The organism is Streptosporangium pseudovulgare, assembly GCF_014648055.1.
Classification (GTDB): Bacteria; Actinomycetota; Actinomycetes; order Streptosporangiales; family Streptosporangiaceae; genus Streptosporangium; species Streptosporangium pseudovulgare.
Window position 1 is genome coordinate 248,202 of sequence record NZ_BMQJ01000012.1, and the last position, 44,577, is coordinate 292,778.

Below are 44,577 nucleotides of genomic sequence, written 5' to 3' on the forward strand. Positions count from 1 at the left end.
CCTGCGACACGAGTTGCCCGGCGAACGGCAGACAGGCCGCCGTGCCGACGAAGCAGCCGAACGCGGTGACCTGGAGCGCCGAGGCGTGGCGCAGCGCGGGCTTCTGGGACAGCACGCCCACCGCGTACGTCACCGCCGCCGCCAGGCAGAGCAGGACACCCGTCACCGACGCGTGCCCCTGGCCGGACATGGAGATCCCGACCACGACCGCACCACCGAACGACACCGCCATGCCCGCCAGCAGGCGGGGCGGGAACCCCTCCCCGAGCAGCCGGCCACCCAACAGCGCGATGAGCAGCGGGCCGATGTTCACGACCATCGCCGCGGTGCCCGCGTCCACCTCCTGCTCGCCCCAGTTCAGCGCGACCGTGTAGGCGCCGAACCACAGGACTCCCGAGACGAGGATGCCCGGCCAGGCGGCCCTCGGCGGCAATCCCTCGCGCCGCACCAGCAGGATGACCCCCAGCACCGCCGAACCCGCCAGCAACCGGCCCAGAGCGAGCGCCCCGGGGGAGAAGTACGGCGCCGCGCCGCGGATGCCGACGAACGCCGAGGCCCACAGCAGCACGGTGACGCCGGCCGCCGCCATCGTGCGCCGATCCAGCCGGGATTGCACCGCTTCTGCCTGGTTCGGCATGGTCTGTTTCATACACGGCACCTTATGGATCCCGTTCTTCGGCCGGCACCGAACCGTCCTCCCGCATGAGGGCCGGAGATACGGGAATGTCGGTCCCTTTTGTGGTTTTTCGTGGTCGATGCTGCCCTGCACCGACCGTTCGCGCCGAGGGGCAGGTCGAGAGCCCTTTCTTGCCGTTTACGAATGTGTTGAACCGCTGGGGGTAGCGGCGGTGCCAAGCGAAGACGCGCACGACTTTGGAGGCATCGGTGAACGAATTCCCAGCCGGGACGGGGGAGCGCTCCACGCTGAGCGACCAGCCCCACACGACGACCGAACACGCCAAGGCAGCCGTCGGAGAAGTGGCCGAGACCGCCAAGGACCAGACCCGCGCGGTCGCCCATGAGGCCCGGTACCAGGCGCAGAACGTCGTGGGACAGCTGCGCGACCGGGTGGGCGAGCAGAGCAGGCACCAGAGCCGCCGCGCCGCCCAGGGCATCCGCCAGTGGGCCGACGACCTCAGCTCGATGACCGACGCCGCCAAGCCCGACTCCCCGGTGACCAACGTGGTGCACCAGGTCGCCGGGACGGGCCGCCGCGCGGCCGACTACCTGGAGCAGGAGGGCCTGGCCGGGGTGGTCCGGGACGTCCAGAACTTCGCCCGCCGCCGTCCTGGAGCGTTCCTGATGGGCGCGGTGGCCGCGGGCTTCCTCGTCGGCCGGATGGCCAAGGCGACGACCGCGTCCCAGAACGACACCTCCGGCACGGCGTACCAGGGCTTCCAGGACGGCTACCGCCCGCAGCAGTACGCCCAGCCGGCGCAGCCGTACGGCCGGCCGACCGGCACGCAGTACCCGTCGGCCCAGCCGTACACCACGGACGGCACCTACACCACCGCCGACGCCTACGGCTCCGCCGAGCCGTACCCGTCGTCGGCCCAGACGCGGCCGACGACGCAGTACCCGTCCGAGACCCCTCCGTCGACCGCCTGGGACGGTGAGCCACGGTGAGCTCGCCCGCCTACGAACCGGGGTCGTCCGTCTACGAACCGGCCGAGCCGTCGCTGGGACAGCTCGTCGGCGAGGTCGGCGAGGACCTTTCCAAGCTCTTCCGCCAGGAGGTGGAGCTGGCCAAGGCCGAGATCCGCCAGGAGGCGTCCAAGGCCGGCAAGGCCGCCGGGATGCTCAGCGGCGCCGGAGTCGCCGGCCTCGTGGTCGCCCTCTTCGTGTCGCTGGCGGTCATGTTCGGCCTGGGCGCCGCCATGCCCCTGGGCTGGGCCGCCCTGATCGTCGCGGTCGTGTGGGCCGTGATCGGCGGAGTGCTGTACACCAACGGGCGCAAGCGGATGAGCGAGGTCTCCCCCAAGCCCGAACAGACCGTCGAGACGCTCAAGGAGGATGCGCGATGGGCGCGGAACCTGACGAAATAAGAAGAGAGATCGCCGCCACCAGGGCGGAACTGGCCGCCGACGTCGATCGGCTGGCCGACCGGACGAGCCCGTCGCGGATCATTCAACGGAGGACCGATCGCATGCGTGAGAAGCTCTACTCGGTGCGCGAGCGGGTGATGGGCACCCCGGCCCACGCCGCCCACCAGGCTCGTTACCAGGCCGGACACGCCGCCCACGGTGTCCGCGAGACCGCCGCCGACGCCGCCGGCACCGTCCGCGAGACCGCCGCCGGCGCGGTCGGCACCGTCCGCGAGACCGCCGCCGGCGCGGCCGACAGCGTCAGGCACGGCGCGCAGCAGGCCACCGAGATGGTCCGCGAGGCGCCGGAGCAGGCGATGCGCGGCACCCAGGGCAACCCGCTGGCCGCCGGGCTGATCGCCTTCGGCGCCGGGCTGCTCGCCGCGACCCTCATCCCGGCGACCGAGGCCGAGCAGCGCGCCGCCCAGCAGGTCAAGGAGCAGGCCGGCGACATGATGGAGCCGGTCAAGGAGGCGGTGCGCGAGTCGGCCCAGCAGCTGGGCCAGGAGGCCAAGCAGGTCGCCCAGGAGGCCGTCGGCCAGGTCAGGGACACCGCCGGCGAGGCGGCCAAGGCCACCGGCGACCACGCCCGCGACCAGGCCCAGCAGGTGACCGAGACGGCCCGTTCCTCCCACGGGGTCTGACGGGTCCGGTCCGTGGCGGGCGCCCGGCGGGAGCACATCCGGCCGGGGCCTCCGGGGGGACGCCTGACCAGGACCCGATCAGGGCGTCCTGGAGGACGCCCGACGAGGGCGCCCGACGGGGACGCCTGATGAGAGAACGCCGTCGCCGCCGCCCTCTCCCGGCAGGGGAGGGCGGCGGCGGGCATCCGTAAGCTGTGTTAAGAGAACGGTGCGCGATGATCCAGCACGACACTCCACGCCACGACGACCGGGGCGCGACCCGCGACCCCGGCACCGCCGACGGGCCGGCTCCGGAGAGCCCGTCCGAGCTTCCCAAGCGGTCGTGGTGGGGCGTGCTGAAACGCACCGTCAAGGAGTTCCAGCAGGACAACCTCACCGACTGGGCCGCCGGGCTCACCTACTACGCGGTGTTGTCGATCTTCCCGGCGCTGCTGGCCGTGGTGTCCGTGCTGGGGCTGTTCGGCCAGAACACCACCAAGGCGCTCACCGACAACCTGAGCGCCATCGCGCCCGGTCCCGCCCGGCAGACCATCGACGCCGTGCTCCAGGCCCTGCAGGGCAACCAGGGCGCCGCCGGGATCGCCACGATCCTGGGCATCGCCGTCGCCCTCTGGTCCGCCTCCGGGTACGTGGGGGCGTTCATCCGGGCGGCCAACGTCATGTACGAGATGCCCGAGGGCCGGCCCATCTGGAAGACCCTCCCGCTGCGCCTGGGCATCACCGCGGTCCTGGTGATCCTGATGGCGGTCGGCTCGGTCTCCGTCGTGTTCACCGGATCGCTCGCCCAGCAGACCGGAAGGTTCCTGGGCATCGGCGAGACCGCCCTGACCGTCTGGAGCATCGTCAAGTGGCCGGTCCTGGTGATCGTCGTGGCGCTGGTGCTGGCCCTGCTGTACTGGGCGGCCCCCAACGTCTCGCACCCCGGCTTCCGCTGGATCACCCCCGGCAGCCTGCTGGCCGTCGTGCTGTGGGTCGTCGCGTCCGCAGCCTTCGCGTTCTACGTGGCCAACTTCGGCTCCTACAGCAAGACCTACGCCGCCCTGGCCGGGGTCATCGTCTTCCTGATCTGGCTGTGGATCACGAACATCGCCGTCCTGCTCGGCGTGGAGTTCGACGCCGAGCTCGCCCGCGAGCGCGCCATCGAGGCGGGCGTGCCGGCCGACGCCGAGCCGTACGTCGAGCCCCGCGACACCCGCAAGTTCGACGAGGACGAGCGCGCGGAGGTCCGCAGGTTCGAGCGGGAGGAGCGCGGCTGACCCGCCGCGCGCCCCGGACGGCGGGAAGGCATAGCGGCCCATGCCCGTCCGTTGACCGTCCGATCCGCCGGAAGGGGTACGGGGTGCGTATGGGCGAGGAACACAGCGGCGACGAGCTGTCCGTCGGTGACGAGGTCACCTGGAACAGCCACGGCTCCACCGTGTCGGGGAAGGTGGAGAAGAAGATCACCGAGAGGACGGAGGCCGCCGGGCGCGTCGTCGACGCCTCGCCCGACGACCCTCAGTACCTCGTCCGCAGCGACGAGAGCGGCGGGAGCGCCGTGCACCGGCCGTCGGCGCTGCGGAAGAAGGGCTGACATGGCCGAGGACCGGGAGCGGATCTCCGCCGAGTTCGGCGAGGCGGTCAACATGACCGCCGCCGAGCTGGAGCGCTGGCTGCGGACCCCCGAGTCCGAGGCCGCCGGTGACAGGTCCGGGGGCGGCGAGTCGACGGGACACGAGTCCGGCCGCCGCATCACCGAGATCCTCCGCAAGAAGAAGGGCGACCTGTCCGACGACGACTACGCCCACATGCGGAAGGTGACCGGGTACGTCCACCGCCACCTCGCGCAGCGCCCGTCGGGGGACGTCACGGACACCCGGTGGCGGCACTCCCTGATGAACTGGGGACACGACCCGATCAAATAGCGCCCGCGCTCCCCCGCCGGCCGGGGACACGGCCGCTTGTGCGGCGTGTCCCCGGAACGTGCCGCGTCTTCGGAACCCGTGGCCCCGGAACCCGTGGCCCCGGAACGTGCCGTGCCCCCGGGGCCGCTCCGCGCGGGGCGTCAGCGGACGCTGCGCCTGCCGTACATGCTGGCGACCAGGAAGACGCCCAGCGCCGCCACGACGACCTGCAGGATCAGCTCGATCCAGTCGATGCCGCTCGTCATGCCGACCCCGATGGCCCTGGCGATCCCGGAACCGATGAAGGCGGCGATGATGCCGATCACGACCGTCAGCCAGATGGGGATGTTCTGCTTGCCCGGCAGGATGAGCCGGCCGAGGGCGCCGATGATGGCGCCGATGATGATGGCACTGATGATGCCGGTGATTGTCATGTTCCACACTCCCCCTGATCGCACGGCCTTCCGCCGTACGCCCCCCTGGAACCCGTATGCCCGGCGCGGAAAGAACGACACATAAGACAGATCATTGGTTTAAGTAATCATTATTGATTAATCACCTTTTCCACTTCGCGCGGAACCGCAGACCGCACGGCACGGCGGGGAACGGCGGAACGTACCGGGAATGACGGGCGCGGCGGGAAACCGGAACGTACCGGGAACGGCGGGCGCGGCGGGCCGAGGAAGCGGCGCGGCGGGCCGGCCGGGACCGCCGATCGACCCGGGAACGGCGGGCTCCGATGGCCACGGCGGCCCCGCTCGACGCCGGGCGCCCGGCACCCCGATGATTCAGATGTCCGCGACGACGGGGACGGCGGCGTCGCCGTACCCTCAGAAGCCAGGGGGCCGGAAACGATGACCGCGATGTTCACCGCCGCCGCCGGGGGGACGCTGTCCTTCCCCGGCGGCTTCGTCTGGGGGGCCGCGACCGCCGCCTATCAGGTCGAGGGGGCGGCGGGAGAGGACGGCCGCGGCACGTCGATCTGGGACGTCTTCGCCCACACCCCCGGGCGCGTCGCGGGCGGCCACACCGGCGACGTGGCCTGCGACCACTACCACCGCTACCGCGACGACGTCCGCCTGATGCGGGAGCTGGGCCTGGGCGCCTACCGCTTCTCGGTGGCGTGGCCGCGGATCCAGCCGACCGGTTCCGGCCCCGTCAACGCCGCCGGGCTCGACTTCTACGACCGCCTCGTGGACGAGCTGCTCGCCGCCGACGTCTCCCCCTACGTGACGCTGTACCACTGGGACCTGCCCCAGCCGCTGGAGGACCGCGGCGGCTGGACGGAGCGCGACACGGCCCACCGGTTCGCCGACTACGCGCGGATCGTGCACGACCGGCTCGGCGACCGCGTCGGCACCTGGATCACGGTCAACGAGCCCTGGGTGGTGTCCGTCCTCGGGTACGGCATCGGCGCGCACGCCCCGGGCCGCGCGTCCTGGCGGGACGCCTTCCAGGCCTCCCACCACCTCCTGCTCGCCCACGGGCTGGGGGCCCGGGCGCTGCGCGACGCGGGCGCCCGGGAGATCGCCCTGACGCTGAACCTCGCCCCCGTGACGACCCCCGGACGGCTGGACGACCCCGAGGCGGCGCTCTCCGCCGAGGACGCCGCGGCGGTGGACCTCGTCGACTGCCTGATCAACCGGCAGTTCCTCGACCCGGTGCTGCGCGGGGAGTATCCCGCCGCCGTCCTGGACGTCGTGGAGCGGGCCGCCGGCCTCGGGCACATCCGCGACGGCGACCTGGAGACCGTCAACCAGCCGCTCGATCTGCTCGGGGTCAACTACTACAACCCCTGCGTGGTGAGCGCCGAGCCCGGCGAGCCGGCCAACCCGGCCTACCCCGGCACCGAGGGCATCCGGTTCGGCGACGCCTACGCCCCCAAGACCGCCATGGGCTGGCCGATCGTCCCCACCGGCCTGACCCGCCTGCTCGTCCGGCTCTCCCGCGACTACCCGCAGGTCGGCCTGCTCGTCACCGAGAACGGCGCCGCCTTCGAGGACACGGTGTCCGGCGAGCACGTGCACGACGCCGACCGGATCGCCTTCCTGGAGGGCCATCTGCGGGCCGCGCACACCGCCGTCGACGCCGGGGCCGACCTGCGCGGATACCTCGTCTGGTCGTTGCTGGACAACTTCGAGTGGGCCGAGGGGTACGGCAAGCGCTTCGGGATCGTGCACGTCGACTTCGACACCCAGCGGCGGCTGCCCAAGGACAGCGCGCTGTGGTATCGCGACGTCATCCGGAACAACGGGCTGCGCGCCGGACGGGCCCGGCGCCCCACCCTGGAGGAGGTGGCCGCCCGCGCGGGCGTGTCCAGGTCGACCGTCTCCCGGGTGATCAACGGTGAGGCGGCGGTCAGCCCGGAGTTCCGGGAGGTCGTCATGAACGCGGTCACCGAACTCGGCTACGTGCCCAACTCGGCGGCCCGTAGCCTGGTGACCCGGCGCACGGAGTCGATCGCGCTGATCGTCCCGGACGGCGCCCGCGCGGGGGACCCGCTGTTCGCCGCGGCCGTGGACGCGGCGGGCCGGGAGCTGGAGCGGGCCGGCAAACGGGTCACGCTCATGTTCGTCGGCTCCCCCGCGGACCGGAGCCGGGTGGAGCGCCACCTGGCCGCCGGGCACGTGGACGGGGCCCTGCTGCTGCCGGCCCGGGGTTCCGACCCGCTGCCCGGCGCGCTGGCCGGAACGGGCGTCCCCGTCGTGTCGCTGGGCAGGCCGCCGGCCGCGGTGGCGCTGCCGTACGCCGGGACCGACGACGCGGGCGGGGCCGCGGCGGCGGTCGGACACCTGCTCGGCCGGGGACGGCGGCGGATCGCGACGATCCGCGGGCCGGTGGACCTCGCCGCCGCGCGGGACCGGTTCGACGGCTACCGGAACGCCCTGCGGGACGCCGCGTTCCGGTCGGCCGACGCGGTCGGCGACCTCGGCCGCGCCTCGGGGGCCGCCGCCATGCGTGAGCTGCTCGCCGCCGACCCGTCGCTGGACGCGGTCTTCGTGGCCGGCGACCTGATGGCGGCCGGCGCCCTGCACGCGCTGCGGGAGGCCGGGTTGCGGGTGCCCGAGGACGTCGCGGTCGTGGGGTTCGGCGACGAGGAGGACGCCGCCTACGCCGTCCCCCCGCTGACCACGGTGCGCGTCCCGTGGGCGGACCAGGTCCTGGCGGCGGTGCGCCTGCTCCTGCGCCAGATCGGCGGCGGCCCCTCGTCCTCGGTGATCCTCCCCACCGAGCTGGTCGTCCGGTCCTCCTCGTGACGCCCGCCGGTACGGCGGGCCGCCCGGCGCGGTGTTCCGGGCCCCGCCGTTCCGCGGCGGCGCGGCCGTCCGCGGCGGTACGGCGAGGCCGTCCTTTCCACCCTTGACCGGGACAGGGGTGTGCACCGGCGGGCCGATCGTCCATCGTTGGGGATGACGATTACGGAATCGTCTGCGAGACCGGAACAGGCACCGGGCGAGGTGCCGCGAGCACGCGGAGGCGGGCATGGAAGACCACGACGTCACGGGATCCAGGGTGGAGATCGAGACCACCGTCGGCCTGCCCCCGGAGCGGCTGTGGGACCTCATCACGGACGTGCCGCGGGTCGCCGACTGGAGTCCGGAGTGCGAGCACCTGGCCTGGCTGGACGCCGACGACGCCGCGCCGCGGGTCGGGGCGCGGTTCGAGGGGCGCAACCGCCGTCAGGACCGGGTGTGGACGGTGACGTCCGTGGTCACCGAGGCCGACCGCCCCCGCTCGTTCGCCTGGGTGGTGCTCGACCGCGCGGGCGACCCGGAGCGTCCCTCCTCCCGGTGGCGCTACGACCTGGAGCCGGCCGAGGAGCCGGGCCGGACCGTCGTGCGGCACAGCTTCGAGCACGGGCCGGGCGACAGCGGCCTGCGCGAGATGATCCGGAGCAACCCGGAGATCGCCTCGGTCATCCTCGACGTACGGCTGGGCGAGCTGCGCAAGCACATGACCGAGACCCTCGACGCGATGACCCGCGACTGAGCACCGCCCGTACCTTCTCCCGCCGCGCGGGGCGCGGTCGCGGCGCCGTCGGCCGCCGGGCCGCACCGCCGAACCCTCACCCGACGCCGGGCGCGAGACACGGGGCTCGGTGCTCGGGGCTCGGTGCTCGGGGCTCGGTGCTCGGGGCTCGGGGCTCGGTGCTCGGTGCTCGGGGTGACGCGTCCCGGGCACGGTCAGGTCTCGTTCCCCTCCTCCTCGGCGACCACGCGCTCGTAGGTCCGCAGCGTCTCGACGAAGATCAGCCGCTCCTCGGGGGTCAGCGGCTCCAGGGCGGCGCGCCAGGCGCGCGCCCCCTTCGCCAGCCACCTGTCGACCGCCTCCCGGTTGGCCTCGGCGATGCACACGATCGTGCGGCGGCGGTCGGCGTCGTCCTCGCGTCTCTCCACCACGCCTCTCCGGCTCAGGTCGCCCACCATCAGGCTCACCGTCGCGGGCGCCACCTCCAGGCGCGCGGCCAGCTCGTTGACCCCGAGGGGGCCGTCGAAGAGCAGGTACGACAGCAGCGACAGGTGCCGCGGGGCGAGGTTGAGCGACTGGAGCTGCGGCGGAACCTTGATCCGCTTGGTGCGCCCGACCATGCGGGGCATCAGGAGCAGCAGCGTCCGGATCCCGTCCTCGACGCTCAGGCCACCGGTTGACATACCTTGATCTCCAAAATAGCTTTGCCATCAAAGCAAAAGTTTCTCGTTGTCCGGAGGCTACCGAAACACGCCTCCGCGCGGATCGGAGGGATCGGCACGTGGCCGATGATTTCAACCAGCGGGTGATCGACGAGTTCCGCGCGAACGGTGGCAGGGTCGGCGGCATGTTCGAGGGCGCGCCGCTGGTGCTGCTGACGACCGTCGGGGCCAGGACCGGCAGGCCCAGGACCACCCCCGTCATGTACGCGCGGGACGGGGAGCGCATCCTGGTCTTCGGATCCAACGCCGGGTCCGACAGCCACCCGGCCTGGTACGGGAACCTCCTGAGGAACCCGCGTGTCACCGTCGAGATCGGGGACGGAGAGAAGGTCGAGAGCCGCACCGCGACGGCGACCGTGCTGCGCGACGCGGAGCGGGACGAGGCCTACGCCCGCCAGGCCCGGCTCGTCCCCGCCTTCGCCGGCTACCAGGCCGCGACCTCCCGCGTCATCCCGGTGGTCGCCCTGTACCGGGCGGACGACCCGCGGTCCCGGGCGATCGGCGACGAACTGGTGCGGATCCACGCGGGGATCCGCGAACGGCTCGCGGCCACCCGCGCGAAGGTGGACGAGGCCCTCACCGGCTCCGGGGACGTGAGCGGGGCGACGGGCACGGACCGGGGAACGACCGCCGAACCGGGGACGGGGACCGGGCGGGGAACGGGAACCGGCCCGGCCGCCGGGCCGGGCATCGGGTTCACCGCCGACCTCGGCGCCGGCATCGGCGCCGAGCTGCGCGAACACTGCCTGACGCTCTGCTCCGCGCTCCACGAGCACCACACCCGCGAGGACGGCACCGGTTTCCCGCTCCTGGAGCGCCGGTTCCCCGGCCTCCGCCCCGCGCTGGAGAGGCTGCGGAGCGAGCACGTCCACCTGGCGGACCTCATCCGCCAGGTGGAGGAGCTGTTCTCCGGCTCCCCCACGGCGGACCCGGAGCGGATCGGCAAGGAACTCGACCGGCTGACCGCCGAGATCGAGGCGCACTTCGCCTACGAGGAGGAACACCTCGTCGGGGCGCTCAACGCGCTGGACGCCGAACAGCCGCCGCGCTGAGACCGTGGACGCCCCAACGGAGCCGTGACCGCGAGCCGTCCGCGCCGAGACGGCGAACCGTCCCGCGTCGAGACCGTGGCCACCCACCGGGACCGCGGACCGCTCCGCGCCGGAGCCGTACGGCCGCCGGGGCGGGTGGCGACCGTACGGGATCCCGTGCCGGTCAGCGGGCGGCGATCGCCGCGAACCGCGCCGCGGAGGTGCCGAGCCCGGTGGGCGCGAACGGGAAGCCGGCCACGGCGGTGAACCGGTGACGGAGCAGCTCCGCCTCGGTGTACCGGGCGCACCGGCGGTGCCACTCCAGGATGCCGGACATCCACTCCTTGAGGTCGTCGGCGTGCCGGGTGAGGACCCGGCGGACCGGCTCGTCGAGGCCGAAGTCGTCGAACATGGCGGGAAGCTCCTCGGCGACGATGTGCTCGAACTGCCGCATCCGTGCCTCCATCAGGTCGGCCACGACATCCCGGGCGGTGAGCCGGTCCACCCCGAGGAAGTGCTCCACCACCACGACGATGTTGTGGAACTCACCCTCGAACTCGACCTCCTTCTGGTAGGAGAACAGGTCGTTGGTGAAGCAGGCGTAGTCCTGCGCCGCGGTGTCCAATTCGCGGATGGTCCGCGTCCGGTAGAGCTCCTCGGGCACCACGTCGGAGTGCGCGAGCCGGGCCAGGCTCATCGTCATGTCCGACCCGAACGTCCTGCGGCGCATCTCGATGTAGTCCACCGGGTCGGGAACGCGGTTCTGGGCCTGGTTGACCAGCTCCCACAGCCAGCTTGAGGTCATGTCCTCGACCGCCCGGCGGAACCGCCGCCGGTGGTCGGCCGTCATCGGCCCCGCCGTACGCCGCCACAGGTCCGCGAGGCCCGCCTCGATCGGGTTCGCCGGCTCGGGGACGGGCTCGTCGTCCAGCGGCATGAACAGGCGCAGCCGCTCGTCGCAGAGCTTGGCCGCCGCGAGGTCACGGGTCGCGCCGAACACCAGGGGGAAGTAGTCGTCGCCGTACGTCCCCCAGGCCAGCCAGTCGGACGACAGGTCGAGCTGCCCGGGGGTCGCGTCGGCGTGGATCATGGCGGCGCAGTGCGGGAAGTCGAAGCCGCGGAAACGCCGCTCGTCCCACACCCCGCCGCCCTCCACCCCGGGCACGGAGCCGAACATGCCCATCTCCCTGGCCCAGCCGACCGCGTGGCGCCGGGCGGCGTCCAGGTGGGGGCTGGTGCGGACCGGGTACGGCATGCGCAGGGCGGGCAGCGGCAGGTGCCCCACCGGACGGAACGGCGTGAAGGAGTGCTGCCGCGCCCGGGTCCGCAGCCCGATCCTCCCCGCGGAGGGCACGAGCCTGGCGGCGGAGGTGCCGAGACCGGTCGGGCCGCCCGGCGCGGTGACCGGGCCGGAGACGGCGAAGCCGGATACTGTGCCCAGGTCGGAGACGGCGGGGCCGGATGCGGCACCGGATCCGGTGGCGGCGCCCGGGTCGGCCGCGTCGGAGGCGGTGGCGGTGGCGTCGTTCATGTAGCGGCTGGACCGCGCGTGCCACTCGTGCCCACCGGACTGCCAGTCCTGCAGCCCCTTGACGTAGGCCGCCACCGCGACCAGCTCGGACGGGGACGCGGAGTGCTCGGCCAGCAGGGCCGGAACCTCGGTCAGCGCCGTGTTCTCGAACTGCTGCAGCCGCGAGGTCAGCAGGTCGTTGACCAGCTCGGCGGCCTCCTGCGTGGAGCAGTCGAAGAACCGCTCGAAGACCAGCACCGCGTTGGAGTTCTCACCCTCCTCCCGGACCTCCCGCTGGTAGGAGAACAGGTCGTTGCGCAGGTGCACGGCGTCGGAGAAGGTGTCCGACAGCACCCGCATCGGCCTCGTCTCGGCGAAGGCGTCGGGGATCTCCGCGCCGACGGCGTACTCGACGAGGTTCGCCGACCACGGGGCCCCGCCGACCCGCCTCCTCATCTGGACGTACTCGATCGGGTTGGCGATCCGGCCGCGGTCGATGTTGTCCAGCTCCCACATCGACTCGACCATCAGGTTGTGCGTGCTGGTGACGAAACGCCGCCGCCACCCCTCGGACATCGCCGGGACCGTGCGCTCCCACAGGTCCGCGAGGCCCGCCTCGGCAGGGTTCCCCGGCTCCGGCGGCGTCTCGCCGTCGGCGGTCATGAACAGCTCCAGGCGGTCGAGGTACGCCTTGGCCCCGGCGAGGTCGCGGGAGTACTTGAAGTGCTCCAGGAAGTGGTCGTCGAAGAAGAACACCCAGACGTACCAGTCGGTGACCAGGTCGAGGGTGGGGCCGTCGCAGTCGGGGTGGGTGTAGGCGCACATCAACGCGTAGTCCATGCGGGCCAGCGCGTCATCGTCCCAGACGACGCCGCCGCCTGGCCGGGGCGCGTCGAGCATGCCCATCCGCCGGGCCCAGTCCGTGCTGTGCTCCCGGGCACGTTCCAGGTGGGGGTTCAGCCTCGCCGGGTACGGCATGTAGAAGTCGGGCAGCGTGAAAGCCTGCATGGGGGCGCCTACTCTCGTGCTCCTGGACCTTCGCCCGGCGGGCCACGCTCGCCCCGTCCGGACATAACCTGTCACTGATGGTAACGAGACTGGCACTTTACGCGCCCGATCCGCAAGGAAGTACGGGAAATCCCGGCCGCCCGGCCTCGATGGGGATCCGGAGCCATCCAGGACAGGGTGACTCCGGCACCGTCCGGCGAAGCGATCCCGGGGCGTTCGGCGGGAACGCCCCGGGATCACCGGGTCAGCCGGTGCGCAGTTCCTCCGGCCGGACCCAGCGGCGCAGGATCGGCCGCGCCGCCCTCGCCACCAGCACGGCGGCCAGCACGCCGATCCCGGCCATCGCCGCCGCCCCCGCGACGGAGACGGCCAGCGCGCCGGGCCGCCGGGCGTAGAGCTCGGCCAGGAGCAGGACCACGACGCCCGCCCCGGCGACCGCGCTGACCACGCACACCGGCAGCGCCGCGACGAGCGCCTGCCGGGTGAGGACCCGCCCCAGCGCGGGGACGGGGACACCGGAGGCGGCCAGGACGGTGAACGATCTCCGGTGGTCCAGCAGTGCCTCGGCCTGGTGCGCCACGAGGGCGCCGGCCGAGGTGACCATGGCCGTCAGCAGCGCCAGGTACAGCAGCGCGTAGGACGCCACCTGGAAGGCGGTCAGATCGCTCTGGAACACGGTGAGCGCCTGCTGGGCGCCCACGGCCGATCCGAAGAACACCGTCAGCCCGACCACCGACAGCGCGCGGGCCCACGCCCGGGGGTCGGCCTCGACCATCCGCGCGGCCAGCAGCGTCTCGGGCGCCGACGTCCCGCGCCCGGCCCGGCGGGCGGCCATTCTGATCAGCAACGCGGTGGCCAGCACCAGGCCGAAGAGCAGCAGCACCGCCCCGGCGGCGATGGCCACGACCGCGCCGTACTTGCCCCCGAGGAAGAACCTGCCCTTGCCGGTGAGCGCGGCCGCGAGCAGAGCGACGCCCAGCGCGACGAGGGCGAGGTCGCGCGCCCTCGGCCCCCGCGGCCGGGCCCGCCGTACCACGCCGAGCGGGGAGGCCACCACGTGCCGGCCCGCCCTCAGGCCGGACAGCGCGCCGCCGAGCACGACCGCGGCGAGCACGACCGGCGTCCAGAGCAGCGGGCGCACCGGCACGACGTCGCCCAGCGACCATCTCGCCACCAGGGCGGCGAGCAGGTAGGCCGCCGCGCCGAGTGACCCGCCCGCCAGCGCCGACCATCCGCTCTCGGCCGCCCCGGTGAGCCGCACCTCGCGCGGAGTGGCCCCGGCCAGCCGGAGCGCGGCCAGCCGCCGTTCCCTGGTGGCGGTGGCCAGGCGGCTCACCTGGTAGATGAACGCGGCGGCGGGTACGGCCAGCAGCGCCAGGGTGAGCGCCACCATGAGGCGCGGTTCCTTCTCTGTGAGGACGCCGAGAGCGCCGCGCCGCGCGTCGAGCCGCAACGCCGTCAGGTGCGCCGCCGCGCACAGCAGGACGGTCGCGAACGCCGCCCCCGCGGCCATCAGGCGCCCACGCGCCCGCTCGCGGCGGGACCGCCCCCGGGCGAGCATCCGGACCACGGTGATCATCGGCTCACCCCGCCGGCCGCCGCCTCTCCGGGCGTCCCGGCCGCCGTTCCTCCCGTCGCCGCGGTCGCGCCCGCGACGACCCGGCCGTCCCGCAGCGCGATCTCCCGGTCGGCGTAGGCGGCCACCCGGTTGTCATGGGTGACGACCACCAGCGTGGCGCGGCTCTCCCGGGCCGCGCCGACGAGCTCGCCCATCACCCGTTCCCCGGCCAGCGAGTCGAGTGCGCCGGTGGGTTCGTCGGCGAAGATCACCCGCGGTTCGGCGGCCAGCGCGCGGGCCACCGCGACCCGCTGGAGCTGGCCCCCGGACAGCTCCGCGGGCCGCTGCCCGGCGCAGTCCGCCACGTCCAGCCGCTCCAGCCAGGAGCGGGCGGCCTGCAGGGACTCCCGCCGCCCTCGCCCGCCGAACAGCAGCGGCAGCACGACGTTCTCCTCCGCGGTCAGCTCGGGCACCAGCTCGCCGAACTGGAAGACGACGCCGAAGTTCTCCCGGCGCAGCCTCGTCCGGGCGTCCTCGTCGAGGGTGTCGAGACGCCGGCCGGCGAACAGGACCTCACCGGCCTCGGGGCGGATGATCCCGGCCAGGCAGTGCAGCAGGGTGGACTTGCCGGAGCCGCTCGGGCCGGTGACGGCGACGACCTCCCCCTCCCCGATCTCCACGGATGCGCCGTCCAGCGCCGTGGTCCGGCCGAAGGACTTGCGCAGCGTTCGCGCCTCAAGCATCGGTCTCTCCCTTCAGCACGGTGTGCCGTTCCAGCGCCGTCTCGATCCATCGCAGGTCGGCGTCGAGGTGCTGGAGCGCGTAGTCGGCGGCCAGCACCTGCGCGGGCGACCCCGACGCCTTGCGCGCGGTGAGCTCCCGCATCCGCGTCAGATGGGCGGCGCGCTGCCTGAGCAGGTACTCCTCGGCCGTCCCGCCCGCCAGGGTCGCCACCACCACCCGCGCGAACAGCGGGCTCGCGACGTACGGCGCGGGCGCCTCGATCTCCGCCAGCCACCGGTCCAGCTCGGTCCGTCCGGCCTCGGTGATCGCGTGCACCGTGCGCTCCGGGCCGCCCTCCTGGGCCGTCCCGGTCACCTCGGTGAACCCGTCACGTTCCAGCCGTTGCAGGGTCGCGTAGACCTGCCCGTAGGCGAGCGGCTTGGCGCCCGGCAGGCGCTGGTCGTGTTCTTTCTTGAGTTCGTAGCCATGCTTGGGCCGCTCGCTGAGCAGCCCGAGCAGGACATGTCCGATCGACATGATCGCGACTATACATGCGCTGTATACATGGAGCGAATAGTTTCCGCCGGCACGGCCCGGCCGCGATTCATCCGGCCGCCGGACCGGTGTCATTCCTCCGCGAGGGCCAGCAGCTTCGTGACGGTGTTCCAGTTGCGCATCGTGGCCTGCGTGTTCGACCGCTTCTCCAGGAGGGGCGGCAGTTTCGGACGCCGCAGGCCGTCCGGGAAGTACACGTAGAGTTCGCGCCTGCCCACCGCCATCTCCTCCGGCGCGTACTCCGCCGGGTCGAGGGCCGCGAGCACCTTCCGATCGGGGGCCTCCGCCAGGAAGAACACTCCGAACCTGGCCGGATCCCGCACCTCAAGCGGGTTCTCCTCGACCACGGCGCGCAGTTCCGCGGCCGTCCGCACCATGACGGCCACCGACAGCCCCAGTTCCGCGGTGATCCGCCGCTCGATCGCCGCGGCGACCCGCTCGGGCCGCTTCTCCGCCGGGGTGAACAGGGCGTTCCCGCTCCGAAGATGGGTCCGCACACCGGTGTGGCCGAGCCCTTCCAGTAGCGCGCGGAGATCGGACATCGCGACCGTGGTCGCGGGGTTGACGTTGATGCCGCGCAACAGCGCCACGTACCGCATCGAACCGCCTTCCTCTCGAAGAGCTCGCGGGCGACGCTACCGCCCGTACCTGCCGACCGATGTCAGGTTCCCCGGAACCCGTTCGGCATCGGATCTCCCGGAACGGACCGCCCCACCGGCCCGCCTCCGCGGCCCGTTCCGTTCCCACCGGCCCGCCTCAGCGATCCGTTCCGTGTCCACCGCCCCGTCAGCAGCCCGTTCCGTGCCCGCCCTCCCGTGGGGCTCCCGCGGACCGGGCGGGCACGTCCGCGGTGCTCAAGCGCCGGTTCCGGCACCGGTCACCGGCCGGTCTCCGCGCCGCGCGGCCAGGAACACCCCGGCGAGCAGTGCCCCGGCCAGGACCAGCGCCGCGTTGACGAGGACGGCGAGCGACACACCGGACAGGACGGCCGCCGGCCCGGTCACCCCCAGGGCGGCCGTCCGGGCGGTGACGACGGCGCTCATGACCGGGATGCCCAGGGTGATGCCGACCTGCTGGGTCATGGTGGCCAGGCCGGTGGCCATCCCCTGCTCGGAGTCGGGCAGACCGGATGTGGCGCTGACCATGAACCCGACGATCATCAGCATGTTGCCGACGCCGCCGACGAAGGTCGCGGCGAGCAGCAGCCAGATCCAGGAGCCGGAGGCGCCGAGCGCCACCAGCGAGAGGGTCGCCACGGCCTGGACGACTCCGCCGCCGACGATCGTCGCGCGGGCGCCGAACCGGCCGACCACCCTGCCGCCGAGGGTCCCGCCGAGCACGGTGCCGGCGCCCAGGACCCCGAACGCCAGGCCGGTGGCCATCGGGGAGTAGCCGAGGACCTCCTGCAGGTAGAGGGTGAGCAGGAAGACGAGGGAGGTCTCGGTGGCGAAGGCGATCAGCCCGGCGGCGTTGCCCCAGAGGACGTTGCGACGCCGCATGACGGTCGTCGGCACCAGCGGCGCGGCCGAGCGCTTCTCGACGAACCAGAACCCGATCAGCAGCGCGGCCGCGGCGGCCAGCGCGACCAGGGTGAGCGGGGAGGCCCAGCCCGAGGCGCCCGCCTGGGTGAGGCCGTAGACGAGCAGGAGCAGCCCGCCGGTGACGGTCACGGCGCCGGGAAGGTCGAGTCGCGGGCGCTCGGACGGCCGCGAGTCGTCGATCGCGGACGGCGCCAGGGCGACGACGAGCGCGGCGACGGGCACGTTGATGAGGAAGGCCCAGCGCCAGGAGAGCAGGTCGGTGAGCAGGCCCCCGAGGATCGCCCCGGCGGTGAACCCGGCCGACATCAGCGCGCCGTTGAGCCCGAGGGCCCGTTCCCGCAGCGGCCCCTCCCGGAACGCCGTGGTCAGCAGGGCGAGTCCGGCCGGGGTGACGGCCGCGGTGGCCAGCCCCTGCAGCACCCGGGCGACCAGCAGCACCCCGGGCGAGGTGGCGAAGCCGCCCAGGGCGGAGGACAGGCCGAGGACGGCCATGCCGACCAGGAACAGGCGCTTGCGGCCGACGAGGTCGGCGATACGGCCGAACAGCAGCGTGAATCCGGCGGCGGACAGGGCGAAGGCGGTGGCCACCCACTGGAGGTTCGCCAGGGAGAAGCCGAGGCCCGCGCCGACGGCGGGCAGCGCGACGTTCAGGATCGAGAAGTCCACGGCGATCATGAACTGGGCGCCGAGCAGCAGGGTCAGCACCAGCCTCTGCCGCCCGGTCATGCGGGCTCCCCGGCCGGGTTCGCCCTGGACGGGCGCCGGTGGGGTGGGGCCGTCCTGGGTGGACGCGGGCCGGACGGGTCCACCCTTGGCGAGGCCGGGCCGGGCGGATCCCTTCCGGGCGGGGGCGTGTCGGGCGGGTTCGCCCTGGGCGGGCGCGACCCGGTCGAGCATGGACATCAGGGGTCCTCTTTCTGGAACGGTGACAGTTAACGAAACTGAAGTTCCGTTAGGATGGGGGAACAGTAACAGAAGACCGCCCAGTAATGGAACAGGAGTCCCGTTATGACCGCTGACCGTGGGGAAGCCGGCCAGATGGAAGCCGACCGCGTGGAAGGCCACCGCCTGGAAGCCACCCGGCCGGAGGACGCCCAGGTGACATCCGACCGGGCGAAGGCCGACCGGGCGGAGGCCGGCCGTACGGGAGCCGACCGGATCGAACCGGGCACCGTACGGCCCGGAGGGCGGACCGCCCGCGTCCGGGCGGCCGTGCTGCGGGCGGCCGGGGACGCCCTGGTGGAGCACGGCTTCCACCGGCTCGACCTCGCCGACGTCGCCCGCCGCGCGGAGGTGGGCAAGACGACCGTCTACCGGCGCTGGGGCACGCCGACCGGCCTCGTCACCGACCTGCTGGCCGACATGGCCGAGCAGTCCCTGCCCCGCACGGACACCGGCTCGCTCACCGGGGACCTCGAAGCCAACGCCCGGCTCGTGGCGAAGACCCTGACCGACCCGCGCCAGGGCGCACTGTTCAGGGCGGTGATCGCCGCCGCCGCCTGCGACGAGCGCACCGCGGAGGCCCTGCACCGCTTCTACGCGACCCGGATCGGGGAGTGGGCCCCGTGCGTGGTCCGGGCCGTCGAACGCGGGGAACTGCCCGCCGGCACCGACCCGGCGGAGGTGATCCGCGCCGTCTCCGCCCCTCTCTACTACCGGCTGCTGGCCAGCGGCGACCCGCTCGACGAGGCCGCGGCCGACCGCGCCGCCACGGCCGCCGCGGCGGCGGCACGCGCGGGGGCGTACGTCACCGCCTGAGCCGCCCGACCGGCCGTCGCGGTCGCGGACCCTCGTGACCGCGCACGTCGAGGACTACGCGAATCCGCGTACGGCGATGCCTCCGGTGAGCGGATGACCCGCACCGGACGACGCGGACACACTCGGCGCATGCCCACCGTTCTCATCCGCGCCTTCCGCGCGCCCGACCTCCGCGGGAAGCTGCTCTTCACCCTGGGGATGATCGCCCTGTTCCGGTTCGGGCAGATCCTGCCCTCGCCCGGCGTGGACGTGGCCGCGGTACGGCGATGCCTGAGCGACACCGGCGGCGGACTGGTCGACATGCTGCAGCTGTTCAGCGGCGGGGCGATGCTGAAGCTGTCGGTCTTCGCCCTCGGCGTCATGCCGTACATCACCGCGGGCATCATCATGCAGCTGCTCGCCGTGCTGATCCCGCGCCTCACGGAGCTCAGGAAGGAGGGGCAGGGCGGGCAGGCGAAGATCACCCAGTACACGAGATACGTGACGGTGGCGCTGGCCGTGCCCTACGCCGCGACGATCGTGGCGACGGCCCGCTCCGGCCAGATCTTCCCCACCTGCCGGCAGCGGCTGCTGCACGACCAGGGCATGATGACGGTCGTGGTCATCACGACCGTCATGGTCGCGGGCACCTGCATGATCATGTGGCTGGGTGAGCTGATCACCGAGCGGGGGATCGGGAACGGCATGTCCATCCTGATCTTCACGCAGACGGTCGCCGTCTTCCCCTCCTACGTGTCGAACATCTTCCGGCTCAGCCCGTTCGCGCTGGCGACGATGCTGGTGGCGGGGGTCTTCCTGGTGGCGGCGGTGGTGTTCGTCGAGCAGGCGCAGCGGCGGATCCCGGTGCAGTACGCCAGGCGCATGGTCGGGCGCAGGATGTACGGCGGGACCTCGACGTACCTCCCGGTCAAGGTCAACCAGGCCGGGATCGTCCCCGTCATCTTCACCTCCTCGCTGCTCTTCCTGCCGCAGCTGGCCGTACAGCTGACGGGCGGCACCGGGCCGGTCGCGGAGTGGGTCTCGCGCTATCTCACCTCCGGTGACCACCCGGTCCACATGACGGCGTACCTGCTGCTGGTCGTGGCGTTCACCTACTTCTACGTGTCGATCACCTTCGACCCGGACGAGGTGGCCGACACCATGAAGCGGTTCGGCGGGTTCGTGCCCGGCATCCGGCCCGGCCGGCCCACCGCCCACTACCTGCGGTTCGTGCTCTCCCGGCTGACCGCGCCGGGAGCGGTCTACCTCGGCGTGCTGTCGCTCATCCCGGTCGTCGCCTTCGTGGTGCTGCGCGACCCGGCGACGCAGCAGAACTTCCCGTTCGGCGGGACGACCGTGCTCATCATGGTCGGTGTGGGCCTGGAGACCGTGAAGCAGATCCAGGCGCAGGTCGAACAGCGCGACTACCGGGGTTTCCTGCGCGACCGCGGAACCGCGAGGGCCGGGGACGGCGAGCGGGCCCGGCGGGCCGGGGACGGTGAACGGGTCCGGCGGGCCGGGCTCCTCCGGGAGCCCGGAGGTCTCAGGGGATCGCCAGACCGGACCTGACCGCGAACACGACGAGCTGGGCCCGGTCGCGGGCCCGGAGCTTGACCATGGCACGGCTGACATGGGTGCGCACCGTGTCGGGGCTGATGACCAGCTCCCGGGCGATCTCGTCGTTCGACCGGCCGGTGGCGACCCAGGCGACCATCTCGCGTTCCCGGGGGGTGAGGGAGTCGAGACCCTCGACCGGGCCGGCGTCGTGGCGGCCGAACAGGCCGATGACCTTCCTCGTGACGGACGGCGAGAGCAGCGCCTCACCCGACGCGACGACCCTGATCGCGTGGGCCAGCTCCTCCGGGGCGCCGTCCTTGAGGACGAACCCGCTGGCCCCGGCCTGAAGCGCGGCGAAGACGTACCGGTCGGTCTCGAAGGTCGTGACGACGACCACCCGGGTGCCGTCGAGCGCGGGATCGGCCGCGACGGCCCGCAACGTGTCGATGCCGTCCATTCCCGGCATGCGGATGTCGAGCAGGAGAACGTCGGGCCGGGCGTCGGCCAGCAGACGGAGGGCCGCGGCGCCGTCGGCCGCCTCACCGGCGAACTCCAGATCCGGCTCGCGTTCGATGAGGGCCCGCAGCCCCATGCGCACGACGGCCTGGTCGTCGGCGACCGCGACGCGGATCGGACCGGCCGGCGCGCTCACGCGTCCCCCCGTGGGCCCACGTCGTCCCCCTGGGAGCCCGCGCCGTCCACCCGGAGGCCCACACCGTCCACCCGGAGGCCCGCGCCGTCCGCCGGGAGGCACACGCCGTCCCTGGGGAAACGCGCGACCACCCCGAAGCCGCCGTCCGGGCGAGGACCCGCGGCGAACACGCCGCCCGCCTCCGTCACCCGGGCCCGCATCCCGGCGAGCCCCCGTCCTCCGGCCGCATGGGCGGGACCCGTCGCGTGACCGGAGCCGGCGGGCCCGGCCGTTCCGGTGGAGCCGCCTCCCCGGTCGACCACCTCCAGGACGAACTCGCGCGGCCCGTCGGCGAGGCGGACCAGGGCCCCGCCCGGACCGGCGTGGCGCGCGACGTTGGTCAGCGCCTCGCGCACCACCCGGTAGACGGGTTCTTCGAGCCCCGCGGGGACGTACGGCTCGGCCGGCTCGACGTCCACGGGCAGGCCCGCCGCCCGCACTCCGCCGACCAGCCGGAGCAGGTCGTGGTCCGCGGGCTCGGGGTCCATGAGGTCGAGCGCGGAACGGAGCCGGCCGAGTGCCTGCGCGCTGGTCGAGCGGATCGCCTCCAGTGACTCGCGGACCCGCTCGGGATGCTCGTCGAGCATGAGCAGCGCGACCCCGGCCTGCATGGCGATGGTCGCGAAGCCGTGCCCGGCGGCGTCGTGCACCTCGTCGGCGAGGCGCGCGCGTTCCGCGGCGACCAGTTCCCGCACCCCCGCCTCCGCCGTCGCCGCCCCGGGCCGCCGCTCCGGCTTCACCAGCGGGGCCGGCCGCGCCGGGGCCGCGGCGAGCGCCCAGCCCGCCGTACCCGGGCCTCCCGAAGCGCCCGAGGCCGCGTTCGGGGTTCCTGAAGCGCCCGAGGCCGTGTCCGAGGTCCCCGGAACACCCGAGACCGTATCCGGGGTCCCCGACGCGCCCGAGGCCGTGTCCGGAGTCCCCGGCGCGTCCGAGACGCCCGCGCCGGACGCCGGGCCCGCCGCGATGTCCGTACTGAACTGCCGCCCGCCCCCGTCGCGCGCCTGGGCGAGACCGCCGGACGGCCACGGGATGGCCAGCCAGCCCACCCACGCCAGCATCAGGACGACCGGCAGATCGCGCACCCGGCCCAGCCGGAGCAGCGCCTTCGCGGCCGCGGCGAGGGAGTCGCGCGGACGGCCCTCCGGATGCGTGTGCTCGGTCACCGTCCCCCCAGAACATGCGCGTACGCGCCGATCCTAACCAGCCCCGGGCGATCGTGCCCGGGATCGGCACACCCATCCCCGATGACCGCTCTTCTGTGGTTCTTCCCGCGGGCCGTTCCCGGCCGTCCCCGGCGCCTCCCCGCGTACCGGGTTCCGCCTCCCGCCCCCGCTCCCGCCTCCACGCCCCGACGTCTTCCGACGGTCTCGAAAGTTCGCACAAACCATCGAATACCGCGCGGACCTATGTGTAGATTGCCGAACGGAAATCCCCCGCGAGAAGGGCCGCCGCGCATGCCGTCAACTCTCACGCTCACCGTCGACCAGGCGAGGCGACTCGCCGTGGGCGCGCAGTGCCTCGCGAGCCCCGGGCCCGTGAGCATGGAGCAGGTCCTGCGGCGGTTGCGGTGCCTCCAGCTCGACCCCATCGACGTGGTCGCCCGGAGCCACCTGCTGGTGCTGTGGAGCCGCCTGGGCTCCTACGACCGGGCCGAGCTGGACACGCGGCTGTGGAAGGAACGCAGCCTGTTCGAGTACTGGGCGCACGCCGCCTCGATCGTGCTGACCGAGGACTACCCGATCCACCGGGTCATGATGCGGGGCTGGCCGGCGGGTGACTCCCCCCACGCACGGGTGGTCCGCGACTGGCTGACCGCCAACGAGCGCCTGCGCCTGCACGTCCTGGAGCGGCTGGAAGAGGCGGGCCCACTGCCGACCGGCGGGTTCGACGACCTCGCCGAGGTGCCGTGGGAGTCGAGCGGCTGGACCGCGGGCCGCAACGCGGAACGCATGCTCGACTTCCTGTGGAGGCAGGGCACGGTGATGGTCGCCGGACGCGACGGCCGCCGCCGGCTCTGGGACCTGGCCGAACGCTGCCTGCCCGACTGGACGGACCGCGAGCCGCTCTCCTCCGCCGAGACGGTGGCGCGGTCGGCCGAACACGCGCTGCGGTCGCTGGGCGTGGCGCGCCCGGCGGACATCGAGCAGCATTTCATCCGGAGCCGCTACCCCGACCTGCCCGTCGCCCTGGCCGCCCTGGAACGCGCGGGCCGCGTCCACCGCGTCCGCCTCGGCTCCACCGACGCCGAGACCTGGTACGTCCACGACGACACCCTCCCGCTCCTGGAGGCCCCGGACGACGGGTTCTCCCGGACGGTCCTGCTGTCGCCCTTCGACAACCTCATCTGCGACCGCGCCAGGACCGAGCGCCTGTGGGACTTCGTCTTCCGCACCGAGATGTACGTCCCCCGGGCCAAGCGCCGCTACGGCTACTACGTCCTGCCCGTCCTGCACGGGGAACGCCTGATCGGCCGGATCGCGCCGCGCTTCGACCGGCGCGCCGCCGTACTGACGGTGGAGGGGGTCTACGCCGAGCCCGACGCCCCCGCCTCGGCCGCCGAGCCGGTCGCCGAGGCCGTCGCCGCCCTCGCCGCGTTCCTCGGCGCCCGGACCATCACGTACGGCGGGCCGGTCCCGGACGCCTGGCGGGCGGCCCTGCACGCCCGGTGAACCCCGGCCGCCGGGCACACGGTCCCGGCGCGCGGGCGTCAGGACCGTGACCGGTCGTCAGGGCTTGACCGTGTTGATGATCTGCTTGGGGTCGGAGAAGTCGAAGAGCCTCTCGATCCTCAGGTCCTTCTCGTCGGCGACCTTGTCGGCGGGCGGGGCCACGACGGTGATCGGCATGCCCCAGTCGGTGTAGCGGGTGTCCGTCCTGAAGGTCATCGAGACCTTCTTGGTCACCCGCATGGTCTCGGTGCTCATCATGCGCTGGGGCAGGCCGTCGCCGTTCGTCCAGAGCCGCCAGGAGATCGACCTCTTCGCGGCCTCACGGCCGAGCTCACCGGGGGGGAAGGGGTAGGACTTGGGCGACGCCTTGGACAGCTCCCCCAGGCTCACGGTGCCCCGGTAGAGGAAGCCGCCGGAGGCGGGTTCGCGCTTCGCGCCCTTCAACATGGCCTTGAGGACCGCCGGCTCGAACACGTTGGCGGTCTGGCTGCTGACGGCCTTGAGGTTGGCGGGGGCCTTCGTGCGGACCCACTCCTTGTCCTGGGGAACCACGTTGCGGTAGATGTCGTCGGAGACGTACATCTTGCCGTCCACGGCGGTCACGGAGGACGGGGCGAAGAAGTCGAAGAACGTCACGCCGCCGTCGTCGTCTTTGACGGCCTTTTCGAGCTCGGGGTCGGCGACGATCTGCCAGGTGGCGTCGAACGCGACCGGCCCGGAACGGCCGAGCTGCAGCCTGGCGTTGTTCCGGATCCGCACCGAAGACTTGCCGACGGCGATCCGCGAGACCTCGGCGAGCTGGACGCCGTGCTCGTCGCGGAACTGCCGCTTGACCGCCTGCACCGGGTCCGGAGAACCCGCCTGCGCGGCGGCGGGCACGGCGGTGACCGGCACGGACGCGATCAGCGCCGCGACGGTGAGGACAATCCAACGCCTCATGAGGCTTTGTCCCTTTCTGGAGGGGTGGGAGAGCACCAAAGAGGCCATCATTCCAAAAGCGGATGAATGTTGCACAGGATATATGTGATGAAATAGTGCAGATTTGCCGGAATTCCCGGCGAAGCACCGCAGCTCATGGAAAATCAGCCGTGTTTCTCCCCGGACGTACCGCCCGGACCCGGTCCTCCCCTCACCCGGAGGGCTCACCCGCCGCGGGCTCCCGCGCCGCCGGCCCCGCGGACCCCGTGGCTCCCTGCGCCGTCGGCCCCGCCCGCTCCGCGGACCCCGGGGATCCCCACCCCGCCGGCGCGGGCTTCACGGCCCCATGTTCCCCCTGTTCCGCCGGCCGTTCCCCCGTCGCACGCCGGGCGAGCCGCCTGCCGAGGCGCTGGGCGGGAGCCTCGACCAGCCGGTGGGTCAGGTAGGCGAGCGGCACCAGGACGAGGAAGAACAGCGGAAGGTTCGGGACCACCCGCAGCAGGAGCGGGTGCAGCAGGTAGAGGGAGAAGCTGATCACCCCGAGATGGGTCAGCCAGCGCGGGAACGACCTGCGCCGCAGCGCGAACCCGGCCCCGAAGAAGGCCGCGGCCAGCAGGAGCGCCGGGGCCCAGCCGGGGTCGTCCTTGGCGAGGAGCCCGCAGGCCAGGACCGTCAGCACGGTGGCGACGGCGGTGCGCCACCGGATCGCCCCCCGCTCCGCGCGGTACACGGCCGTGCCGGCGAACATCATGGCCAGGACGATGAGACCCTGCCACGCGCCGATCCGGCTGCCGAAAACCACCAGGGCCAGGCCGAGGACCCCGCCCGACACCGCGGCGACGGCGCGCTTCCCGCCCCGCCCGCGCGCGGACACCGCGATCACCGCGACGGCCGCCACGCCGAGGAGCGCGGCCACCAGGTCGGCGCTCCCCTTGATGGCCGGGCGCGGCAGCAGGAGCCCCAGCGGCACCGCCGCCAGCGCCAGGACGACCGCGATCACGGCCGAACGGTGCGCCTGCCGTACGGTGAACAGCCCGGCCGTCAGCAGGTAGAACGCCATCTCGTAGGAGAGCGTCCACATCACGCCGATGACGGCGGGCACGCCGAGCAACTCCTGCAGCATCGTCACGTTCCCGAGGACGACCAGCGGCAGTGGGCGCGCGCCGACCCCCGGGTGGAGGTCGAACGCCCCGGCGGCGGCGAGGAGCAGCGCCAGGACGACCGCGACGGCCAGCAGGGGAAGAAGGCGGAAGGCGCGGCCGATCCAGAAGGCCCGCAGGTCACCGCGCCGTTCCAGGGAGGCGGGGATGATGTAGCCGCTGACCATGAAGAACACGAAGACGCCCCACGTGCCGACGTCGATCCTGCGGTCCACCTCCGCCCAGAGGTCCGGCAGGAACGTCCAGCCCGAGTGGTGCAGCGCGACGGCGAGCGCGGCGGGTCCGCGCAGGGCGTCCAACCAGGCCAGCCGGGAGGAATTCGGGGGCATTCGCCCGACTTTAGGCGATGGATGGGGTCCGGTCGTACACCCCGGAACTCCCCTCTTCCCACCCGCGGCCTGATCCGCCGGGCGGCGGGCGCGGACGCCTCACCGGTCCGGACGCGAGCGCCCGCTCAGGCCGCGGGGTCCCCGGAGGCCCCCACGCGCCGCAGGGCCTCCCGGGTCGCGGCGACGGCGGCCGCTCCGGCGGCCTCCACGGGCTCGGTGGTCCGCAGTGCCCGGCTCAGGACGAACGCCCCCTCCAACCCGGCCACCATGGAGATGGTGAGCTCGCGGGCCACGTCCTCGGGAACGCCCACGGCGGTGAAGCGCTCGGCGCCGGCGGCGATCCAGGTGGAGAAGACATCGGCGGTCGCCCGGCGCAGCGGTTCGCTGGTGCTCGCGACCTCCAGCGCGACGGTGGCGATCGGGCAGGCGTCGGCGTACCCGGTCTCCACGAGCCGCTGGGCGGCTCCGGCGAAGAAGTCGCGGACACCGGCGACCGGATCCGGAGCGGCGTCCATGATCGCGTCGAACATCTCGACGTACATTGGACGGCACCGTGTGGCGGAACGTCGTCCCCCACCTGCGCGCCGACTACCGCTGCGTGCTGCCGCTCCTGCCCCTGGGCAGCCACCGCAGGCCGATGCGTCCCGACGCCGACCTCTCCCTGCGCGGGCTCGGGCTGCTGGTGGCCGAGTTTCTGGAGCGGCTGGACCTGCGCGATGTCACCCTGGTCTTCAACGACTGGGGCGGCGCGCAGGTCCTGATCTCCGAAGGGCGCGCCGACCGGGTGGGCCGGCTCGTGCTCAGCGCCTGCGAGGCGTTCGACAACTACCCGCCCGGCGTTCCCGGCCGCCTCATCGCCACGGCCGCCAGGATCCCCGGCGGGCTCACGGTGGCCATGCGAACGCTGCGGGTGCGTCCCCTGCGCAGGATGCCGGGAGGTTGGGGCTGGATGTCGAAGCGGCCGGTCCCCGCCGACGTCATGGACACCTGGTTCCGCCCGGCCCAGACGCGGCCGGAGATCAGACGCGACCTCAGGAAGTACGTCCTGTCCACCCCTCCACGGCGCACGCTGCTCGAATGGGCCGACCGGATGCGGTCCTTCGACCGGCCGGTCCTCATCGTCTGGGCGGCGGAGGACCGCGTGATGCCGCGGGAACACGGCAGGCGGCTGGCCGAACTCTTCCCGGACGGCCGGCTCGTCGAGATCGAGGACAGCTACACCCTGATCCCGGAGGACCAGCCCCGGGCGCTCACCCGCGCCATTCGCGAGTTCCTCCGCGACACGGCCCCGGCCCCCCGCCCCCACCAGACCGCCGGCTGACCGCCGGCCGCCTCCGGCCCGCACGTGCCGCCGGGCCCGGCGGCCCTGGTCAGAACCGGCGGACCAGGCGACGCGGGCGGACCCGGCGGCCCGTACGGCGTGAGCCGCCCCGCCCGGCCTCAGCCGCGCGGCGCCGGACCGGACGGCTCACGCGTGGTGGCGGCCAGGCGCCGCAGCCTTTCCTCCGACTCCGAGCCGGGCTCGGCGGCGAACAGATCCATCCCCTGCAGCTCCGGGTCGCCGGGCAGGCCGACGAGCTCGGCGGACAGCCGCAGCTCGCCCACGACCGGGTGGTCGAGGACGTAGTCGCGGTGCGCCGCGACGGCCACGTGGTGCTCGTGCCACAGGCGACCGAACTCGGGGCTCTGCCGGCAGATCGTGTCGACATGATCCATGATCTGCGGATTCCTGGGATACCGCGCGGCCAGGACGCGTAGCTGGGCCACGTGCTCCCGGGCGAGCCGCGGCCAGTTCTCGCCGTGCATGCGCCGGATCCCCTCGTCCAGGAAGATCAGATGGGCGATGGTCCGGCGCTTCTCGGGGAGCGCGGCGAAGTCGGCGAAGACCGCGGCGGCGAGCCTGTTCCAGGCGACGACGTTGGCGTGCCGTCCGAGGACGAGGGCCGGCGTGAGCACCATCGAGTCCAGCAGCCGCTGCAGCCCCGGCCGGAGCGGCGCCTGCGGGACGTCGTGGCACCGGTGCGCGGGGTGGGCCAGCGCGTGCAGGTATCCCCGCTCGTCCCCGGTGAGCCGCAGCGCGTCGGCGATGGCGTCCAGCACCTCGGCCGAGACGTTCCGGCTGTTGCCCTGCTCCAGCCGGGTGTAGTGGGTGACGCTCACCCCGGCGAGCAGCGCCAGCTCCTCACGGCGCAACCCGCGCACCCGCCGTGTCCCCCCGCCCCGATACGGCAGATCGACGTCCTCCGGCCGCAACCGCGCCCTGCGGGACTTGAGGAACTCGCTCAGCTCGGCACCACGATCCACAACCGCCCAGCCTAGGCAAAATTTGGCTAGCCAGAACACGGGTCTGGCTGGCGGCCGGAACCGCGAGCACGCTGACCGGCATGCGACCTGTGATCCCTCTCGTCCTCCTCGGCGTGGGCAGCATGACCACCGCCCTGGACTTCACCATCGTCTACGTCGCGCTGCCGCAGATCGCGCGTGACGTGGGGTTCTCCCCCTACGCGCTGCAGTGGGTGGTCAGCGCCTACGCGGTGCCCTTCGGCGGCTTCCTGCTGCTCGGCGGCCGGCTGTCCGACCTGCTCGGCAGGCGGCGGATGTTCGTCCTCGGCATGCTGCTGTACGGCGTCGCCTCACTCCTCGGCGGGCTCGCCACCACCCCGGCCCTGCTGGTCGCCGCGCGGGCGCTGCAGGGAATCGGCGGCGCGGTGCTGATGCCGGCGACCCTCTCGCTGGTCGTCACCATGTTCGACGAGGGCCCGGCCCGCAACCGGGCGATGACCGTGTGGGCGGTGTGCGGTGCCGGCGGGCTCAGCCTCGGCGCGCTGCTCGGCGGTGTGCTGACCGGCGCGTTCGGCTGGGAGGCGGTCTTCTTCGTGAACCTGCCGCTGACCGCGGCCGGCGCCGCCGCGGCGTTCGCCGTCCTGACACCGGACGGTCCGCGGGGGACGGGCGGATTCGACCTGCCCGGCGCCCTCACCGGGACCGCGGGCGTCACGGCGCTCGTGTTCGCCATCGCGCGCGGCGCCGAGCTCGGCCGGCTCTCCACCGAGGTCCTGGCGCCCCTCGCCGCCGCCGTGGCGCTGCTCGCCGGGTTCTTCGTGATCGAGGCGCGCAGCCGCGACCCGTTGATGCCGCCGCGACTGCTGACCAACCGGCACACGAGCGCCGCCGCCGGAGCCATCCTGGTCTACGGCCTGACCCTGCAGTGCGTGCCGTACTTCCTCACCCTGCACTTCCAGGACGTGCTCGGCTACGACGCCCTGCGGTCGGGCCTGGCCTTCCTCGGACCGACCCTGGGGATCACGGCCGGCAACCTGGCTGCCGAACGGTTGATCCCGCGTCTCGGGCCGCGCGGCACACTGGTCCTCAGCCTGGTCGTGGGCGCGGCGGGTACGGCGGTGCTGGCGGCGAGCCTGTCCGCCGACGGCTCCTACCTCGGCCTGCTGGCCGGGCTCGCCGGCTTCGGCCTGGGCGCGGGCCTGTCGTTCAACACCATGTTCATCGTCGCCTCGACCGGCGTGGCCCCGCACGAGCAGGGCGCGGTCTCCGGCATCTCCTCCACCGTCCTGCAGGCGGGTAGCAGCGCGGGCCTGGCCGTCCTGGTGGCCGTGGCCGGCCATGACACCACCGGCCTGACCGGCCGGGCACTCCGCGCCGCCACCGCCGACGGGCTGAGGTCCGCCCTCTTCGCCGCCGCGGCTCTCGCCCTGGTCGGCGTGGTGACCGCACTGAGAATCCCCCGCGAGACCCCGGCGCCGGGCTCCGGGGATTCGCCGGCCGGCACGTTCGACCGCCTCGGCCGCGACCGCCTACGCTGATGCGCGGATCGGTTCGGGCGCGGGGAGGACGCGGAGAGAACGCGAAGAGGACGCGGAGAGGACGTGCGGATGGGCGGCAAGGCGGATGCCGGCTGGACGGCGCCGCTCGGTCAGATCGCCGGGGTCTGGCTGGTCGGCTCCCTGCTGGGCCCGTTACTGCTGGAGGCCGGCGCGATGGTCCTCTTCGGCGGCCATCCCCTCCTGCCCGCTCTCCCCGCCGCCCTCATGGTCGGCACGCTGTACCTCGTCGCCCGGCTCACCTCCCGGGGATCCGCGTTGACGTCGCGCCAGGCGGGGGGCCGGCTCTCCTGGTCGGCGCTCGTGTTCCTCGCGGGGGCGGCGGGCTGGGCCGGCGGCGCCTGGGCCACCTCCGACCTGGACCTGCCCTTCGGCCGGCAACCGCTGATGACCCTGGCCTGCGGCCTGCCGTTCGCACTGGCCGCGGGGCTGCTCTCCCGGCGCGCGGTCTCCCTCGGCACCGTCGTGGTGATCGTGGCGCTGGTGGCCACCGGAACGCACCTCGCCGACCGGCAGCGCGCCGGCGGGGAGGAGAAAGCCGTCGCCGCCCGCCTCGATCCGGTGCGTGACCTGCTCTACGTCGTGGACATCCCGGGCTACCGGGTCGCCCGCGACTCCTCGGGAGTGAGCGCGTTCTTCGAACCGGTGGACCAGAAGGCGGTCAGGGTCTGGCAGGACCACACCATCTCGCTCACCGCCGAACGCGGCGAGCCCGCGACGGCGACGTGCCCGAAGACGTCCCTCAGTGCTCCCCTCGGGCGCGACGAACGCCCCCGGTGCGTCCTGGAACGTCCCGGGCTCTGGTACCTCACCGGCCGGATTCCGGAACCGGAGTGGGGATGCCCGTGCGGGCTGCGGGGATACGTCCGGCAGGACGGCGGCGTCCTGGTCAGCGTCCTTTCCTCCGACGCCGTGTCCCGGGACGTCCTCCGCGCCGCCGTACTCGGCGCCCGGCGCCCCACCGACGACGAGGCCCGGAGGCTGGTCCGCCCCTCCTGAGAACCGGTGCGGAGGGGCGGGGATCCCCGGGCCCCGAGGGCCCGGGTGCCGGTGCCGGGTCCTACCGGGCCGGTGGAGCGACCGGCCGATCAGTCCCGGGAAACCGGTTCTCTCAGGGATGCCGAGCCGGACGCACCTGGTCCGCCACGGATTTCCACGTCGGGGAGAGGCACCGCAGGCGGGCCGAGCGGTAGAGCACGATGATCAGGGAGACGACGGCCGCGAACCAGACGACGCCCACGGCGGTTTCCAGGCCGGCGTAGCCGTACTGCGCCAGCCCGGCGATCGCTCCCAGCCCGGCCACGGCCCAGCGCAGCACGTCGAGAAGATCCGCCGTGGCGGTCTCCCCGCCGGGACGGATCCGCCTGATGACGGCCTCGACGACCAGCCAGACGGTGAGCAGCGCGCCGGCCGTCCCGGCGACGCTGATCACTTGTGCGAAGGAGGAGACCGTCGGGTCGTGACCCAAAACCCCGCTGGACACGACCAGGAGCGCGAACGAGACGTAGGTCATGGCGACGGCGGAGACCCAGGCCGCGGCGAACGGGTCGTCGCCGGATCGCCGCAGCCGGAACAGTCCGGAGGCGCACAGTCCCCATCCGACGGGGTCGAGCAGTAGGTCGAAGCCGTTCAGCCTGAGGGCGCCGAAGGCGAAGACGAAACCGGTGGCGATCGTCGTGACAGGGCGCATGCGCCGTACCTCTCCCTTACCTGTCGTCGTCCCCGGGCGGGCCGGCCCTCAGAACGGGTCCTGGCGCATCGCGTCGTTGCAGACCATGCCGGCGAGACCCCGCTGCCAGGCGACGGGGCTGCTCTGCTGCCGGTCGCCGAAGAGGACGGTCCCGTCGAACTCCTCGGACTCCTCGGACTCTTCAGACCCCTCGGAGTCCTCGGAGTCCTCGGAGTCCTCGGGCTCTTCCGGCTCCTCGGGCTCCGACAGCTGCCACGAGGTCAACGTCACCTCCGCCGACCCCGGACCCGTCCAGGTCCGGTAGGTGAAACGGATCGGTTGGGGCTCGTACGGCACCGCCGCGCAGTCGGTGATGACGACGCGCCTCTCCAGGACCTCTGTGCGCCCGCCCCCCACGGTCAGTTCGGAGTGCTCCCCCTTCACCTCGTCGGTGGGCAGCAGGCGGAGGCCCGGCATCTCCGCCGAGACGCCGGTGATGGTGAAGGGGGCCGAGGCTTCGTTCTCGATTTCGATGACCACGCTGCTGGACAGCGCGCCGTTCTCGTCCACCTCTGCGTGGACGAAGAAAACATCGATATTCCACCTGATCTGCGGCGTTATAACCCCCGAACTCCACAGGAGAGCCGCAATGACCACAAGCAATGCGAAAATAGACAGCAAACCCGGCAATCGGGAGCGCCACGTGCGCCACGTGGCGATATCGAATTGCTCCCATGCATTCTCCGGGGTCACGATATAGCACCATATATGGTGGCGCTTTGTGACAGTACCTTCGATGACCATTTCGGTAATCATCGTGGTGGCCCTGCTGGCGGCGGTCGCGCCGGTCACCCGGGAGAGACTCGACAGATTCACCACACTGACCGGTCTTTCCGTCACACCGGCCGGCGCCCGGCAGGTCATCGACCACTTCACCGTCCTGCGCCGGTGGCGGCTGGTCACCCTTGTCGTCGCCGTTCCACCGGCCCTGCTCACCGATGACCCGTTCTATCTGGTCGTGGGCTGGTGCGCCGTTTCCGTTTTCCACGGCGTACGGTCACCGGCCCCGATACCGCGCGCCCCCGGTGACACCGACGTCTATCGGAGAGCGTGGCTGCTCGGTTCGGCCGCCGCCGCGGTGGCCGGCGTCCACCTGCTGACGAGCCGGGACGTCACACCGGTGCTTCTGGCTCATGCCGTCATCGTGGTCATCGTGATGGCGGCCGTACCGCTCGTCGCCCGAAGGAGGAGCGCCGGGCCGGCGTCCGGGGAGCCGGACGACGCGGTCCGGGCCGGGCAGGCCGTCGGCCACTGGTCGACCCGGGGCCTCTACCTCGCGGGAACCGCGGTCGTGCTGTCGGGCGTGATCCTCACCCCCGGGCGGCCGCCGCTGCCGGAGCTGCCGGAATACTCGCCGGCCAAGCCGCCTCCGAAGTGGACGGCCACGTTCACGACGGTACGCGGCTACAAGGAGCCCACCTGCCCGTGGTCCGGCCATCTGGACATCCCCTGCCGGTCGTGGCGGGTGAACGGGGAGCCGTTCCTGCAGGCGGCGCCGTACGTCATCAGGCCGGGCGGGGCGCCCCGGCTCGCGCCGTTCGTGCGCAGCCCCGACAAGAAGGCCGTCGTCTACCTGGGCAGGGATGATCGCCGCATGGCGTACCAGGACGCCCGGGGCGTCCACCGCCTCACCGGAGGTCTGGCCGACACCGCGGTGCCCACGCCCGCGTTCCTCGGCCAGAACAGGTACGTCGTCCTGAACGGGGACGGCGCGCAGGTCATCGACACCAGGACCTGGGCCCCGGTGCCGGTCCCCGGCGCCCGGCGGGTCCACGATCTCAACGGGAGCGGGACCGTGTTCACCACCGCGTCCCAGGTGCTCGTGGCCGACCTGCGAGGGAGGACCCGGATGAGCCTTCCCCTCAGGAAGAAGATCAAGGACTCCCCCGAGGACGCGTACCACCTTCGCCCGGACGGACGCCGCCTCGTGGTCATCCGGGGCCGCGAGGGACGCGTCGAGACCTTCGACGTGACGACCGGGCGGCTCCTGCGCGGCGTCGTTCCCCGATTCCGCGGGGACGACTTCATCGACGCCGGCCTCGGCTGGTCGGAGCAGGGATCCTTCCTGGTGCGCGGCGCCGTGAGCGAGCGCGTCTACCACCTCGACCTGTCGACGGGGAAGCTCTGGAGGCACGACGGCTGACCCCGGGGGCGACTACGGCGTTGTTCCACACGTACCAGCCGCGCCCCCGGTACAGCGTGGCCGCCGGGGCGCTTTCACGGCGCTCGTTCATCGTCTCCCCCGCCTCGACCGTTTCGGGTGGGAGAAGCCGTCGGGTTCTCGACGTCCGGCAGGTGGATCGTCCGTCCGTCGTGCAAGGATCGCACGGCCGCCCACTTGCTTCTCCCCGCGACGGGCGTTTTTAGAGAAGAGCCGGCGAATAGGGCATACGAACCATCTGACGGCAAAGCGTTCACGGAGAACGGCACGGTCCCGAGTACCGCAGGACGCGGCACCCGGGACCGTGTCGTGTCACAGCTCGCCGTGCCGCCAGGCGTCGGCCTCCAGCGCGGCCCCGTCCAGGGTGGGCGGCCGCAGGTGGCCGGTCCACTGGTCGAGCAGCCGTGTGAACGCCTCGGCGACGTCACCGGTGACGGTTCCGTGGACGTGGAACCAGGTGATGAGCGGCCCGGCGTGCGGGTCGCCGGAGTCGCATCTCGCGCACAGCACGACCGGGACGCGACCGCGGACCGCGGCTCCCCGGGCGTTGGTCCAGCCGTGGGCGACCAGCGCCGACAGCAGGCCCTCACCGTCGCAGCGAGGGCATACCGGAGGCTCCACGACCGAGACGACCTCGACGGGGCGGCTCACAGGGCGATCGCGTCCGATCCGATCAGCGCCTTGACGTCCCCGGCGAAGGACGGGGCGGCGTCGACCTGGTAGTCCGGCAGGGCCATGACCACCGTCCGGCCGGTGTGACGGCGCAGACGCACCTGCACCGGCACCTTGCCCTGGTGCATCTTGAGGATGTTGCGCAGCTCCTCCACCAGTTCGGCGGTGACCCGCTCCTCCCGCAGGAAGATCGTGACGGGCGGGCCGGAGTCGCTGGTGACGCTGGAGACGTCGATGAGGGTGAGATCCTGGGCGAAGATCGAGATCGCGCCGTCGCGGTTGTTGATCTGACCTCCCACCGACACCACGGAGTCCTCCCGCAGCATCGGCCCGTACAGCTCGTAGTTCTTGGGGAAGAACAGGCACTCGACGGCGGAGTCCATGTCCTCGACCACGACGATCGCCCAGAGGTTCCCGGCCTTGTTGACGCGCTTGTCGACCTTCGTGATGAGACCGCAGACCCGGACGTCGCCGCGTTCACGGCCGCTGTCGAGCAGGTCGGCGATCGTGGTGTCGCGGTTGCGCACCAGGAGGCGTTCGGTGCCGGCGAGAGGATGGTCGGAGACGTACAGACCGAGCATCTCCCGCTCGAAGTCCAGGCGCGTCTTCTTGTCCCACTCGGTGTCGGGGACGGTGACGGTGAAGGCGTTCTCCTCGGTGTCGTCGGCGCCGCCGAACAGGGAGTCCTGGCCGTGGGCCTCGTTCTTCTTGATGTCGATGACGGAGTCGACGGCCTGTTCGTGGGTCAGCAGCAGCCCCTTGCGGGGGTGGTCGAGGGAGTCGAACGCTCCGGCCTTGATCAGGGATTCGATGACGCGCTTGTTGCAGACCTGCAACGGCACCTTGCTGAGGAAGTCGTTGAAGTCGGTGTAGTCGTCTTTCTCCTGGCGGGCCCTGATGATGCCTTCGACGACGTTCTCACCGACGTTGCGGACCGCGCCGAGACCGAAGCGGACCTTGTCGTCGCCGACCGCGGCGAACGTCAGGTCGGAGTCGTTGACGTCGGGCGGCAGGACCTGGATGCCCATCTTGCGGCATTCGGCGAGGTAGATGGCGGCCTTGTCCTTGTCGTCGCCGACGCTGGTGAGCAGGGCCGCCATATAGTCGGCCGGGTAGTTGGCCTTGAGGTAGGCCGTCCAGTACGCGACGAGGCCGTAACCGGCGGTGTGGGACTTGTTGAAGGCGTAACCGGAGAACGGCAGCATGACGTCCCACAGCGCCTGGATCGCCCCGTCGCTGTAGCCGTTGCCGCGCATGCCCGCCTGGAAGTTGGCGAACTCCTTGGCGAGGATCTCGGGCTTCTTCTTGCCCATGGCGCGGCGCAGCAGGTCGGCGCCGCCGAGGGTGTAACCGGCCAGCTCCCGGGCGACCGCCATGATCTGCTCCTGGTAGACGAGCAGGTGGAAGGTGGAACCGAGGATCGGCTCCAGGGCGTCCTTCAGCTCCGGGTGGATCGGGGTGATCTCCTGACGGGCGTTCTTGCGGTGGGCGTAGTTGGTGTGGGCGTTGGCGGCCATCGGGCCGGGCCGGTACAGCGCGAGGACGGCGGCGATGTCCTCGAACCGGGTGGGCTCCATCAGCCGCAGCAGCTGCCGCATGGGACCGCCGTCGAGCTGGAACACGCCCAGGGTGTCGCCGCGGGCCAGCAGCTTGTAGGTGGTCTCGTCGTCGAGGGGGATCTCCTCGGTACGGATCGTCACGCCGCGGTTCTGTTCGATGATCTTGATGGCGTGGTCGATGATGCCGAGGTTGCGCAGGCCCAGGAAGTCCATCTTGATCAGGCCCATGGACTCACAGGACGGGTAGTCGAAGCCGGTGATGACCACGCCGTCCTTGTCCCGCATGTGCATGGGGATCAGGTCCAGCAGCGGCGCGGACGACAGGATGACCGCGGCGGCGTGCACGCCGGTGCCGCGGATCAGGCCCTCGATGCCGCGGCCGGTGTCGATGACCTTGCGCACGTCGACGTCCGACTCGTACAGGGAGCGGATCTCACCGCCCTCGACGTAGCGGGGGTGCTCGGGGTCGAACATCTTCGCCAGGGGGACGCCCTTGCCCATGACGTCCGGCGGCATCGCCTTGGTGATCTTGTCGCCCATCGCGAAGGGGTAGCCGAGGATGCGGGAGGCGTCCTTGACGGCGGCCTTGGCCTTGATCGTGCCGAAGGTGTTGACCTGCGCGGTGTACTCGCTGCCGTACTTCTGGGTGACGTAGGACACCATGCGGTCGCGCTGGCGGTCGTCGAAGTCGAGGTCGATGTCGGGCGGGCTGATGCGCTCGGGGTTGAGGAACCGCTCGAACAGCAGGCCGTGCTCCAGCGGGTCCAGCTCGGTGATGCGGGTCGCGTAGGCGACGATCGAGCCGGTCGCCGATCCTCGGCCGGGCCCGACGGGGATGCCGTTGTCACGGGCGTACTTGCAGATGTCGGCGACGACGAGGAAATAGGAGGAGAACCCCATGGGGCCGATGACCTTCATCTCGGTCTCGTACCGCTCCCACACCTCGGCGGGGACCGGATCGCCGTAGCGCATCACCAGGCCCTGCTCGACCTCCTTGCGCAGCCACGACTCCTGCGTCTCCCCCTCGGGGACGTCGGGGTACTGCGGCATCCGGTCGACGTAGGCGAACACCTCGTCGTAGTCGCCGATCATCTCGGCGACCAGCAGCGTGTTGTCACACGCCTCGGGCAGCTCCCTGAACAGGCCCCGCATCTCGGCGGGGCTCTTGACGTAGTAGCCCGACCCGTTGAACCTGAACCGGTTCGGGTCGTCCTTGTTACGGCCCACGCCGACGCACAGCAGGCTGTCGTGGGCGTCGGCCTGGTCCTCGGTGACGTAGTGGGAGTCGTTGGTGGCCAGCAGCGGGATGTTCAGCTGCTTGGCCAGGCGCAGCAGGTCCTCGCGGACGTCGCGCTCGATGTCCAGGCCGTGGTCCATCAGCTCCAGGAAGTAGTTCTCCCTGCCGAAGATCTCCTGGTAGCCGGCCGCCGCCGCGACGGCCTCGTCGTACTGGCCGAGCCGCAGCCGGGTCTGCACCTCTCCCGAGGGGCAGCCGGTGGTGGCGATGATCCCCTCGGCGTGCTCGGCGACCAGCTCCCGGTCCATGCGGGGCTTGCCGTAGTAGCCCTCGAAGGAGGCCCGGGACGACAGGCGGAACAGGTTGCGCAGGCCCGCGGCGTCCTTGGCCCACATGGTCATGTGGGTGAACCGGCCACCGCCGGAGACGTCCTTGCCGCCTTCACCGTCCGCGACGCCGGTCTCGGCGCGCTTGCCCCAGAACACCGGCTTCTTGAAGGAGCGGGACGCGGGCGCCACATAGGCTTCGATGCCGATGATCGGCTTGATGCCCGCCTTCTTGGCCTCCCCCTGGAATTCGTAGGCGCCGAACATGTTGCCGTGGTCGCTCATGGCGATGGCGGGCATCTCCAGCCGCGCCACCTCCTCGAACATACGGCCGATCTTCGCCGCACCGTCGAGCATCGAGTACTCGGTGTGGACATGCAGATGCACGAAAGATTCGGTCACCTGTTCCCCTTTTCTTCAGGCCGGCCGCCGTTTTCCGGCCCTGGAGCCTACGCCTCCCGGCGCCTCATCTCCACCTTCCCGCCCGTCTGCCTCATCGATGGGCATAAGTCGCGCCTCCCCCACCGGTACGGCACGAGCAAACCTCAATCAATAGCATCTGACCTGCTGTTTTTCACCGGGACAAGACGAGTGGCGCCGCCCCCACCCGCTGGGTACGGCCAGCCGCCGCCGGGGGCGCGGCGGCCTGGCGTGGCGCGTGGTCCGCGGGCGGGACGCCGTGCTCTCCGGACGGGCGAGGGGCCTCACCGTCGTGGTCGCGGCCGCTGTCGTCTGGCTGGTCTCCTCATCCTTCACGCCGACCCGGTAGGAGCACGGCCGGCGTTCCCGGCGCGGGGCGTCAGCCGCCGGCCGAGATGAGACGCCTGCCCAGCCGTTGCGCCGGGGCCTCCACGAAACGCCAGGTCAGCGCACTGAGGCCGAGGAGCGCCGCCACCACGCCCGCCAGTGCCGACAGCCGCGCCCCCAGCGGTACGGCCGACGGCTCGGGCCAGAACCACTGGACGGTCTCCAGCAGCAGCGGGTGGAGCAGGTAGATCGAGTAACTGACCAGCCCCAGCCAGGACAGGATCCGGGGCATCCCGCGGTGCCGCAGCGCCATCGCGGCGACGAAGGTGAGCCAGGCGGCGGCCTCGGCCGTCTGGGTGCCGAGGTCGCCGCGCGCCAGCCAGATCCCGGCCAGTGGCACCAGCGCCACCCAGCCCGCCCGCCTCCAGGGGATCTGGCCCTGCTCGGCCCGGTACAGCGCCGTTCCGGCGAACATGGTGGCCAGGATCAGCAACCCCTGCCAGGGGCCGGGGTAGCTCTGGTTGACCGCCAGCAGCCCGAGCACGGTCGCCCCGATGACGATCGCACCCGCCCGCCGTACCGCGCCCGAGCCCGCGAGCACCGCCGCCAGGCCCGCCGTCACCAGGGCCGCCACCACCAGCGTCGCCGTCAGCATCCGGCCCGAGCCGCCGGCCGAGAACAGCGCGGCCGGCAGCACGCCCGCGCCCGCCACGGCCGCCGCGGTGAAGGCGAGCGCGTACGCGATGCTCCGCCGGTGCAGGCCGAGGCTGAACATCGCGGTCAGCAGCAGGTAGAACGCCATCTCGTACGACAGCGTCCACAGCACGTTCACCAGGTTCGGCATGGCCAGCAGGTTCTGCAGCATCATCAGATGGCCCGCTGTCAGGGAGACCGGTCGTGAGCCCCACCAGATGTGGAGGCCGTCCCATCCGGCCGCGCTCAGCAGCAGCACACCCACCGCGCACACCATGAGCGGCGGGTACAGCCGGAAGAAGCGGGAGACCCAGAAGGCGCGCACGTCGCCCCGCCGTTCCAGCGATGCCGGCACGATGTAACCGCTGACCAGGAAGAACACGGTCACGCCGTACCATCCGGGCTCGAAGACCGCCTTGACCGGCGTCCGCGCCTCGGGCAGCAGGGGCTGGAGCGCGTGCTCGAAGACCACGAACAGGGCGGCGAGGCCGCGGAGGGCGTCGAGCCAGGCCATGCGCCGCCCGGTCCGCCGAGCCGCCACCGGAGCAGTGAGCATCCGACGATGCTAATGATCAATGTCCGGAAAATACTCTGATGTTGAGAAATAGCGGAAGGTAAGCACTGGCGGTCACCGGCCGCCGGAGGCATCGCCGTCACGGCGTCCTCGCCCCCGGCGGCCTCACCCCCGGCGGCCACGGCGGCCTACGGTGTCCACGCGTCCGGCGGCCATGACGGCCTTCGACGGGTGGAACACGGGTCCCGCGCGACCAGGACGGTCACGCGGGACCTCGGCGGATCGTTCTCAGGCGGCATCACCTTCGAACGACCATCGCCTTCACGGCCGGACCGGCTCCGCGAGGATCAGTCACCCGCCGGAGGCCGGCCGGAGCCGCCGGTGTCCTTCCAGAGCGGGTTGTCGACGACCACGCACGGCCGAGCCGGCCCTTCGACCACGAAAGACCCGAGCTGCCACTCCGTCTTCGGCTTCGGACCGGCGGACGCGTTCTTGGCCTCGCTGAACATCATCACCAGGGTCCGCCCCTTCCCGACGTACCGGGGGTCGATCCTCAGCCCGTCGTGATCCAGCCGGGCGGCCCTGCCGGACGCGGAGGCGTCCCAGTCCTCCGGGGAACCGTCGCCTCCGATGGCCTTTCCCCTGTCCTCGCCGCACCACTTGCCGGGCGGGAGGTAGGTGATGTCGGCGTCCACCCCCAGCTTCCCCAGGTCCTGTTCCAGCTTGTCGGCGTCCCTGAACTCGTTGAGCCTGACGTCGATCGTGCCGTCGGTGTTCCTGGTCACCGCGTACGCGGGCTGCTCCACCCCGGTCAGCAGCGGCACCACGATCGCCGCCGCCGCGGCCAGCCCGGCCACCGCCGCCCCCGCGAACAGGCGGCGGCCGGTACGGCGGCGCCGCTCGGCACGCGCCGTGATCTCGTCCTTCAGTTCCATCAGTATTCGCTCCTCGAAGCTCATCCCGGTGTTCCTTCCATGACGAAGGGCAGTCCTTGCAGCGTGCGGCGGGCGCGGTGCAGCCTCATCTTGGCGGCCCCCTGCCGGATGCCGAGGGCCGTCGCCGCCTCGGTGACCGTGAGCTGGTCGATGACGACCAGCTCCAGTACGGCGCGCTCCCCCTCGGGCAGGCCGGCCATGGCCGCGAGGACCCGCCTGGCGGGCCGCTCCGCGTCGATGCGCTCCTCAAGCCTGGCCAGGTCGTCGCTGTCCAGCGGCCGCCGCCCGCTCATCCGGTCGGTGAGCCGTGACTCCCTGAACAACCGGCGCCGCTCGCTGGAGAGCGTGTTGCGTGCCACGCCGTACAGCCACGCGACCTCGCTCCCCGACTCGGCCCGGTAGGTGTGGGCGGAGTCGAGGACCGCCATGAACACCTCGGCCACCAGGTCGGCGACCGTGTGCGGATCGTCGACGCGCCGAGCGAGAAAGCGGGTGACCGCGTCGACGTGCCGCCGGTAGAAGGCTTCGAACGCCGCGTGATCCCTGGCGATCTCCGCCCGTTTACGACGCACCGGCACTGCTCCCTTCGTCGCCTGACACCCTTACTTGGTCAGAAGCGGGCAAAGGGTCACGAGAGACGGTGGCTCTCCTTGTTCTCCCTGTTCCGAGGCGGTGCGGGAGGGACGGCGGCCGAGGAGGGCACGGCGACGTCGGAGCCGGGCGTCATGTCCTCGCATTCAATGCCTCGGCGGCGCGTGACGTCGCGTCCGACCGGCGGGCCCGGAACGAGTCAGGTCGTCCGGGCCGGATCAGAACATCCAGGCCGGGTCAGGGCGTCCAGGCCGGGTCCCGGCCGATGACGCCGAGCAGGCGGTCGAACGGCGGGGCGTCATCCGGCACCGCCACCGGCGGTCCGAAGGCGCCGCGCTGCCTGCCCGTCTCCACCATCCGGTCGGTGAAGCTCAGCGCCCGCGAGACCGCCCCGGGGTCCGGCTCGTACTCCTGACCGACGGCCCTGGCCAGGTCCCAGCCGTGCACGACCATGTCGACGAGGTACATGTGGGCCAGCACGTCCATCGGCAGGCCCATGGCGGGGCTGGTGCCCTCCCACGCCTCCGGCCGCGACCAGGCGGCCAGCGTGCGCTCCGCCCGCTCGGGGAAGTCGCCCGCGTACGGTCCCCGCTCGGTCATCGGCCCCCCGTGGGCCAGCGACTCGAACATCTCCGCCACCCACTCAAGGTGGCCGACCAGCTCACTGACGTCGAACTTCTCACACGGCGTCGGAAGCCCGAGCTGCTCCGGCCGCACCCCGCGCACCAGTTCCGCGGTCCGTTCGGTGGCGCGCCTCATCAAGGGCATCATGTCGTCCATGACAGCCAGCGTGCCCCATCCGCCCGAGGCCCGGCTTGTAGAAACGCGACAGCGCGGCTGGGTGGACCCGTACGCGGGGCTCGACGCCTTCGACTACGTCAGGCAGGCGCCGTCACCGGAGCTCGCGGCGTACGTCGAGCACTTCTGGGTCGTCACGTGGACCGGCCTCGCCGAGCCGTACGAGCAGCGCATCGTCTCCCATCCCACCGTGAACATGACGATCACCGATGACTTCCACCGGATCGCGGGGGTGATCAGAGGCGGGTTCTCCTACACGATGCGGGGCGACGGTCGCGTGCTCGGCGTGCGTTTCCGCCCGGGTGGCTTCCGGCCGTTCCTCGACGGCCCGGTGTCCCGGCTGACCGGCCGCTTCACGGAGATCGGCGAGATGTACGGCGCGGCGGGCGCGACGCTGGTCGGGCGTGTCCTGGCCGAGCCCGGCGCCCGGGCCGCCGTCGCGCTCGTCGAGAGGTTCCTGCTGGATCTGGAACCCCGGCGGGACCCGGTGGCCGAGGAGGTCGCGGCGCTGGTGGCGATGGCGGAGGGCGACGTGTCCGTGACCCGGGTCGACGAGCTGGCCGCCCGGGCGGGGCGGTCGATGCGCTCGCTGCAGCGGCTGTTCCGCGACTACGTCGGCGTCGGCCCCAAATGGGTGATCCGCCGCTTCCGGCTGCACGAGGCCGCGGAGCGGGTGTACCGGGGCCTCGACCTCGCGACGCTGGCCACCGAGCTCGGCTACACCGACCAGGCCCACCTGACCCGCGACTTCACCGCCGCGGTCGGCATGTCACCCGCGGCCTACGCCCAGCTCGCCGGATCGGAGCGGCGCGCCGCACGCGCCGGTCAGCCGACGTCCGGGACGTAGGTCAGGTTGAGCACGCCGGACCGGAACGTCTCGGACTCGACCAGCTTCAGCCTGTGGGTCGGGGTGTCCTCGAACAGCCGCTGACCGTGGCCGACGGCGATCGGGTGGACGAGCAGCTTCAGCTCGTCGAGCAGCCCGTTGGCCAGCAGCCACCGCACGGTCGTCGCGGAACCGGACATCTGGATGGTGCCCTCGGTCCGCTCCTTGATCTCACGCAGCCCGGCCGCGACGTCACCGGAGACGACGGTGGTGTTGTTCCAGTCCGCCTCCCGCAGGGTGTTCGACACGACGTACTTGCGGGTGCCGTTGATGAACTTGGCGAAGTCCTGGTCCTGGTCCGCCGTCGTCCAGTACGCCGCCCACTCCTCGTACAGCCTGCGGCCCATCAGGAACGCCGTCGCGTCCCGCATGCCCGCCTCGACCGCCGCGCCCATCTGGTCGTCGAAGTACGGGAAGTGCCACTGGTCCGGCGACTCGGTCACGCCGTCCAGCGAGATGAAGAAGTTGGAAACGATCTTGGCCATTGCGTTGTTCCTTTGTCGTCGAGATCCGAGGAGTGCCTGCGGCAGGGCGGCAGACCCTTTCTCCTCGCCGGCGCCGGCGGCGGAACCCTCCGCCACGACGATGGCTGTGGCCATGAGGTTAGGCGGGCACGGCGCTCAGGTCTTGTACAGAAGCGACAGCGGCTCCGACGGGCCCGGGGCACTCAACTGCGTGGCGGTCCGCCCGATGTAGCGGGCCAGCGACCGCGCCAGATGCGGCTGGTCGAAGTATCCGAGCAGGTGGATGACGTCGTGGACCGGCACGCCCTCCAGGAGCAGGACCGCCGCCCGCCGGGCGCGGTCGATCTGCCGGACGGCGCCGCGGGTGAGCCCGGTCGCCGCCACGAAGCGCCGCTGCACGGTACGCTCCGACACGTCCGGCGGGTCACCGCGAAGCACCGCGGCGACGAGCGGGTCACGGACCAGGACGCCCTCGCGTGCCATCCGCCGTACGAACGCCTCGGCGTTGTCGTAGTCGGGAACGCGCCAGGTGGAGCCCTTCAGCCAGAAGGATGTGCGTGTCGCGTCCGGGATCTCCGCGGCGCCGTCGACGAGCCGGCCGACCGGAAGATGCGGCATCGAGGTGCCGAGCGAGAAGTTGATCCCGAAGAACGTGGCGTCCTCGGGCACGGGGGCCGGGCTCGCCCGCGACTCCGGCCCCTGAACGGCCACGCTGACCCGGCCGCGGTGCTCCCAGAAGACCAGGTCCCAGTGCGCGGTCGCGACCGAGGTCATCCGTTCCACGCCGTGGCTGGTGCTCCGCCACACCCGCTCGATGTACGGCGAGTCAGACGATCGGTCCTCGATCTCCAGCCCCATCCGAGCCGTTCCCTTCACCCTGTCGGCGCCGCCGGTTCCGATGGTCAGGAGTGTGGCACGGGACCCGCCGGAACGCCGCGCCGTCCGGTGGGCCGGGAAGGGCCGGTGAGCCGGGAAGGGCCGAGCCGGCTCACCGGAAAGGGGACGGGCCGGCACGGGTGGAGCCGGTCGTCGCGTCAGGAGAGGGTGCAGGCGGCTCCGTTGAGGGTGAACGCGGTGGGCTTGGCGGTGTCGCCGGTGTGGGTGGCCTGGAAGCCGATCTCGGTGGAGGCTCCGGGT

The 44,577-nt window shown here is 72.3% G+C and carries 43 protein-coding genes (1 of these 43 cut by a window edge); 17 read left to right on the plus strand and 26 right to left on the minus strand.

The genetic code is table 11. The annotated features are described in order from the left end of the window. Nucleotides 1-649, minus strand: partial view of a DMT family transporter gene (locus tag IEZ10_RS23865; protein WP_229811569.1) — the 5' portion only. The gene continues 263 nt to the left of window position 1, outside the view; only the first 649 of its 912 coding nucleotides appear in the window; it begins with the start codon at nt 647-649; the stop codon falls past the left edge of the window. 236 nt (nt 650-885) lie between these two features. Between IEZ10_RS23865 and IEZ10_RS23870 the strand changes: the two genes are divergently transcribed. The 6 genes from IEZ10_RS23870 (at nt 886) to IEZ10_RS23895 (ending at nt 4,632) form a co-directional block, all read left to right on the plus strand. After that, a complete protein-coding gene (locus IEZ10_RS23870; protein WP_189248726.1) occupies nt 886-1,626 on the plus strand; it encodes a hypothetical protein in 741 nt (246 codons plus the stop codon). Then, nucleotides 1,623-2,045: a phage holin family protein gene (locus IEZ10_RS23875; RefSeq protein ID WP_189248727.1), complete on the plus strand. Its 423-nt coding sequence runs from the start codon at nt 1,623-1,625 to the stop codon at nt 2,043-2,045. The genes IEZ10_RS23870 and IEZ10_RS23875 overlap by 4 nt, the downstream gene beginning before the upstream one ends. Then, complete coding sequence (locus IEZ10_RS23880) at nt 2,021-2,728, plus strand: DUF3618 domain-containing protein (protein ID WP_189248728.1); 708 nt, start codon at nt 2,021-2,023, stop codon at nt 2,726-2,728. The genes IEZ10_RS23875 and IEZ10_RS23880 overlap by 25 nt, the downstream gene beginning before the upstream one ends. Before the next feature lie 215 nt (nt 2,729-2,943). Next, nucleotides 2,944-3,984, plus strand: a complete 1,041-nt coding sequence (locus IEZ10_RS23885) for a YihY/virulence factor BrkB family protein (protein WP_189248729.1) — start codon at nt 2,944-2,946, stop codon at nt 3,982-3,984. An 89-nt stretch (nt 3,985-4,073) separates the two neighbouring features. Continuing rightward, nucleotides 4,074-4,301 carry a hypervirulence associated TUDOR domain-containing protein gene (locus tag IEZ10_RS23890; protein WP_189248730.1) on the plus strand — a complete coding sequence of 76 codons (228 nt, stop codon included), beginning with the start codon at nt 4,074-4,076 and terminating at the stop codon, nt 4,299-4,301. A gap of 1 nt (nt 4,302) precedes the next feature. Next, nucleotides 4,303-4,632, plus strand: a complete 330-nt coding sequence (locus tag IEZ10_RS23895; RefSeq protein WP_189248731.1) for a DUF3140 domain-containing protein — start codon at nt 4,303-4,305, stop codon at nt 4,630-4,632. A gap of 140 nt (nt 4,633-4,772) precedes the next feature. Here the strand turns inward: IEZ10_RS23895 and IEZ10_RS23900 are convergent, their stop codons facing one another. Further along, a complete protein-coding gene (locus IEZ10_RS23900) occupies nt 4,773-5,045 on the minus strand; it encodes a GlsB/YeaQ/YmgE family stress response membrane protein (protein WP_189248732.1) in 273 nt (90 codons plus the stop codon). 420 nt (nt 5,046-5,465) lie between these two features. On the opposite strand from IEZ10_RS23900, the gene IEZ10_RS40315 reads away from it, so the two are divergent. Next, complete coding sequence (locus tag IEZ10_RS40315; protein WP_189248733.1) at nt 5,466-7,868, plus strand: GH1 family beta-glucosidase; 2,403 nt, start codon at nt 5,466-5,468, stop codon at nt 7,866-7,868. A gap of 226 nt (nt 7,869-8,094) precedes the next feature. Beyond that, the gene (locus tag IEZ10_RS23910; protein ID WP_189248734.1) at nt 8,095-8,601 is read left to right on the plus strand and encodes an SRPBCC family protein; all 507 of its coding nucleotides are present in this window, start codon (nt 8,095-8,097) and stop codon (nt 8,599-8,601) included. A 194-nt stretch (nt 8,602-8,795) separates the two neighbouring features. Here the strand turns inward: IEZ10_RS23910 and IEZ10_RS23915 are convergent, their stop codons facing one another. Beyond that, the gene (locus IEZ10_RS23915) at nt 8,796-9,263 is read right to left on the minus strand and encodes a MarR family winged helix-turn-helix transcriptional regulator (RefSeq protein WP_189248735.1); all 468 of its coding nucleotides are present in this window, start codon (nt 9,261-9,263) and stop codon (nt 8,796-8,798) included. A gap of 98 nt (nt 9,264-9,361) precedes the next feature. Here IEZ10_RS23915 and IEZ10_RS40030 point away from each other — a divergent pair, with 98 nt between their 5' ends. Beyond that, nucleotides 9,362-10,354 carry a nitroreductase/quinone reductase family protein gene (locus tag IEZ10_RS40030; RefSeq protein ID WP_189248736.1) on the plus strand — a complete coding sequence of 331 codons (993 nt, stop codon included), beginning with the start codon at nt 9,362-9,364 and terminating at the stop codon, nt 10,352-10,354. 163 nt (nt 10,355-10,517) lie between these two features. Here the strand turns inward: IEZ10_RS40030 and IEZ10_RS23925 are convergent, their stop codons facing one another. The 6 genes from IEZ10_RS23925 to IEZ10_RS23950 form a co-directional block, all read right to left on the minus strand. Further along, nucleotides 10,518-12,851 carry a family 2 encapsulin nanocompartment cargo protein terpene cyclase gene (locus IEZ10_RS23925; RefSeq protein ID WP_189248737.1) on the minus strand — a complete coding sequence of 778 codons (2,334 nt, stop codon included), beginning with the start codon at nt 12,849-12,851 and terminating at the stop codon, nt 10,518-10,520. Nucleotides 12,852-13,095: 244 nt separating this feature from the next. Next, nucleotides 13,096-14,430 carry a hypothetical protein gene (locus tag IEZ10_RS23930; RefSeq protein WP_189248738.1) on the minus strand — a complete coding sequence of 445 codons (1,335 nt, stop codon included), beginning with the start codon at nt 14,428-14,430 and terminating at the stop codon, nt 13,096-13,098. Next, on the minus strand, nt 14,427-15,152 hold the full coding sequence (locus tag IEZ10_RS23935; protein ID WP_189248739.1) for an ABC transporter ATP-binding protein: 726 nt from the start codon (nt 15,150-15,152) through the stop codon (nt 14,427-14,429). Before IEZ10_RS23935 ends, IEZ10_RS23930 begins: the two co-directional genes overlap by 4 nt. After that, nucleotides 15,145-15,669, minus strand: a complete 525-nt coding sequence (locus tag IEZ10_RS23940; RefSeq protein WP_189248740.1) for a PadR family transcriptional regulator — start codon at nt 15,667-15,669, stop codon at nt 15,145-15,147. The genes IEZ10_RS23935 and IEZ10_RS23940 overlap by 8 nt, the downstream gene beginning before the upstream one ends. 89 nt (nt 15,670-15,758) lie before the next feature. Beyond that, nucleotides 15,759-16,286: a DUF1697 domain-containing protein gene (locus IEZ10_RS23945; RefSeq protein ID WP_189248741.1), complete on the minus strand. Its 528-nt coding sequence runs from the start codon at nt 16,284-16,286 to the stop codon at nt 15,759-15,761. 255 nt (nt 16,287-16,541) lie between these two features. Next, a complete protein-coding gene (locus tag IEZ10_RS23950) occupies nt 16,542-18,131 on the minus strand; it encodes an MFS transporter (protein WP_229811570.1) in 1,590 nt (529 codons plus the stop codon). A 255-nt stretch (nt 18,132-18,386) separates the two neighbouring features. Here IEZ10_RS23950 and IEZ10_RS23955 point away from each other — a divergent pair, with 255 nt between their 5' ends. Beyond that, nucleotides 18,387-18,986, plus strand: a complete 600-nt coding sequence (locus tag IEZ10_RS23955; protein ID WP_229811584.1) for a TetR/AcrR family transcriptional regulator — start codon at nt 18,387-18,389, stop codon at nt 18,984-18,986. A 129-nt stretch (nt 18,987-19,115) separates the two neighbouring features. Then, nucleotides 19,116-20,534 (plus strand): preprotein translocase subunit SecY, encoded by a 1,419-nt coding sequence (gene secY, locus IEZ10_RS23960; RefSeq protein ID WP_189248742.1) that lies wholly within the window; start codon nt 19,116-19,118, stop codon nt 20,532-20,534. Here the strand turns inward: secY and IEZ10_RS23965 are convergent. Both IEZ10_RS23965 and IEZ10_RS23970 read right to left on the minus strand, forming a co-directional pair. Further along, nucleotides 20,509-21,174 carry a response regulator gene (locus IEZ10_RS23965; protein ID WP_268246355.1) on the minus strand — a complete coding sequence of 222 codons (666 nt, stop codon included), beginning with the start codon at nt 21,172-21,174 and terminating at the stop codon, nt 20,509-20,511. The genes secY and IEZ10_RS23965 overlap by 26 nt on opposite strands. Continuing rightward, nucleotides 21,171-22,376: a histidine kinase gene (locus tag IEZ10_RS23970; protein ID WP_189248744.1), complete on the minus strand. Its 1,206-nt coding sequence runs from the start codon at nt 22,374-22,376 to the stop codon at nt 21,171-21,173. Before IEZ10_RS23970 ends, IEZ10_RS23965 begins: the two co-directional genes overlap by 4 nt. Nucleotides 22,377-22,667: 291 nt before the next feature. Between IEZ10_RS23970 and IEZ10_RS23975 the strand changes: the two genes are divergently transcribed. Beyond that, on the plus strand, nt 22,668-23,882 hold the full coding sequence (locus IEZ10_RS23975) for a winged helix-turn-helix domain-containing protein (protein WP_189248745.1): 1,215 nt from the start codon (nt 22,668-22,670) through the stop codon (nt 23,880-23,882). Nucleotides 23,883-23,939: 57 nt separating this feature from the next. Here IEZ10_RS23975 and IEZ10_RS23980 read toward each other — a convergent pair whose 3' ends face one another. The 3 genes from IEZ10_RS23980 to IEZ10_RS23990 form a co-directional block, all read right to left on the minus strand. Next, on the minus strand, nt 23,940-24,821 hold the full coding sequence (locus IEZ10_RS23980; protein ID WP_189248746.1) for a hypothetical protein: 882 nt from the start codon (nt 24,819-24,821) through the stop codon (nt 23,940-23,942). Nucleotides 24,822-25,011: 190 nt separating this feature from the next. Continuing rightward, the gene (locus IEZ10_RS23985) at nt 25,012-26,289 is read right to left on the minus strand and encodes an acyltransferase family protein (protein ID WP_268246356.1); all 1,278 of its coding nucleotides are present in this window, start codon (nt 26,287-26,289) and stop codon (nt 25,012-25,014) included. Between the two features lie 125 nt (nt 26,290-26,414). Further along, on the minus strand, nt 26,415-26,831 hold the full coding sequence (locus IEZ10_RS23990) for an LmrA/YxaF family transcription factor (protein ID WP_189248747.1): 417 nt from the start codon (nt 26,829-26,831) through the stop codon (nt 26,415-26,417). Here IEZ10_RS23990 and IEZ10_RS23995 point away from each other — a divergent pair. Then, nucleotides 26,831-27,610, plus strand: coding sequence for an alpha/beta fold hydrolase (locus IEZ10_RS23995; protein WP_189248748.1), 780 nt, complete (start codon nt 26,831-26,833; stop codon nt 27,608-27,610). The genes IEZ10_RS23990 and IEZ10_RS23995 overlap by 1 nt on opposite strands. A gap of 119 nt (nt 27,611-27,729) precedes the next feature. On the opposite strand, the gene IEZ10_RS24000 is transcribed toward IEZ10_RS23995, so the two are convergent. Then, on the minus strand, nt 27,730-28,593 hold the full coding sequence (locus tag IEZ10_RS24000) for a helix-turn-helix domain-containing protein (RefSeq protein WP_229811571.1): 864 nt from the start codon (nt 28,591-28,593) through the stop codon (nt 27,730-27,732). Between the two features lie 80 nt (nt 28,594-28,673). On the opposite strand from IEZ10_RS24000, the gene IEZ10_RS24005 reads away from it, so the two are divergent. Then, a complete protein-coding gene (locus tag IEZ10_RS24005) occupies nt 28,674-30,110 on the plus strand; it encodes an MFS transporter (protein WP_189248750.1) in 1,437 nt (478 codons plus the stop codon). Nucleotides 30,111-30,179: 69 nt separating this feature from the next. Continuing rightward, entirely contained in the window at nt 30,180-31,127 is a 948-nt protein-coding gene (locus IEZ10_RS24010) for a hypothetical protein (RefSeq protein ID WP_189248751.1), read from the plus strand. A gap of 112 nt (nt 31,128-31,239) precedes the next feature. Here the strand turns inward: IEZ10_RS24010 and IEZ10_RS24015 are convergent, their stop codons facing one another. Together IEZ10_RS24015 and IEZ10_RS24020 are read right to left on the minus strand one after the other, a co-directional pair. Continuing rightward, on the minus strand, nt 31,240-31,818 hold the full coding sequence (locus IEZ10_RS24015; protein WP_189248752.1) for a hypothetical protein: 579 nt from the start codon (nt 31,816-31,818) through the stop codon (nt 31,240-31,242). Nucleotides 31,819-31,866: 48 nt separating this feature from the next. Next, nucleotides 31,867-32,367, minus strand: a complete 501-nt coding sequence (locus tag IEZ10_RS24020; protein WP_189248753.1) for a hypothetical protein — start codon at nt 32,365-32,367, stop codon at nt 31,867-31,869. A 226-nt stretch (nt 32,368-32,593) separates the two neighbouring features. Here IEZ10_RS24020 and IEZ10_RS24025 point away from each other — a divergent pair, with 226 nt between their 5' ends. Continuing rightward, nucleotides 32,594-34,000: a hypothetical protein gene (locus tag IEZ10_RS24025; protein ID WP_189248754.1), complete on the plus strand. Its 1,407-nt coding sequence runs from the start codon at nt 32,594-32,596 to the stop codon at nt 33,998-34,000. A gap of 330 nt (nt 34,001-34,330) precedes the next feature. Here IEZ10_RS24025 and IEZ10_RS24030 read toward each other — a convergent pair whose 3' ends face one another. The 6 genes from IEZ10_RS24030 to IEZ10_RS24055 all read right to left on the minus strand — a co-directional run bounded on the left by IEZ10_RS24030 (nt 34,331) and on the right by IEZ10_RS24055 (nt 42,051). Then, nucleotides 34,331-34,669 (minus strand): DUF6300 family protein, encoded by a 339-nt coding sequence (locus IEZ10_RS24030; RefSeq protein WP_189248755.1) that lies wholly within the window; start codon nt 34,667-34,669, stop codon nt 34,331-34,333. Continuing rightward, the gene (gene dnaE, locus IEZ10_RS24035; RefSeq protein WP_189248756.1) at nt 34,666-38,214 is read right to left on the minus strand and encodes a DNA polymerase III subunit alpha; all 3,549 of its coding nucleotides are present in this window, start codon (nt 38,212-38,214) and stop codon (nt 34,666-34,668) included. The genes IEZ10_RS24030 and dnaE overlap by 4 nt, the downstream gene beginning before the upstream one ends. 397 nt (nt 38,215-38,611) lie before the next feature. After that, nucleotides 38,612-39,808 carry an acyltransferase family protein gene (locus tag IEZ10_RS24040; RefSeq protein WP_189248757.1) on the minus strand — a complete coding sequence of 399 codons (1,197 nt, stop codon included), beginning with the start codon at nt 39,806-39,808 and terminating at the stop codon, nt 38,612-38,614. 305 nt (nt 39,809-40,113) lie between these two features. Further along, nucleotides 40,114-40,725: a hypothetical protein gene (locus IEZ10_RS24045; protein WP_189248758.1), complete on the minus strand. Its 612-nt coding sequence runs from the start codon at nt 40,723-40,725 to the stop codon at nt 40,114-40,116. Then, a complete protein-coding gene (locus IEZ10_RS24050) occupies nt 40,722-41,273 on the minus strand; it encodes an RNA polymerase sigma factor (protein ID WP_229811572.1) in 552 nt (183 codons plus the stop codon). Before IEZ10_RS24050 ends, IEZ10_RS24045 begins: the two co-directional genes overlap by 4 nt. A 256-nt stretch (nt 41,274-41,529) precedes the next feature. Beyond that, nucleotides 41,530-42,051: a TIGR03086 family metal-binding protein gene (locus tag IEZ10_RS24055; protein ID WP_229811573.1), complete on the minus strand. Its 522-nt coding sequence runs from the start codon at nt 42,049-42,051 to the stop codon at nt 41,530-41,532. 19 nt (nt 42,052-42,070) lie between these two features. Between IEZ10_RS24055 and IEZ10_RS24060 the strand changes: the two genes are divergently transcribed. Next, entirely contained in the window at nt 42,071-42,937 is an 867-nt protein-coding gene (locus IEZ10_RS24060) for a DUF6597 domain-containing transcriptional factor (protein ID WP_189248761.1), read from the plus strand. Here IEZ10_RS24060 and IEZ10_RS24065 read toward each other — a convergent pair. The 3 genes from IEZ10_RS24065 to IEZ10_RS24075 form a co-directional block, all read right to left on the minus strand. Beyond that, nucleotides 42,916-43,461 (minus strand): dihydrofolate reductase family protein, encoded by a 546-nt coding sequence (locus IEZ10_RS24065; RefSeq protein ID WP_189248762.1) that lies wholly within the window; start codon nt 43,459-43,461, stop codon nt 42,916-42,918. The genes IEZ10_RS24060 and IEZ10_RS24065 overlap by 22 nt on opposite strands. A gap of 135 nt (nt 43,462-43,596) precedes the next feature. After that, nucleotides 43,597-44,298, minus strand: coding sequence for a helix-turn-helix domain-containing protein (locus tag IEZ10_RS24070; protein WP_189248763.1), 702 nt, complete (start codon nt 44,296-44,298; stop codon nt 43,597-43,599). A 176-nt stretch (nt 44,299-44,474) separates the two neighbouring features. Next, a partial coding sequence (locus IEZ10_RS24075; protein WP_189248764.1) for a cellulose binding domain-containing protein occupies nt 44,475-44,577 on the minus strand: 103 nt, incomplete at its 5' end.

Excerpts from the sequence above, each read along its gene's own strand:
- IEZ10_RS24005 (WP_189248750.1), top strand. The coding sequence starts at position 28,674 with ATGCGACCTGTGATCCCTCTCGTCCTCCTCGGCGTGGGCAGCATGACC.
- IEZ10_RS23945 (WP_189248741.1), bottom strand. The coding sequence starts at position 16,286 with ATGCGGTACGTGGCGCTGTTGCGCGGCATCAACGTCAACCCCGCGACC.
- IEZ10_RS24015 (WP_189248752.1), bottom strand. The coding sequence starts at position 31,818 with ATGCGCCCTGTCACGACGATCGCCACCGGTTTCGTCTTCGCCTTCGGC.
- IEZ10_RS24025 (WP_189248754.1), top strand. The coding sequence starts at position 32,594 with ATGACCATTTCGGTAATCATCGTGGTGGCCCTGCTGGCGGCGGTCGCG.
- IEZ10_RS23990 (WP_189248747.1), bottom strand. The coding sequence starts at position 26,831 with ATGTACGTCGAGATGTTCGACGCGATCATGGACGCCGCTCCGGATCCG.
- IEZ10_RS23885 (WP_189248729.1), top strand. The coding sequence starts at position 2,944 with ATGATCCAGCACGACACTCCACGCCACGACGACCGGGGCGCGACCCGC.
- IEZ10_RS23980 (WP_189248746.1), bottom strand. The coding sequence starts at position 24,821 with ATGAGGCGTTGGATTGTCCTCACCGTCGCGGCGCTGATCGCGTCCGTG.
- IEZ10_RS23890 (WP_189248730.1), top strand. The coding sequence starts at position 4,074 with ATGGGCGAGGAACACAGCGGCGACGAGCTGTCCGTCGGTGACGAGGTC.
- IEZ10_RS40315 (WP_189248733.1), top strand. The coding sequence starts at position 5,466 with ATGACCGCGATGTTCACCGCCGCCGCCGGGGGGACGCTGTCCTTCCCC.
- IEZ10_RS23880 (WP_189248728.1), top strand. The coding sequence starts at position 2,021 with ATGGGCGCGGAACCTGACGAAATAAGAAGAGAGATCGCCGCCACCAGG.
- IEZ10_RS24055 (WP_229811573.1), bottom strand. The coding sequence starts at position 42,051 with ATGAGGCGCGCCACCGAACGGACCGCGGAACTGGTGCGCGGGGTGCGG.
- IEZ10_RS24060 (WP_189248761.1), top strand. The coding sequence starts at position 42,071 with ATGACAGCCAGCGTGCCCCATCCGCCCGAGGCCCGGCTTGTAGAAACG.
- IEZ10_RS23915 (WP_189248735.1), bottom strand. The coding sequence starts at position 9,263 with ATGTCAACCGGTGGCCTGAGCGTCGAGGACGGGATCCGGACGCTGCTG.
- secY (WP_189248742.1), top strand. The coding sequence starts at position 19,116 with ATGCCCACCGTTCTCATCCGCGCCTTCCGCGCGCCCGACCTCCGCGGG.
- IEZ10_RS24040 (WP_189248757.1), bottom strand. The coding sequence starts at position 39,808 with ATGCTCACTGCTCCGGTGGCGGCTCGGCGGACCGGGCGGCGCATGGCC.
- IEZ10_RS23930 (WP_189248738.1), bottom strand. The coding sequence starts at position 14,430 with ATGATCACCGTGGTCCGGATGCTCGCCCGGGGGCGGTCCCGCCGCGAG.
- IEZ10_RS23925 (WP_189248737.1), bottom strand. The coding sequence starts at position 12,851 with ATGCAGGCTTTCACGCTGCCCGACTTCTACATGCCGTACCCGGCGAGG.
- IEZ10_RS24065 (WP_189248762.1), bottom strand. The coding sequence starts at position 43,461 with ATGGCCAAGATCGTTTCCAACTTCTTCATCTCGCTGGACGGCGTGACC.
- IEZ10_RS23910 (WP_189248734.1), top strand. The coding sequence starts at position 8,095 with ATGGAAGACCACGACGTCACGGGATCCAGGGTGGAGATCGAGACCACC.
- IEZ10_RS23975 (WP_189248745.1), top strand. The coding sequence starts at position 22,668 with ATGCCGTCAACTCTCACGCTCACCGTCGACCAGGCGAGGCGACTCGCC.
- IEZ10_RS23900 (WP_189248732.1), bottom strand. The coding sequence starts at position 5,045 with ATGACAATCACCGGCATCATCAGTGCCATCATCATCGGCGCCATCATC.
- IEZ10_RS24045 (WP_189248758.1), bottom strand. The coding sequence starts at position 40,725 with ATGAGCTTCGAGGAGCGAATACTGATGGAACTGAAGGACGAGATCACG.
- IEZ10_RS24070 (WP_189248763.1), bottom strand. The coding sequence starts at position 44,298 with ATGGGGCTGGAGATCGAGGACCGATCGTCTGACTCGCCGTACATCGAG.
- IEZ10_RS23940 (WP_189248740.1), bottom strand. The coding sequence starts at position 15,669 with ATGTCGATCGGACATGTCCTGCTCGGGCTGCTCAGCGAGCGGCCCAAG.
- IEZ10_RS23985 (WP_268246356.1), bottom strand. The coding sequence starts at position 26,289 with ATGCCCCCGAATTCCTCCCGGCTGGCCTGGTTGGACGCCCTGCGCGGA.
- IEZ10_RS23950 (WP_229811570.1), bottom strand. The coding sequence starts at position 18,131 with ATGTCCATGCTCGACCGGGTCGCGCCCGCCCAGGGCGAACCCGCCCGA.
- IEZ10_RS23935 (WP_189248739.1), bottom strand. The coding sequence starts at position 15,152 with ATGCTTGAGGCGCGAACGCTGCGCAAGTCCTTCGGCCGGACCACGGCG.
- IEZ10_RS23895 (WP_189248731.1), top strand. The coding sequence starts at position 4,303 with ATGGCCGAGGACCGGGAGCGGATCTCCGCCGAGTTCGGCGAGGCGGTC.
- IEZ10_RS24010 (WP_189248751.1), top strand. The coding sequence starts at position 30,180 with ATGGGCGGCAAGGCGGATGCCGGCTGGACGGCGCCGCTCGGTCAGATC.